Annotated in this window: 58 protein-coding genes and 3 pseudogenes (1 of these 61 running past the window's edge); 11 read left to right on the top strand and 50 right to left on the bottom strand. The window is 40.7% G+C overall.

The features are described from left to right. The 8 genes and pseudogenes from P7J36_RS04570 to P7J36_RS04535 form a co-directional block, all read right to left on the bottom strand. Positions 1-360, bottom strand: partial view of a DUF6630 family protein gene (locus P7J36_RS04570; RefSeq protein WP_029176930.1) — the 5' portion only. 189 nt of this gene lie to the left of the window's left edge; 360 of the gene's 549 nt are visible here — the first part of the coding sequence; the start codon lies at positions 358-360; its stop codon lies off the left edge, out of view. Positions 361-370: 10 nt separating this feature from the next. Beyond that, complete coding sequence (locus P7J36_RS04565; RefSeq protein ID WP_408551345.1) at positions 371-814, bottom strand: hypothetical protein; 444 nt, start codon at positions 812-814, stop codon at positions 371-373. 1 nt (position 815) lies between these two features. Next, a complete protein-coding gene (pepF, locus tag P7J36_RS04560; protein ID WP_408551346.1) occupies positions 816-2618 on the bottom strand; it encodes an oligoendopeptidase F in 1803 nt (600 codons plus the stop codon). Between the two features lie 109 nt (positions 2619-2727). After that, positions 2728-2832: pseudogene (locus P7J36_RS04555) on the bottom strand (helix-turn-helix domain-containing protein); the annotation flags it as partial. Then, positions 2825-3775 carry a competence protein CoiA gene (locus tag P7J36_RS04550; protein ID WP_408551347.1) on the bottom strand — a complete coding sequence of 317 codons (951 nt, stop codon included), beginning with the start codon at positions 3773-3775 and terminating at the stop codon, positions 2825-2827. The gene P7J36_RS04550 and the pseudogene P7J36_RS04555, both read right to left, overlap by 8 nt. A 63-nt stretch (positions 3776-3838) precedes the next feature. Then, on the bottom strand, positions 3839-5842 hold the full coding sequence (gene metG / locus P7J36_RS04545) for a methionine--tRNA ligase (RefSeq protein WP_408551348.1): 2004 nt from the start codon (positions 5840-5842) through the stop codon (positions 3839-3841). Positions 5843-6191: 349 nt separating this feature from the next. Beyond that, a complete protein-coding gene (locus P7J36_RS04540; protein ID WP_408551349.1) occupies positions 6192-6941 on the bottom strand; it encodes a hypothetical protein in 750 nt (249 codons plus the stop codon). An 81-nt stretch (positions 6942-7022) separates the two neighbouring features. Next, positions 7023-7634: a DUF3885 domain-containing protein gene (locus P7J36_RS04535; protein WP_253216176.1), complete on the bottom strand. Its 612-nt coding sequence runs from the start codon at positions 7632-7634 to the stop codon at positions 7023-7025. 122 nt (positions 7635-7756) lie between these two features. On the opposite strand from P7J36_RS04535, the gene P7J36_RS04530 reads away from it, so the two are divergent. Further along, positions 7757-8632 carry a CPBP family intramembrane glutamic endopeptidase gene (locus tag P7J36_RS04530; protein WP_408551350.1) on the top strand — a complete coding sequence of 292 codons (876 nt, stop codon included), beginning with the start codon at positions 7757-7759 and terminating at the stop codon, positions 8630-8632. 20 nt (positions 8633-8652) lie between these two features. On the opposite strand, the gene P7J36_RS04525 is transcribed toward P7J36_RS04530, so the two are convergent. From P7J36_RS04525 to P7J36_RS04510, 4 genes are all read right to left on the bottom strand, one after another. Then, entirely contained in the window at positions 8653-9015 is a 363-nt protein-coding gene (locus P7J36_RS04525; RefSeq protein ID WP_408551351.1) for a DUF975 family protein, read from the bottom strand. An 875-nt stretch (positions 9016-9890) separates the two neighbouring features. Beyond that, the gene (locus tag P7J36_RS04520; protein WP_408551353.1) at positions 9891-10772 is read right to left on the bottom strand and encodes a DUF975 family protein; all 882 of its coding nucleotides are present in this window, start codon (positions 10770-10772) and stop codon (positions 9891-9893) included. 123 nt (positions 10773-10895) lie between these two features. Further along, the gene (locus P7J36_RS04515) at positions 10896-12284 is read right to left on the bottom strand and encodes an amino acid permease (protein ID WP_024384864.1); all 1389 of its coding nucleotides are present in this window, start codon (positions 12282-12284) and stop codon (positions 10896-10898) included. A 159-nt stretch (positions 12285-12443) separates the two neighbouring features. After that, positions 12444-14105, bottom strand: a complete 1662-nt coding sequence (locus tag P7J36_RS04510) for a hypothetical protein (RefSeq protein WP_408551354.1) — start codon at positions 14103-14105, stop codon at positions 12444-12446. A 155-nt stretch (positions 14106-14260) separates the two neighbouring features. Here P7J36_RS04510 and P7J36_RS04505 point away from each other — a divergent pair, with 155 nt between their 5' ends. Together P7J36_RS04505 and P7J36_RS04500 are read left to right on the top strand one after the other, a co-directional pair. After that, positions 14261-15088, top strand: coding sequence for an exodeoxyribonuclease III (locus P7J36_RS04505; RefSeq protein ID WP_398582015.1), 828 nt, complete (start codon positions 14261-14263; stop codon positions 15086-15088). Between the two features lie 286 nt (positions 15089-15374). Beyond that, positions 15375-16274, top strand: coding sequence for a cation transporter (locus P7J36_RS04500; protein ID WP_105212349.1), 900 nt, complete (start codon positions 15375-15377; stop codon positions 16272-16274). A 16-nt stretch (positions 16275-16290) separates the two neighbouring features. Here the strand turns inward: P7J36_RS04500 and P7J36_RS04495 are convergent, their stop codons facing one another. The 9 genes from P7J36_RS04495 to tmk form a co-directional block, all read right to left on the bottom strand. Next, positions 16291-16644 carry an arsenate reductase family protein gene (locus P7J36_RS04495; protein WP_024379686.1) on the bottom strand — a complete coding sequence of 118 codons (354 nt, stop codon included), beginning with the start codon at positions 16642-16644 and terminating at the stop codon, positions 16291-16293. Continuing rightward, positions 16641-17135: a methylated-DNA--[protein]-cysteine S-methyltransferase gene (locus P7J36_RS04490; protein WP_099831672.1), complete on the bottom strand. Its 495-nt coding sequence runs from the start codon at positions 17133-17135 to the stop codon at positions 16641-16643. The genes P7J36_RS04495 and P7J36_RS04490 overlap by 4 nt, the downstream gene beginning before the upstream one ends. Before the next feature lies 1 nt (position 17136). Further along, positions 17137-18318 carry a 3-phosphoglycerate dehydrogenase family protein gene (locus tag P7J36_RS04485; RefSeq protein WP_408551355.1) on the bottom strand — a complete coding sequence of 394 codons (1182 nt, stop codon included), beginning with the start codon at positions 18316-18318 and terminating at the stop codon, positions 17137-17139. A 52-nt stretch (positions 18319-18370) separates the two neighbouring features. Next, the gene (locus P7J36_RS04480) at positions 18371-18928 is read right to left on the bottom strand and encodes a GNAT family N-acetyltransferase (protein WP_099780003.1); all 558 of its coding nucleotides are present in this window, start codon (positions 18926-18928) and stop codon (positions 18371-18373) included. Next, a complete protein-coding gene (serC, locus tag P7J36_RS04475; protein ID WP_408551356.1) occupies positions 18928-20019 on the bottom strand; it encodes a 3-phosphoserine/phosphohydroxythreonine transaminase in 1092 nt (363 codons plus the stop codon). The genes P7J36_RS04480 and serC overlap by 1 nt, the downstream gene beginning before the upstream one ends. 119 nt (positions 20020-20138) lie before the next feature. Further along, positions 20139-21002, bottom strand: a complete 864-nt coding sequence (gene rsmI / locus P7J36_RS04470; protein WP_408551357.1) for a 16S rRNA (cytidine(1402)-2'-O)-methyltransferase — start codon at positions 21000-21002, stop codon at positions 20139-20141. 1 nt (position 21003) lies between these two features. Then, positions 21004-21321 carry a DNA replication initiation control protein YabA gene (gene yabA, locus P7J36_RS04465; protein WP_029186567.1) on the bottom strand — a complete coding sequence of 106 codons (318 nt, stop codon included), beginning with the start codon at positions 21319-21321 and terminating at the stop codon, positions 21004-21006. Positions 21322-21340: 19 nt separating this feature from the next. Next, on the bottom strand, positions 21341-22225 hold the full coding sequence (locus tag P7J36_RS04460; protein ID WP_408551358.1) for a DNA polymerase III subunit delta': 885 nt from the start codon (positions 22223-22225) through the stop codon (positions 21341-21343). After that, positions 22222-22860 carry a dTMP kinase gene (gene tmk, locus P7J36_RS04455; protein ID WP_408551359.1) on the bottom strand — a complete coding sequence of 213 codons (639 nt, stop codon included), beginning with the start codon at positions 22858-22860 and terminating at the stop codon, positions 22222-22224. Before tmk ends, P7J36_RS04460 begins: the two co-directional genes overlap by 4 nt. Before the next feature lie 526 nt (positions 22861-23386). On the opposite strand from tmk, the gene P7J36_RS04450 reads away from it, so the two are divergent. Beyond that, a complete protein-coding gene (locus tag P7J36_RS04450) occupies positions 23387-24253 on the top strand; it encodes a YitT family protein (RefSeq protein ID WP_002935357.1) in 867 nt (288 codons plus the stop codon). A gap of 36 nt (positions 24254-24289) precedes the next feature. Here the strand turns inward: P7J36_RS04450 and P7J36_RS04445 are convergent, their stop codons facing one another. From P7J36_RS04445 to P7J36_RS04350, 20 genes and pseudogenes are all read right to left on the bottom strand, one after another. After that, positions 24290-25561: a toxic anion resistance protein gene (locus tag P7J36_RS04445; RefSeq protein WP_408551360.1), complete on the bottom strand. Its 1272-nt coding sequence runs from the start codon at positions 25559-25561 to the stop codon at positions 24290-24292. Between the two features lie 5 nt (positions 25562-25566). After that, positions 25567-26394 carry a hypothetical protein gene (locus P7J36_RS04440; RefSeq protein ID WP_221864484.1) on the bottom strand — a complete coding sequence of 276 codons (828 nt, stop codon included), beginning with the start codon at positions 26392-26394 and terminating at the stop codon, positions 25567-25569. 93 nt (positions 26395-26487) lie between these two features. Further along, positions 26488-27144 (bottom strand): CBS domain-containing protein, encoded by a 657-nt coding sequence (locus P7J36_RS04435; RefSeq protein WP_002935353.1) that lies wholly within the window; start codon positions 27142-27144, stop codon positions 26488-26490. Positions 27145-27227: 83 nt separating this feature from the next. Next, positions 27228-27983: an epoxyqueuosine reductase QueH gene (locus tag P7J36_RS04430; protein WP_408551361.1), complete on the bottom strand. Its 756-nt coding sequence runs from the start codon at positions 27981-27983 to the stop codon at positions 27228-27230. 362 nt (positions 27984-28345) lie between these two features. After that, entirely contained in the window at positions 28346-29056 is a 711-nt protein-coding gene (locus P7J36_RS04425) for an ABC transporter ATP-binding protein (protein ID WP_002937288.1), read from the bottom strand. Beyond that, positions 29056-29820: an ABC transporter ATP-binding protein gene (locus P7J36_RS04420; protein ID WP_408551362.1), complete on the bottom strand. Its 765-nt coding sequence runs from the start codon at positions 29818-29820 to the stop codon at positions 29056-29058. Before P7J36_RS04420 ends, P7J36_RS04425 begins: the two co-directional genes overlap by 1 nt. After that, a complete protein-coding gene (locus P7J36_RS04415; protein ID WP_408551363.1) occupies positions 29820-30767 on the bottom strand; it encodes a branched-chain amino acid ABC transporter permease in 948 nt (315 codons plus the stop codon). Before P7J36_RS04415 ends, P7J36_RS04420 begins: the two co-directional genes overlap by 1 nt. 2 nt (positions 30768-30769) lie before the next feature. Next, entirely contained in the window at positions 30770-31657 is an 888-nt protein-coding gene (locus P7J36_RS04410) for a branched-chain amino acid ABC transporter permease (RefSeq protein WP_172099475.1), read from the bottom strand. 160 nt (positions 31658-31817) lie between these two features. Next, positions 31818-32990, bottom strand: a complete 1173-nt coding sequence (locus tag P7J36_RS04405) for an ABC transporter substrate-binding protein (protein ID WP_408551364.1) — start codon at positions 32988-32990, stop codon at positions 31818-31820. Positions 32991-33145: 155 nt separating this feature from the next. Next, the gene (locus P7J36_RS04400) at positions 33146-33397 is read right to left on the bottom strand and encodes a DUF2129 domain-containing protein (RefSeq protein ID WP_408551365.1); all 252 of its coding nucleotides are present in this window, start codon (positions 33395-33397) and stop codon (positions 33146-33148) included. 113 nt (positions 33398-33510) lie between these two features. Then, the gene (locus P7J36_RS04395) at positions 33511-34101 is read right to left on the bottom strand and encodes an ATP-dependent Clp protease proteolytic subunit (protein WP_074389118.1); all 591 of its coding nucleotides are present in this window, start codon (positions 34099-34101) and stop codon (positions 33511-33513) included. A gap of 231 nt (positions 34102-34332) precedes the next feature. After that, positions 34333-34864: pseudogene (gene tnpA, locus P7J36_RS04390) on the bottom strand (IS200/IS605 family transposase). A 187-nt stretch (positions 34865-35051) separates the two neighbouring features. Continuing rightward, positions 35052-35681 carry a uracil phosphoribosyltransferase gene (gene upp, locus P7J36_RS04385; RefSeq protein ID WP_002937309.1) on the bottom strand — a complete coding sequence of 210 codons (630 nt, stop codon included), beginning with the start codon at positions 35679-35681 and terminating at the stop codon, positions 35052-35054. An 82-nt stretch (positions 35682-35763) separates the two neighbouring features. Then, complete coding sequence (locus P7J36_RS04380) at positions 35764-37380, bottom strand: glycoside hydrolase family 13 protein (RefSeq protein WP_408551366.1); 1617 nt, start codon at positions 37378-37380, stop codon at positions 35764-35766. Positions 37381-37451: 71 nt separating this feature from the next. After that, positions 37452-38900 (bottom strand): sucrose phosphorylase, encoded by a 1449-nt coding sequence (gene gtfA, locus P7J36_RS04375; protein WP_408551367.1) that lies wholly within the window; start codon positions 38898-38900, stop codon positions 37452-37454. Between the two features lie 69 nt (positions 38901-38969). After that, complete coding sequence (locus P7J36_RS04370) at positions 38970-39800, bottom strand: carbohydrate ABC transporter permease (RefSeq protein WP_408551368.1); 831 nt, start codon at positions 39798-39800, stop codon at positions 38970-38972. Positions 39801-39810: 10 nt separating this feature from the next. Then, positions 39811-40683: a carbohydrate ABC transporter permease gene (locus tag P7J36_RS04365; protein WP_024401778.1), complete on the bottom strand. Its 873-nt coding sequence runs from the start codon at positions 40681-40683 to the stop codon at positions 39811-39813. A gap of 147 nt (positions 40684-40830) precedes the next feature. After that, complete coding sequence (locus tag P7J36_RS04360; protein ID WP_044688399.1) at positions 40831-42069, bottom strand: extracellular solute-binding protein; 1239 nt, start codon at positions 42067-42069, stop codon at positions 40831-40833. A 26-nt stretch (positions 42070-42095) separates the two neighbouring features. Continuing rightward, positions 42096-42290 (bottom strand): GH32 C-terminal domain-containing protein, encoded by a 195-nt coding sequence (locus P7J36_RS04355; RefSeq protein ID WP_257212898.1) that lies wholly within the window; start codon positions 42288-42290, stop codon positions 42096-42098. Between the two features lie 20 nt (positions 42291-42310). Next, positions 42311-42754 (bottom strand): annotated as a pseudogene (locus P7J36_RS04350) (glycoside hydrolase family 32 protein); the annotation flags it as partial. Positions 42755-43004: 250 nt separating this feature from the next. Between P7J36_RS04350 and P7J36_RS04345 the strand changes: the two are divergent. Continuing rightward, positions 43005-44021 carry a LacI family DNA-binding transcriptional regulator gene (locus tag P7J36_RS04345; protein ID WP_099831702.1) on the top strand — a complete coding sequence of 339 codons (1017 nt, stop codon included), beginning with the start codon at positions 43005-43007 and terminating at the stop codon, positions 44019-44021. Positions 44022-44081: 60 nt separating this feature from the next. Here P7J36_RS04345 and P7J36_RS04340 read toward each other — a convergent pair whose 3' ends face one another. Both P7J36_RS04340 and P7J36_RS04335 read right to left on the bottom strand, forming a co-directional pair. Next, positions 44082-45314 (bottom strand): extracellular solute-binding protein, encoded by a 1233-nt coding sequence (locus P7J36_RS04340; RefSeq protein ID WP_408551369.1) that lies wholly within the window; start codon positions 45312-45314, stop codon positions 44082-44084. Positions 45315-45326: 12 nt separating this feature from the next. Further along, positions 45327-47495, bottom strand: coding sequence for an alpha-galactosidase (locus tag P7J36_RS04335; RefSeq protein WP_408551370.1), 2169 nt, complete (start codon positions 47493-47495; stop codon positions 45327-45329). A gap of 110 nt (positions 47496-47605) precedes the next feature. On the opposite strand from P7J36_RS04335, the gene P7J36_RS04330 reads away from it, so the two are divergent. Then, positions 47606-48439, top strand: a complete 834-nt coding sequence (locus tag P7J36_RS04330) for an AraC family transcriptional regulator (RefSeq protein WP_408551371.1) — start codon at positions 47606-47608, stop codon at positions 48437-48439. A gap of 78 nt (positions 48440-48517) precedes the next feature. On the opposite strand, the gene P7J36_RS04325 is transcribed toward P7J36_RS04330, so the two are convergent. After that, complete coding sequence (locus P7J36_RS04325; RefSeq protein ID WP_408551372.1) at positions 48518-49681, bottom strand: MalY/PatB family protein; 1164 nt, start codon at positions 49679-49681, stop codon at positions 48518-48520. A gap of 3 nt (positions 49682-49684) precedes the next feature. Then, on the bottom strand, positions 49685-50776 hold the full coding sequence (locus P7J36_RS04320) for a cystathionine gamma-synthase (RefSeq protein ID WP_408551373.1): 1092 nt from the start codon (positions 50774-50776) through the stop codon (positions 49685-49687). Between the two features lie 201 nt (positions 50777-50977). Between P7J36_RS04320 and P7J36_RS04315 the strand changes: the two genes are divergently transcribed. The 5 genes from P7J36_RS04315 to P7J36_RS04295 all read left to right on the top strand — a co-directional run bounded on the left by P7J36_RS04315 (position 50978) and on the right by P7J36_RS04295 (position 52864). Next, the gene (locus P7J36_RS04315; protein WP_408551374.1) at positions 50978-51244 is read left to right on the top strand and encodes a hypothetical protein; all 267 of its coding nucleotides are present in this window, start codon (positions 50978-50980) and stop codon (positions 51242-51244) included. A 13-nt stretch (positions 51245-51257) separates the two neighbouring features. After that, positions 51258-51512, top strand: a complete 255-nt coding sequence (locus P7J36_RS04310; protein WP_408551375.1) for a hypothetical protein — start codon at positions 51258-51260, stop codon at positions 51510-51512. Positions 51513-51521: 9 nt separating this feature from the next. Further along, complete coding sequence (locus P7J36_RS04305; protein ID WP_408551376.1) at positions 51522-51773, top strand: hypothetical protein; 252 nt, start codon at positions 51522-51524, stop codon at positions 51771-51773. 79 nt (positions 51774-51852) lie between these two features. Then, positions 51853-52602, top strand: a complete 750-nt coding sequence (locus P7J36_RS04300; protein ID WP_408551377.1) for a tRNA1(Val) (adenine(37)-N6)-methyltransferase — start codon at positions 51853-51855, stop codon at positions 52600-52602. Then, the gene (locus tag P7J36_RS04295; protein WP_408551382.1) at positions 52592-52864 is read left to right on the top strand and encodes a GIY-YIG nuclease family protein; all 273 of its coding nucleotides are present in this window, start codon (positions 52592-52594) and stop codon (positions 52862-52864) included. Before P7J36_RS04300 ends, P7J36_RS04295 begins: the two co-directional genes overlap by 11 nt. A gap of 15 nt (positions 52865-52879) precedes the next feature. Here P7J36_RS04295 and P7J36_RS04290 read toward each other — a convergent pair whose 3' ends face one another. From P7J36_RS04290 to cshA, 5 genes are all read right to left on the bottom strand, one after another. Continuing rightward, entirely contained in the window at positions 52880-53491 is a 612-nt protein-coding gene (locus P7J36_RS04290) for an FMN-dependent NADH-azoreductase (RefSeq protein WP_408551378.1), read from the bottom strand. Between the two features lie 273 nt (positions 53492-53764). After that, positions 53765-54175 (bottom strand): GNAT family N-acetyltransferase, encoded by a 411-nt coding sequence (locus tag P7J36_RS04285; protein WP_408551379.1) that lies wholly within the window; start codon positions 54173-54175, stop codon positions 53765-53767. A 111-nt stretch (positions 54176-54286) separates the two neighbouring features. Further along, positions 54287-54889 carry a DUF1648 domain-containing protein gene (locus P7J36_RS04280; protein WP_408551380.1) on the bottom strand — a complete coding sequence of 201 codons (603 nt, stop codon included), beginning with the start codon at positions 54887-54889 and terminating at the stop codon, positions 54287-54289. Next, entirely contained in the window at positions 54876-55154 is a 279-nt protein-coding gene (locus tag P7J36_RS04275) for an autorepressor SdpR family transcription factor (RefSeq protein ID WP_099832587.1), read from the bottom strand. The genes P7J36_RS04280 and P7J36_RS04275 overlap by 14 nt, the downstream gene beginning before the upstream one ends. Positions 55155-55297: 143 nt before the next feature. Beyond that, entirely contained in the window at positions 55298-56878 is a 1581-nt protein-coding gene (gene cshA / locus P7J36_RS04270) for a degradosome RNA helicase CshA (RefSeq protein WP_408551381.1), read from the bottom strand. Between the last annotated feature and the right edge of the window lie 793 nt (positions 56879-57671).

Raw genomic sequence — 57671 nt, 5'->3', positions numbered from 1 at the left:
TGGATTTAATCCATCTGAATCCAATTTGAGAGAAATCCCTGCATTGCGGACTTGATGAAGACGGTCAAAAAAGTAGATAAAATCTTCAAGATTATCCTTATAATCACGCACACAAATATAATTAAAATGCTCTAGTAATTTTATCAAGATTAACCACAGATTTTCCTTTTCAGACTCCCCAACACGGTCCAAGAAATCATCGAATGAATCTGGTTCTAGGATGCGTTCGATAGAGTCTAGAATCTGATTCGGATCACTAGCAAAAACCACATCTCTAAGTTGGAGAAATAGCTCCCTGTCACCATTTGACATGAGGTCCGCCAGTTCAAAAATGTCCTGTAGCTGTTCTTCCGTTAACATAGTACCTCCATTATGAATTTGAAAAATCCCATCTTATATGCGGTGCTACTTGCTCTACAAAATGGTAAATATCATTAAAATCTGCACCATCAAGCTTATTCAAATTGACGACTGCAAGTAGTTCTCCCTTATTTCCTACAATTCGCAAACGTTTCGATTGATAGCCACGATAGACAGGAGAAACAAGGTAGCGAATCTCCGCAATCTCTTCTAACGAATAGCGCTGGCGTTCACTCCAAAAGTGTTCTTGAAATTCTAGGTACTGTTTTGTCAAGATAAAAACAGCCTTTTGCTTTCTCAATATATATATATAAACCAGCAAAGGTTGTAAAAATATCAAATAGATAACACTTCCAACAGATGGTTCAGGCCTGGTCAAACCACCAAGACCGATTAAGATTAAAACAAGACTAATCACACTGTGAATGACAATCGAACGTTTATAGGAAATCATATTAGAGGTGCACACCTTTCTCAACGAGCGCTTCTAATTCTTCCAAACGAGCCTCAAATACCTTGAAGGCATCGTTGAGGTAATCTTCCTTGGTCATGTCTACGCCTGCTTTGGCAATGACATTGAGGGAATAATCTGAGCTACCAGCCTTCAAGTAGTTGAGATAGTTTTCTTTGTCTTCTGGACTACCATTGACAATCTTGTTTGCTAGAGCTGATGCTGCTGCGAAACCTGTCGCATACTGATAGACATAGAAATTGTAATAGAAGTGTGGAATACGAGCCCACTCAAACTGGATTTCTGGATTTTCTTCTGCAGAAAGTCCGTAGTATTTCTCATTTGTCTGACCGTACAATTCATTGAGGAAATCAGCCGTCAAGACTTGACCTTCCTGGTCTGCCTTGTAGATAGCTTGCTCAAACTCTGCAAATTGGGTCTGGCGGAAGACTGTACCACGGAATCCATCTAGGTAGTGATTGAGAATAGCAAAGCGTTCCTTGTCATCTTCTACTTCTGCCAAGAGTTTTTCTGTCAAAAGGTTTTCATTGGTCGTTGAAGCAATTTCAGCCAAGAAGAGGGAATAATGTCCATAGACATAGGGTTGAGTCTTACGAGTCAACATAGAATGGAGAGAGTGGCCTGTTTCATGGATAAGAGTGTACATGTTATCCAAGTTATCCTGCCAGTTGAGAAGCATGAAGGCGTTGGTGTCGTAGGCACCTCCTGAGTATGCTCCTGAGCGTTTTCCTTCATTGACATGGACGTCAATCCAGCGGTTTTCAAAGGCTTCTTTTACAATAGCCGAATAATCCTCACCAAAAATTTCCAAGGTTTCTTGGCATTTCTTGAGTGCATCTTCATAGGAAATCTTGGTGCTGAAATCTGACAATGGTGTGTACATATCGTACATCTTCAAGTCATCAATACCTAGGAGTTTCTTACGCAAATTGATATAACGGTGCAAGAGCGGAAGGTGCTTGTTGACTGCCGCTACTAATGTATCGTAAACGGATTCTGGAATAAAATTGGCTGCAAGTGATGCGTGGCGGGCTGAGTCGTACTTACGCAAACGAGCTTTCAGGTTATTGACCTTAACGTTAGACTGCAGAGTCTTAGCGTAGGTATGCTGGAACTGTTCGTAGGTACCGTACATAGCCTCATATGCTTCTTGACGGACGTCGCGGTTTTTAGACTCCATGAAGTGAATATAATTGCCGTGAGAGAGTGGTACCAAATGACCATCCTCGTCTGCAATTTCTGGGAAGCGTAGGCTTGCATTGTCCAAGACTGAGAAGGTTTCAGCAGGTGATTCGAAAATCTCGCTGGTCGCTGCAAGGACTTCTTCTACTTCTTGTGACAAGACATGGTCCTTAGCTGCCAGAAGTTTTTCAAATTGATGGCTGTACTGCACAAGAGCTGGCTCTTCTGCTTTAAAAGCTTCCAACTGCTCTTCAGTAATAGCCATAAATTCCGGCTCATAGAAGGCAAATGCTTGTGAAAAAGCAGAATAAAGCCCCATAGCCTTAGCCTGAAATTCCTGGTATTTACCTTCACGAGTATCTTGGTCGTTTTTCATAGACGCATAAACATAGAGTTTTTCAATGCGACGCATGAGACCGAGTTGCGTTTCGCTGATTTCCAAAAGGTTCTTAGCTGAGTCAAGCAAATGCCCAGCAAATTCTTTTGTTTTTTCTGTTTCTGCTTGCAAATCTGCAAGTTCTGCTTCCCATGCTTCATCTGTTGGGAAAATAGTAGTCAAATCCCATTGGTATTTTTCTTCAATTTCATGACGTTGTTTAGACATAATAAATCCTCCGTAAAAAATATTCTAACATAAAAATGCCCTACTTTCCAACGGAAAGTGAGGGCTTTCATAATAATTACTATAATAAAGTTACATAATGCAAATTACACTATTGAAAATGTCGTTCCTGTTTCAAAGGCACGACTGCTAAAGTTTTGCCTAGACTAGCCAATACCTTCAAGACTGTGTCCAATTGTGGACTAGTTTTACCTGTTTATTTTTTTCCTCCAATAAACTGCTGGTGGATAAACCGCTTGTATCCGCTTGTCCTTGACCTCCGAATAATAGTGTTCAAAGGCCTGATAAACTAGGGTTAAATCTTTTTGTATTTGGGCAAAGCCAATAGCAGAGCGGGGCAAGCGGATGTGGGGATACCAGTCTAATGCTGTCTTGGTCAGTAGATTTTCTCCACGGCCATAAGCCTCTGCTTGCAGGGCGAGCCATTTGGGGGATTTGTAATAAAGCTGTTGAGCAATGTAGCGAGGCAAATCCTCATCCATTGGACAAGTCATGCTAGATAAAGCTTGCTTGGAAAAAGGTAAACGTAATATATCCAGTAAGTTTCCCTGACCAAAGGGAAAGGCCTTGGTCAGACAATGCACCTTACCTCGCAAATCTTCATGAATGAGGTAACGGAGCCGCAATTCTTTTTTCTCGTCATCCAATTCCCAGAGATGAAAACCCATATTCATACTAAAAGAGAGAAATTGCTTATGCAATTTGGTCAACCTATCCTTGAGCCACAAATCCTTGCCAAGCAGCCAAAGGACCAGATAACCTGCCTCTCGATAGGCTTGCGTCCTCAGCTGCAAACGAGAAATGGGTAGACTGGAACACTGCACTTCCAAGACTAAACGGTCATTGACAAATAAGTCCGCTATTTGACCTAACTCTGGCAGGCATTTTTCAAGTTCAACTTGTTCCTCATTGATTAACCACCTGTACAGACAAGACTTGAGTGACAGATGTTGGGCAGACTCATTCTCGGAGAAGTAGCTACAATCCCGCAGGGTGACATGGGCAAAATGCGAACGCAGGACTTTGCCGGATTTGTATCGGACCAGGCCTCCACAACCTGGACAGCAAAAGCGACCTTGCGGCGCAGAATTTTCCAAGACATTAAAAACTTGCCCATCTTCATCAAGTGCAACTAACATAGACCCTCCTTTCTATATTAGTTCGCAAAAAAACACCCAGATTCACTGAGTGTTTGAACTTTATTACCCAATCTGACTGCCGTTTGGCACTGATGGGTCTACTGTTAAGAGTGTTAAATTGCCGTCGTGTTCGGCTGAGAGGATCATGCCCTGACTGAGCAAGCCCATCATCTTACGTGGCTTGAGGTTGGCAACGATTTGGACTTTCTTGCCGACCAACTCCTGCTCATTTGGATAATATTTGGCGATACCGGACAGGATTTGGCGGTCCTGACCGTCACCTGCGTCCAGACGGAATTTGAGCAACTTATCAGAACCCTCTACTTTGGCCACTTCCTTGACTTCGGCCACGCGGATTTCCACCTTGTCGAAGTCCTCGAACTTGATCGCGGCTTTCTCGTTTTTCAGCTCCACGTCAGCTGGGTCCCATTCTTTTTCTTCCTCTTGGGAAATAGCAGAGCTACCACCCATTTGGGCTTGGATATAGGCAATTTCCTCTTCCATATCGAGTCGTGGGAAGATAGGTGTGCCTTTTGCGACTACTGTCAAACCAGCTGGAAGACCTGCAAAGTCAAGGTTTTCAAGGTCAAATGCTGTTCCCAAACCAAGCTGTTCCATTATAGCATTTGACGTCGTCATCATAAATGGTTGAATGAGGTGCGCCACCACACGAAGACCTGCTGTCAAGTGGGCCATAACGGCTGCCAACTTGTCACGGTCGGCTTCTTCTTTTGCCAAGACCCACGGTGCTGTTTCATCGATGTACTTGTTGGTACGGGAGATGATATTCCAAACCGCTTCCAAGGCACGTGGATAGTCAACAGCTTCCATATACTTGTGGTAGCTTGCCAAGTTTTCAGCTACTACTGCCGCCAAGTCCGCATCAAAATCCGTCACATTGGCAACAAAAGTTGGCACCTGACCGCCAAAGTACTTGTTAATCATCGCAACTGTACGGTTGAGCAAGTTTCCAAGGTCATTGGCCAGTTCATAGTTGATACGGCCAACGTAGTCTTCTGGTGTAAAGGTGCCGTCAGAGCCGACTGGCAGACTACGCATGAGGTAGTAACGGAGTGGATCCAATCCGAAACGCTCGACCAACATTTCTGGATAGACCACATTGCCCTTAGACTTGGACATCTTGCCATCTTTCATGACAAACCAGCCATGAGCAACCAAGCGGTCTGGCAGCTTCATATCCAACATCATGAGCATGATTGGCCAGTAAATGGAGTGGAAGCGAAGAATGTCCTTCCCAACCATGTGGTAAACTGTTCCATTCCAGAACTTGTCGTAGTTAGCTGTCTCTTCCTGACCATAACCCAAGGCCGTCGCGTAGTTGAGCAGGGCATCAATCCATACGTAAACAACGTGTTTAGGATTTGACGGAACAGGCACGCCCCAGGTAAATGAGGTACGAGATACTGCCAAATCTTCCAAGCCTGGCTCGATGAAGTTTTTCATAATTTCATTGAGGCGGCCGTCTGGCTGGATAAAGTCTGGATGAGCATTGAAGAACTCGACCAATTTATCCTGATACTTGCTGAGGCGGAGGAAGTAGGATTCTTCTGAAACCCAGGCAACCTCGTGACCGCTCGGAGCAATCCCGCCTGTTACCTTGCCGTTTTCATCTCGGAAGACCTCTTCTAATTGACTCTCGGTGAAGAATTCCTCGTCCGATACAGAGTACCATCCAGAATACTCTCCCAAGTAAATGTCGTCCTGCGCCAGCAATTTTTCAAAAACAGCCGCCACCACTTCCTCGTGGTAATCATCAGTCGTGCGGATGAACTTGTCGTAAGAGATGTCTAGCAAGCTCCAGAGCTCCTTGACGCCAACCGCCATGCCGTCAACGTAGGCTTGCGGTGTCAAACCAGCCTCTTTGGCCTTCTCCTCAATCTTTTGTCCGTGCTCATCAAGCCCTGTTAGATAGTAGACGTCATGTCCCATAAGGCGTTTGTAACGAGCCAATACATCGCAGGCAATGGTCGTGTAAGCTGAACCGATATGAAGTTTTCCAGACGGATAATAAATCGGTGTGGTGATATAAAACGGTGTTTTTGTCATGTTTTTTTCCTTTCAACTCAGGGCAAATGAAACCCTGTTCTTGATAACACCCTATTTTATCATATTTTCAGCTAAATCACAAAGCGGTTCTAAATACAAGTCTTCCTTCACATGCTATACATATGATATGATACAAGCCGAGTAGAAAGCTAATACTCAATGAAAATCAAAAGTAGCCTAGGAAACGAAGCCGAAGATAGAACTGGAGTTCATCAAGGCAAGTTGACAACGGATAATTTTGATTTTCGAAGAGTATAAGGTCTATCTTCTCTATAAAAGAATAGTTTCAGTCTTATCTATTGACGAATATCGAAAAACCGGAACCAGTTTGGAACTGTTTCCGGTATTCTTATACGATATGGAGTTGTTCAAATACATTTCCCAAATCAGCTATCATTTCTCGATGAAAATCTAAATAATAGGTTTTCTGGTCAGAATCTGGTAATTTTTCAATATCAGCTAAGATTGCTTGATAGCGATGAAGAATTTTCTTACCAGCTTCTTTATCCTGCTCATTAATTTTACCAATACCTGCTGCTATTTCATCCAAACTGTCATATTTTGCAAGTACGCCCTCTGTCCACTCACGCTTGTCTTTGTTAAGTGTAACTATCTTTTTTGTCAACCAGTCTTCATAACTTTCCTCTTCTGTCACTAATGACTGGCTCGCAGTAGACTTAGGCACTTGGGCAATTCTGCTTGAACAAAGGTAATTCCGATAGAACCAGACTGCAAATAGGAGGGCTAGAATAATATTAACAGGGAAGATAAAACTAAGTGCAAAGAGCACGGTCAGCCACAAAATCAGTTTTATATTCCTAGCTTCTTTTTCAGCTCTGCTATTTCTCGCTTCCCAATCATCTAATATAGACTGGGCTTGGGCAGAATAGGTTTCAACCAATTTTGCCAGTCGTAACTTTTTCTCTGGATCATTTTCCAGTTCCATTGCCAGATAGGCTTGGTTGGCACGAGCCTTGGCTGTCTCATAGGTCTGTACAGTCGCCAAATATTCCGCATTGCTATTCATCTGATTCAGCAAGCGGTCCGTCTGACCTTTGATAAAAGTCCGATCTCTTGATGTTAATTTACGGTAAGGCATTGATTTGCTCCCTAAAAATTAGTTATGTACTATAATATCCTAATTACTGTGGAAGACGGTCATCAGATATACATTTTTTTCCTACCCTCTCACCCTTCTCTCCATCTCCTCCATATCATAGTCAAATAGGAGATCATGGCAGTCTGTAAAGAGCTCCAAACGTTTGTCATCATCTAAAACAGCAATATCAACTCCCCGATCATCGTAGCAATGATAGATGATATTGTCCTGACTAGATAGGAAGAGAACAGAACTTGATAGATAGTTGAAACCACCGTGATCAGCTCTCACAATCTCCCTCAACAAAGCGTTCAGGTCTTGGTCGGTAACTGGGAAAAGATAGCGCTCAAAGACTAGCACATCTCCCGTCCAGTCCTCCACTTCTATCAACTCAGGCTCAGGAACCTTGTCGAAGTTAAATTTCGATGAAAAATGCCAGAGGTAGGTGTCTATGTCCCTATCTTCCTGTCGAAGGAGCGAAAGGAGCATATAGTCGTATTCTGAACTAGCCTGCTCAAAAAGTTCTACTGCACGTGCATAGGCTCTTTCAAGATAGATTGCTCTTGGTAATTCTTCTGCTTCGTCTGCAGGCCCGATTTCAAATCTAAGAGCAAGAGGTGTGCCATAGAAGAATGGGCCCACTAGTCGATTATCTTTCAGCTGGAAGGACTTCAGCCATTGATTCAATTCCATATACTATTCTCCTTATATAGCTTTGTACTATTCTACCATATACTAGGAAATTAGGTCTAGTCTTCTTTGGAAAAATATGGTAGAATAGCGCACTAGTAAAGTATCTAGCAAAAGGAGGTCCTATGAAAACCGAATTTATCAATGAGAAGGCTCGATCAGCTTTCAATCTCAACATCATCACCTCTCCTATTGTAGCTATTATTTTGTTGCTAGTAGGAGATTCACTTGGAGCAGTTATTTTCACTCCAATAAGCTTTTTACTCCCATTTAGCGAGACCCTTTCTGTAAGTTTTGAACTGTTCGCTTTCGCTTTTATCAGCCTGATGGTCATTTCATGGGCACGGTATATTGAAAAAAGCCCGTGGGCAGGACTTGGTTTTACCAAAAAAGGGGCGGGAAAAGATTTTCTACTAGGTTGGGGAATCGGAGCTGCAATGCTGACCACTTGTACACTCATCATGTGGGGATTAGGCGCGATTGAATTTACAAGCATCCAGTTCTCTACAAAATTAGTCGGAGAATTTATTATCCTTATCCTTGCCTGGTCTATCCAAGGTACGACAGAAGAAATTCTAACAAGAGGATGGATGTTCTCATCACTTTCAGCTAAACACAATATTCCTATTGGTATCATTGTTTCTTCCCTCTTCTTCACATTTCTCCACCTCGGAAACAATGCTATTTCACTCATTCCAATTTTGGATTTAACCCTATTTGCCGTTCTTGCCTGCCTCATTATGCTCAAAACAGGCAACATTTGGGTAATTGGTGGCTTACACGCTGCGTGGAACTGTTTCCAAGGGAATGTTTTTGCTTTCCCAGTCAGCGGCACCGATGCTGGTCAGGCCTTTGTTCAAATCGGTATCACTGGTCCTGAGTGGTTATCTGGTGGAAAGTTTGGTGTAGAAGGCTCCGTCATCAGCTTGCTTGTCCAAGGAATAATGATTTCCTGGTTGGTTTACGACCTCTATTTCAAGCCCAAAACAAGCTCCCTATAATCATCATAAAAGACTGTTAGCTACTCTACAGCTGACAGTCTTTGTTTTTTCAATTTTTCGTAGAAAATAGTCCTAGATAAATGATAGTAAGGAGTTACAAAAAAAGATAACAAATGAAGGGTCAATAATTCCCCAATAAACCAACCTAAAAAGGATAAATCTAACCAAATACGTTGCCAATAGTTCCCTTTCATCAAGAAACGACTTTCCCTAAATACAGCCAGGGGACCAGTATAACTAGCATTATCCAAATAGTCATACAAGACAAAAACAACCTGTGAGTAGGTATAGTAGACAAAAAGGTAAATAATCATTCCTAGTAGGAAAATCGGAGCCCCTATCTTCATTAATTGACTAGGCTGATGAACTGCCAGCTCTGCCATTGCCCAGGAGATAAGACCATCAAACTACTCATTGTGAAACCTTTAATAAATAAAGCAGCCCCTAGATTAGCTGGAAGACCAGCCATAAAAAGAAGTAAATAATAATAAAGAAAAGTGGTCCAGATAGGCTTCTTCCATTCTGTCTTTAGAAATGAAAAACTATCTTTTAAAGAAAACTCCTGTCTATCCCCTCTTAACAATTCCAATAAATGAAAACAGGACAGACCGATGAATAGCTGTAACAGCAGAGCGAAGCCGAACTCACCTAAATAGGTCAACCTGATTGAAGAAACCAATCGCCCTTCCACAAAAGCACTGTTTTGACGGAGCTCTAGAAATGTCAGTAGGTGAAAAATTGTTACTGGTATAGCATAAACAATAGATAGCAAAATGGAGGGCAAAAATAGTAGTGTTGTACCTCTTGTCCGCTCGCGAGTCATCATCGCTCTTGATACTATATCACTCGTCCTCATCACAATTTCCCTCCAATTTTCTCTCCTTATTTATAAAGTCACGTCGCAAATATTCTATCTACATCGGACTACTTTACCATCCTACTATTAGGGAGTGGGAAAGAACTCGACCAAGATAAAAAGAGTTCGTCAACAAGTCCTTATTTCCAGTTGTTGAGCTGAAACAGTCTATCCCCAGACTGTTTCACTCCCACCCCCGCACAGTTGATTAGGCCAGATTTGGAGTGCAAAACACGAACAAATCTGCCAATCAACCACTGCACTGAGATGTTGACACGAACTCTGAGTAGTGGTTCTGGGCTTTTTGCCCAGCCTCATTAATTTTCCAGAACATCTCTTAAAAACAGGAAAATCCCTCCAAAATACGAAGGGATTCCTAATAATTTGTTATCACCATACTCCCTAGGCTACTGTGGAAGAGATAACTGATTTATAAGTTGAAAACACCAATGGATTCTTGGCCTTCAAATCTTCATAAAATATAGTCTGACAAGTCCAATAGTATGGATATACGTAAAGTCCCAAAAAACCAAACGTCAAAAGAACCCCAATAAACCAGCCAACAAAAGATAAATCCAAGAGGAAACGGCGCCATTTATTCCCCTTCATCAACTGCCAACTCTGTTTGAATAATTTAAACGGAGAAGAATAAATATTATTTTCCAAATGATCATAAAGAAGAAATTGAACCTGACTGAGACCATAATCTACTAATAGACCACAAACCAAGCCAATCACAACTAAGATTACTCCTATTTGAAAATAGGAGGAGCTAAAAAATCCTGAGAAATCAGGCTGATAGCCAACCGGAGCCCCAACAATGAAAACTGTACTGAAAAATGAAATACTAAGTAAAGCCATCCCAATGACAGCTGGGAAACCAGCTATATAAATAACGAGCATTTTCAAAAAGGTCGTGACCAGAATAGGTAAAAAATTCTTCCCATCCAGTAGACTAAAACACTCTGAAAAGCTGACCTTGTCTCGCTGCTTTCTTACGACTCTTATGAGTTGAAAACACGCCGTCACAATCAAACATTGTGCAATAAAATCAAAGATGATTGACGGGTCAAGCGATATATAATTGTGACTCCATGTTACACCATCTTTTACAATCGTCTCTCCCCAAAAGACGATACCCGTTCGTCCCCAGATTTGTTTCAAGCCATAGTTAAGCATGCCTGACAGAAAAGAAATCAAAACAGGTGCCAAAAACAAGGTTATCATCCCATCTGTTTGTTCACGAATAACCGTTGCTTTAGCTCGAATATCGCTATTAGACATTGCGTTTCTCCTTTTATATATCTATATCATTGTATATATTATACTATTTTATTTTTAATTTTTCCATTATTTCTATAAAAAAATTGTACAAAAAAATCCCTTCAAATAAAGAAGGGAAATCTATTATTTGGCTTCCGAATGACGATAGCCATAACAGAAGTAAATCAAAATTCCAATGACCAAGGATACTCCGAATGCTAACCAAGTATCTAAACTATATTGGAACATAAATGAAAGACAAATGATAATCGAGAGGATAGGCAACAAGGGAACAAGAGGTGTTTTAAATTGTCCATCTTTTGGCAAACCTTCGACTTGACGCAGACGAATAATGCCCAGCGCCAGCATGATCAAATAAGCTAAGGTACAGATATTGAGGAAGGAAGCAATACTTGCTAGTGGGAAAATACCTGCACAAATGGCTGCAAAAATTCCCACAAGAATGGTCGCATTTTTAGGAACCTTGCTTGTTTGTGTCAATCGGCTCAATGATTTCGGTAGCAAACCATCACGACTGATGGAATAGACCATTCTCGACAAGGCGTAGGTCATCGAAATACATACTGTAATCAATGTTAGGATTGCTACAATAGAAATATAACTCGCTGCCCAATCCAATCCAACTTCTCGAAGTGCAAAGGCAACCGCATCTGCTACATTCAACTTAGTATAGTGAACCATACCAGTCAAGACTAATGTCACTACAATATAAAGAATTGTTACAATAGATAGAGACAATACAATTCCTTTTGGTACATTCTTCTCAGGTTTTTTCACCTCATCAATCGCTAATGAAATAGACTCAAATCCCAGGAAGGCAAAGAACATGAGAGACGCTCCCGCCATAATTCCCGCCTGTCCACCATAAATGGCACCAAAGCCAAAAGGAGAGAAGTTCGACCAGTTTTCTGGTTTGATAAAGAATAACCCTACTAAAATAAATAATGCCAACGCTGAAAATTTCAAAACTACCAAGGCTGAATTGAAACGAAGAGCCGCCTTAGAATTAAGCAAGACCACTCCTACTACGAAAATTAAGACGAGAACTGGTAAGAGGTCTACATAGGTGCCTGCAGCGGGGTTAAAAGTTCCATTCAGAGCTGTCGGCATAGCGATACCAAAATTAGCCAGGAGTCCTTTCAAATAAGCTCCCCAACCAGATGCAACACTCGATACAGCAGTCAAGAATTCCATGATTGTCAGCCAGCCAGCAATCCAGGCAGGAAATTCACCAAAAACCGAGTAGAGATAACCATAGGCACCACCGTTAGTCGGTATACGCGAGGCAAATTCTGCGTAAAACAAGGCTGTTAGTCCGACTGAAATTGCTGCAATAACAATTGAGATGATCAGAGCTGGCCCTGCATACTGGGCTGCTGCCAAACCAGTTACCGTAAAGATACCTGTTCCAACCATCGAACCGATACCTAAAAATATCAAATCAACCAAGCCTAAATGCCGGCGCATTTGACTATTGCGACCGACTGCTTGTTTTTTTCTAAATAAACTCACAAAATACTCCTTCAGAATAAGAATATGGATACTCGACAGAACAAGCTACCGATTCCTGTCAGAGAACCACAACGCCCCATTATACCATAAGTTGGAATATTTCGCATGGGTGATGACAAGCAAAAGAGCAAGGCTTTTCTACCTCACTCTTTCTTATGATTATTCTGAATTAACCTTAAAGTTTTTAAGATAATTTTTCTTATCTAACTGACCGCTAAAGTGATCTCCTACTTTGATAAATGGTAATCGATCTGTACTATCTTCCGTTGCTTTGACTTTATAAATCTTGCCCTCAGACTCAATATAGTAGATTGTCGCACCGCCAATTATTTGACTCGCTAAAGCTTCTACTTTTCCACTGATAACCTCAGTCTGTTCACCAACTTCTCCATTTTCAGTCACCGTCAATCCTGAAAGGCTAGAAGCATCCGTTCCTGTGACTTGAGAAATTAAGAGCGCAATATCGTTGTTAACAGTAACCTGTTGATAATCTTCGGCATCAACAAGAGCGTATGATTTAACCAAGCCGGCATCATCTTTCAAGGATACTAAATAGTAGGCTGTATCTGCCAACTTAACTAGGCTTGGAGCAGTGGCTTTATAGCCTTTTTCCTGCACTTCGCCTTCTGCGGACTCTTGCGCTGCTGTTTCAGTCGCCGAAGCCAATTTGTAGTTGGTAATTTCACGAGTTCTCATATTGACAAGAATGAATCCAAGGTTGGATGAATCAGCAGTTGCTGAGGTGATACCTGTGTAGAGATAAATATCTGAGCCGATAGAAATATAATTATAGCTGTCTGTTGTATTTTTCACACCAGTTTGACTGAAAATGGTATTCCAGAAACCATTTTGATAAGTATAGTGGTCATCTACACGGCTGATAACATTGTTTGCCGAATAAACACGGTCTACCCACTCTGGAATATCTTCCAGACCATACTTCTTACTTTCCCCTGTTACTGCATCCAATACAATAGCACCAATCGGATCATTTGATGAAAGTCCAAATTTTGGCTCGTAAATCGTTGCAATATAATATGGATTTCCTTGGTCATCGACTTCGAAGGATGGTTTCCCAAAAATAGTTGTCGGGTATTGCAGGCGAAGATGACGTAAGGTATCATTCAGCAAAAATTCGGAATCTGAATAGTGCATGGCTTTGCTCAACTTGGCAAGTTCTGCCTTCCCTGTTGTCTGATTAACCTTCACGTAGTAACCAATCCCATCTTGATGGTTGCTCAGCCATTTCCAAAAATTCTTATATTCCAAAGGCGATACGCGAAACGGCTGCTGACCGATGGTAATCTGGCGATAATCGTCCGAAATGCCAAACTGAGAGACCTTGTCAATGGTACCTAGATAAGTATCACCGATTTTTTCGGCTGAGGCGCGATCTAGGAGGGCCAATTTGGATATGTCTGTTTCAGGAAAATCTGCTTTAAAATCCGCATCCTTGACGCTTATGACAGCAGCGTAATCCTTAGCACGAAATACACGTGAGTTGATAAGCACCAGCCCCAACAAAGCCAGGATAACCAATACCCAAATTCGTCCCAACCATTTTAAGTAAGCTGGCAGTTGCGAGGTTTTAATCTGATAGGTATCTACTTGTCTCTGGCGACCAGAAATCTTAGTCACCTTTTGAAAAGCACCTTTGGAGCTGAACATGGAAAGTATGAGCCAAACCAGCCCGACAGATTGAAGGAAAAATATCCAGAAGTCCACACTCCAAATATTTAAAGCAGGCAACTGGTACCAGTAGTAGATTAACATTTCCAAAACTAGGGCTAACCAGGCAAAAACAAATAATTTTCTTTTCATAATAACCTCCTTGACACAGATTTATTAGTTCTATTGTATCACAATTTTAATGTTATAATACAAGAATTATAAAATTTTTTTCAAGTTTCCATATTCGCCTGCAACTTTTATTTTTGGTATAATGTAAAACAGTAACAGACTAGAAAAGGAAAATTATGAAACTCATTTCTTGGAACATTGATTCTCTTAACGCTGCATTGACTGCAGAGTCTCCACGCGCCCTATTATCACGCGCAGTCATCGATACACTTGTGACAGAAGACGCTGATATTATCGCCATTCAGGAAACAAAATTGTCAGATAAGGGACCGACTAAAAAGCATCTAGAAATTTTGGAAAGCTACTTCCCTGGATATGCCAATACCTGGCGTTCATCTGTAGAACCAGCTCGCAAAGGCTATGCTGGTACGCTCTTCCTCTACAAAAATCATCTAACTCCAACCATTACCTTCCCTGAGATTGGTGCTCCAACAACCATGGATTCTGAAGGACGTATCATCACGCTAGAATTTGACGACTTCTATGTCACACAAGTTTATACGCCAAATGCTGGTGATGGCTTGAAACGGCTTGCTGACCGTCAAATCTGGGATGTACAGTATGCTGACTACTTAGCAAAACTTGATAGCCACAAACCTGTTCTTGCAACAGGTGACTACAACGTTGCTCACAAGGAAATTGACCTTGCTAATCCCGCAAGTAACCGTCAATCTCCAGGATTTACAGATGAAGAACGTCAAGGTTTTACAAATCTTCTAGCAAAAGGTTTTACAGATACCTTCCGCCACTTGCACGGTGATGTTCTCAACGCCTATACTTGGTGGGCACAACGTAGCCGCACCAGTAAAATCAACAACACAGGCTGGAGAATTGATTACTGGCTTGTCAGCGACCGCGTCGCTGATAAGGTAACTAAGTCAGATATGATTGACTCCGGTGCTCGTCAAGACCATACACCAATTGTAATGGAGATTTCATTCTAATAGTGGATATTAATACTCAATGAAAATCAGACTAGGCGACGCAGATGCAGATAGAACTGAAGTTCATCAAATCAAGTCAACAACGTCTGATTTTGATTTTCATTGAGTATAACATGATTTCAATTATCAGATAACAGATATTAAAGGCTTAAAACCCGTAGGTCTATTGTAAGGGGGTTAAGCCTTTATTTCTTATCACTCTACCTTGTTTTAATTTGCTTGATTTGAAAGCGATGTCATTTTATGATGAAAATAAATATATAGATATACATTAAAAGGAGGGATTATGGACCATAAAATTATCGAACGCAAATCTCTAACTGTTTCTTCTGTTGTGAACGGTTTATCTGGACTAGCAGGCATTGCCGTTTATATCATGACTGACCTAAATGCCCTCCTCCTAGATGGAGTCTTTTCTCTAATAGCATTTATTTCGTCCTTAGTTGCAGTTTACATATCGAAAAATAGCCATCGGAAAACCGAGACTTTTCCTCAAGGACTGTATTTTCTAGAACCTCTCTACGCTATCATGAAATCTCTCGCAACTCTACTACTCCTTGTATTTGCTGTACTTGAAACTAGCGCGACAGCCTTTGCTTACTTTGTTCATGGAATCGGTCATCAAATGACTACAGGTCCCGTTCTACCTTATACCATAACCATGTTTTTTGTCTGCATGGGGCTTTACCTATACAACCGCCATATGAGTGCCAAAGTCAATCATCTGTCTACTATCATATTAGCAGAAGCAAAAGGCAACCTTATAGACGGACTCATTTCAGGTGCAATTGGAATCGCAATCCTTCTGCTCTATCTTGTTCCTATCAACTCTTGGTTAGGCTTCCTGCATTATACTGGTGACTTCTTTTTGACACTAGCACTAGCAATCATTTCATTTAAGGAACCTTGGAACTTATTAGTGGCATCTTTCAAGGAACTCGCCAACGGAACGATCCATTTCCCTGAGATACATGATTCTATCTATCAGCTATTGGAGCCTTACTTAAAGGAAGATAGCAATGATGTCGAAATCCATATTTTCAAACAAGGCATGAGGATTCGCGTTAAAATCAATCTCCACAATGTCCATCACGAAATTATCCAAAAACTCTTAGAAGATAAGCCTCAGATGCTCTATCTTTTGAAAAAACATCATGAATATATTTCAATAGAATATGCGCTATAATAAACAAAATCTCGGCTTATAAACCGAGATTTTCATATTTTGTTCGATAACCAATCTGCAAGATTTTTCCATCTTGAATCAAGAGAGGACGTTTAATCAGCATACCATCATTAGCTAATAAGTCTAACGCTTGATCCACCGTCAAACTGTCAAATTTATCCTTCAGACCAAGTTCGCGGTAACTATTTCCTGAAGTATTAAAATACTTTTTCAATTCAAGACCTGTTGCTTCCATCCAAGCTTTTAGCTCTTCAGCGCTAGGCGGTGTTGACTTAATATCAATAGCTTCAAATTCCAAGCCCAAACTGTTCAGCTCTGCTTTTGCTGCCCGACAAGTCGAACATTTAGGATATTCATAAAATAAGATCATTTCTTCACCTCAAATTCTGGATTCTCATGTCGCAAGAGCCAGATTTTCTTATCCAGTCCACCTGCATAACCTGTCAACTGTCCTTTCTGATTGAGAACTCGGTGACAAGGAACAATAATAGAATAAGGATTACGCCCAACTGCACCTCCTACTGCCTGACCAGAACGAAGGCCCAGTTGCTGAGCCAGTTGTCCATAGGTAGTCGTCTGACCAATCGGAATCATCTTCAATAATTGCCAGACACGCTCTTGGAAATTTGTTCCCACAGCTTCTAATGGAAGGGTTGAAAAGTCCACCTGATCCCCTGAAAAATACTTGTCAAGCAATCGAGCTGTCTGGTCTAAAATGGGATGGGAGGCTAAAATAGCTTTCTCGTTCAAGCCTCGTTCAAAATATTTTTGCCCTTCAAACCAGACCCCTCTTAATCCCTTATCACTAGCCATTAATGACATGGGCCCAAGTGGACTGTGATAGATTTTCTTATACAGCATTCTAGCCTTTGTTTTTGATAACACGAACCTTGACAATGGCTTCTGTTGCTTCAAATTTGGCAACCAAGAGATCAATCTTCGCCTTGTCTGCTTCATCCAAATCCAACAAGGTATAGGCATAGTCACCCTTTGACTTGTTGATAATATTGTCAATGTTGATGCCTAATTCAGACACGGCTGTGGTGATTTTTGCCACCATGTTTGGAATGTTTTTGTTGATAAGGGTAATCCGATAGGGAGCATCCAAGAACTGTTTGACATTTGGGAAATTGACAGAGTTGATAATTTCACCCGTCTCCATAAAACGGCGAATGGTCTGACCAGCCGCAATGGCACAGTTAAGCTCCGCTTCTTCTGTTGACCCACCAACGTGCGGGAAGACAATAATATTGTCTTTATTGAGCACTTCTTCTGTACCAAAGTCAGTGATGTAGTTCTTAATAACTCCTGCTTCGATAGCTTCAAACAGGTCAGCGTTATTGACCAACTCACCGCGGGCGAAGTTAATCAAAGTCGTTCCTTTCTTCATTTGGCCAAAACTGTCCGCATTGAACAAATCGCGCGTCTTGTCTGTCAAAGGAACATGAACAGTAATGTAATCCGCGTTGCTAAAGATTTCTTTCAAATCATCCACACGTTTGACATGGCTTGAAATGGTCCATGCAGTTTCTACTGATACATAAGGGTCGTAACCGAGCACATTCATTCCCAGACGGCGGGCATCGTTAGCAATGCGCGCACCGATAGCACCAAGTCCGATAACACCAAGAGTCTTACCTGAAATTTCTGTCCCAGCAAACTGCTTCTTACCTGCTTCAACCTGCTTAGGTACATCATCTCCTGACAATGTATTTGCCCACGCCGTCGCTCCGATATAGTCACGTGCTGACAAGAGGATAGAAGCAATGACTGCCTCTTTTACGGCATTGGCATTGGCACCTGGAGTGTTAAAGACAACAATACCTTTCTCTGTTGCCTCTTCGATTGGGATATTGTTAGTCCCTGCTCCTGCACGGGCAATGGCTTTCAGATTTTCAGGAAAATCAAAGCCGTGCAAGTTTTCAGAACGAATGATAAAGGCATCTGGATTGGCCGCATGGTCACCATCAATCTGGAATTTATTACCCAATTCCTTCAAACCAACTTGGTTAATATTGTTAAAAGTACGTACGCTAAATACCATTTATTTTTACCTAAAAAGGCGGAATAGCTGCCGCCTGACTTTCTTTACTTCATTAATTATTTCCGAGTAACCAACGGTCGTCTTCACTGATTTCCTGGTAAAGACTCCGCTCGCTCTTTTGCTTGATTTTTTGATAGGCTAGACGTTCTCCATCTATTGGGACTTTACCACAATAGACATAGCCTAATTTTTTTAGAATGTGCTGCATTGTCTTATTCTGCTCGTGGGTATCACAGCGGAAATCCGGTCCTTTTTGACCTTCAATTAAACCTTGCAAAAAAGTTTGTATGATTCCTTGACCACGAAATTCGTCAGCTGCTGCAATTCTATGAAATGTTGTATATACAGGATGATTGTGCTGCCATTTTCCTTCATATATGGCCTCATATTCTGCTTCTTGACCACGATGAACGGCGGCATAAGCTGCCACCTTACCGTCAACTAGACCAACGTAACCTCTGCCAGAAAGAATGTCATCAAAGATATCCTCTTTATTTGGATACTCTCCCTGCCATTGATTGATACCGGAGGTTGCTAGAAATGCACGAGCATCTTCAAGAATATTGACAATAGCCTCCATCTCATTTGGATGTGCTAATCTAATTTCCATTAAACATTCTCCGCTGCAAATTTTTTCATAAAGTCAATCAATTCAACCACACCTTGACGTGGGAAAGCATTATAGAGTGACGCCCGCATCCCGCCTACTGAACGGTGACCTTTGATGTTCTTAAAGCCTGCCGCTGTCGCTTCTTTGACAAATTTAGCATCTAATTCTTCACTTGGTGAGACAAAAGGAATGTTCGCTACTGAACGCTCTTCTTTTTTACGGACAGGGTTGCTGTAAAAAGCTGACGCGTCAATGTAATCGTAAAGCAAACCAGATTTTTCACGGTTGATTTTCTCCATCTCATCAACACCACCAATTTCTTTTACCCATTCAAAGACGAGTTTAGAAATATAGATAGAATAAGCTGGTGGCGTATTATAAAGAGAGTCATTTTCTGCTTGAATACGGTAGTCCAACATGCTTGAAAGCATTGGTTGATCATTGAGGAAGTCCTCACGAACAATCACCACCGTCACACCAGCAGGACCAATATTTTTCTGAGCGCCAGCATAAATCATGGCAAAATCTTCAACATTATAGCGAGCCGCTAAGATGTTTGAAGACATATCACCAATAACTGGAACACCGTTGGTATCTGGAATATCGTAAACAGCTGTACCTTCAATGGTATTGTTGGTTGTCAAATGCACGTAAGCAGCAGTTGGATCAATATCATTTTTATCGAAGGTTGGCAATTCTGCATAGGTGATATCTTCTGTAGAGCCAAGCAAGATTGGTTCAAAGTCAATTGTTTTAGACAGCTTCACAGCCTCAGTATAGGCTTTTTTACCCCATGAGCCACCGACAAGATAGTAGGCTTTTTTACCTTGGGCAAAGTTGAGAGGAATCATGGTAAATTCCAAAGATGCTCCACCTTGTAAGAACAACACCTTGTAGTTATCAGGAATAGCCATCAATTCACGCAGGGTCGCTTCAGCACCTTTAATAATATCATCGAAGTCCTTGGAGCGATGCGACATCTCCAAAACACTCATTCCCGAACCATTGTAGTCCAAGAATTCAGCTTGGGCACGTTCAAGCACTGGTTTTGGCAATACTGCAGGACCTGCAGAGAAGTTGTAGATTGTCATAAAATCCCTCCATTAAGTTAGTCTGTTCATTATATCACAAATATTCAGACAATTCCATAAAATATGCTGAGTTCTCAGAAAAGGTACGGAAAATACCTAAAAACCAAAAAGACCAAGCATTAGCCTAGTCCATGATATATATCGTATACTTCTTGTTTTTTGAGTTGGTAGCGTTTGGCCACTTCTTTGATAGCCTGATTAGGTTTTATGCCGCTTGCAATTTCCCTTTCTACCTCAGCCTTCAAGTCCACTTCATCAGCAGAAGGATAGACTTCCTCTTCAGCACCCTCGACAATAATCAAGCATTCTCCCTTAAGTGGATTTTCTGCCAAATACTCTAGTAATTCGGAAATGCTTCCTCTCTGGTATTCTTCGTATAACTTGGTCAATTCTCGAACAACCGTTACCTGACGATCACCATAAACTGTCAACATATTTTCTAAAGTATCTGCCACACGATATGGAGATTCATAGAAAATTTGCGTCTCAGGATAGGTCTTTTTTTCTTGGAAAAATTCTTTTTGCTGCCCCGCTTTTCTCGGTAAAAATCCATAAAAAATATGTGGCTGGGGTGCCAAACCAGATGCAATCAAGGCTGTAATTCCTGCCGATGCTCCTGGAAGTGCTACAACAGGAATATCTTCCGCAATCGCTGCCCGTACCAGGTCATGACCAGGATCTGAAATGGAAGGCAGGCCTGCATCAGAAACTTGCGCAATGGACTGACCAGATTTGAGCCAATCAATCAAAACTGGAATTTTTTCATGGGCATTGTGTTCATGAAAGGATATTTGCTTGGTTTCTACTTCAAAATGTTTGAGTAGGAGGCCTGTATTTCTCGTATCTTCCGCTGCAATTATATCCACTTCTTTCAAAATCTGAACAGCTCGGAATGTCATATCCTGTAAGTTTCCAATAGGCGTTGGCACCAGATATAAAGTCCCAAAACTCGTCTGTCCCTTAAATGATTTTTGTACTTTCATCCTAATCTCGATTCAATAATTCTACACAGAACATACAAGGTTCATCATTATCCCTACGTTGACCATAAGAGAAGGTACAAATATGGAAACCATCTTCGTAAATATTCTCCAAATTCTCCTTACCAAAGTTGGAAGATTTATGGCCTGTCTTATCTTCTTTTTCCAAACGTTCGCGCAACTTGGAATTTTCCAAACGGAGGGTCATATTTTCATCAATAACTCCCTGTAAATGCTTTTTGATAGCATCCACTTCTGCCAACGTGGTTAGAAGATTTTGCGAAAAATCATCTAGGGCATCAAAAATTTCTTTTTTATCCATTATCTCCCTTTCTTTTATTTTACAGAGTTATGTACTCTAGACTATTTTGTAGACTTACGTTTGCCTGCCACATCTTCTTAGCCTTAAGAACAGCATCCATTTTTTCACGTACGTTTGCCGATTCCATCATTTTCTCAGATAATATCAGACTCAGAAGGTCAAACAAACGTCCCTGCTCAGCTTTTTCCACAGCTAAAGACACTAGGATTCCAACTTGCAAATAAGCACGTGCAGGCTCCACCAAGAGCAAGTCTGTAAATTTCTTTGTCTGTCCCATCAAATCTAAAAAGTTTTTATTTTCTGCTAACTTTTTCGCTTCTTCTTGACTTGAAACCAGTTGAGCTAAGAGATTCGCTTGTGTTTTTAACAAGCCCTCCTCTTCTAACATTCGCTCCATGGCCGGAATATTTTTAGGAAAACCTATAATCTGTGTCCGACTCTTGATAGTAGGAAGGACGGCTTCTTCCTGATTGGTCAATAAGAAGATGTGAATAGCTGACTGAGGTTCTTCAATCACTTTTAGCAAAGAGTTGGCTGCGTTAGCATGCATTTTCTCAGCATCACGAATAATGAAAACCTGCTTATTGGATTCAAATCCAGATTGTGAAAAATTCTTAACTAATTCACGTATCGTATCTGTTTTGATAACATTTCCCTGCGGTGCAATAACAGTAAGATCTGAAAACTCATTTGCTTCAATTAGGCGACAAGACCGACACTTCTGACAAGGAAGGACGCCTTCTTTCTCCTGACAAAATAACGATTGACTGAGAAAAATTGCCATATCAAAACTAGCAAAGTCACCTGAAAATAGATAGGCATGCGCCAAACGTCTCTGCTCTAAAATTGTCACAAAACGTTGAAATACACTGGGTTGTAAGTTTCTAAGTTCTTCAATCTTCATGTTCTTTCTGCAAACCGTTTCTTAATGACTGAAAGAGCATCTGCAACAACAGCCTCTAGTGGCTGACTGGCATCAATCTTTACCAACCGCTCTGGTTCCTGCTCTAAAATACTAAGATAGCCTTGACGCACCCGTCTATGCATATCTGCTTTTTCCATATCCAAGCGATCCACATCGCGGGCAGCATTGCGGGCAATTCGAGCCAGCCCCTCTTCTGTATCAATATCAAAATAGAGAGTTAAATCTGGTTTTAAACCATCTGTTGCAAACTGGTTGAGCCAATGAATGTCCTCTATATCCAAACCCCGTCCAAATCCTTGATAGGCAATAGAGGAATCGATAAAACGATCAATCAAGAGCAATTTCCCCTGTGCCAAGGGTGGAAGAATCTTTTCTTTCAAATGCTGACGTCGTGCTGCAATGAACAATAACAGCTCCGTCTTATCATCCATCGCTGTATTTGCAGGATTGAGAATTATATTGCGAATTTCTTCTGCAATAGCCACTCCACCTGGCTCTCTAGTTGTGACTACTTCTGGTCCCAATTCCTGCAAGGCTGGCAATAACTGTTGCAATACAGTTGTTTTTCCAGCTCCATCTGGACCTTCAAATGTAATAAAAAAACCGTTTCTCATCTTTCCCTCGCTCTTAGAACCTGTATACACAGTTCAGCACTTCCATCTAAGGCTAGTTTTTCAACTAGTCTTCGTTAGTTTTTTTCAAAATACAGTCAGTATTCCCTCAAAAAAACTGCCCTGATTAGCGAAAAACTATCTCTTATAGCCGTTTAGTTTACTTTTAGTACTTACTCCAACTATCTGAGAGATAGTTGGAGCTGTGCGGAGGTGAGAGTAAAGTAGTCCAGTGGACTATTTTAGCCCGAGCCAACTGCTTGGAAGTGAGGGGAACTCTTTTTAGACCAGTCGAGTTCTTTCCCACTCCCGTTTGAACTTGAAAATAAGGAAACGACGCTTCCTCGCTCGTCGAAGTAATAAAAGAGAAATTAAATGACCATATATACAAGTACTTCACTTGTGAATACTGGTTCTTAGATATTCATTCCATTTTACCAAAAATTAGTCAAAAAATCACTTGAAAATTGACTTGTTTTTAAGGAGAAAATCTTTTAAAATTGATATACACACATATTCGGAGGTGCTTATGGTTCGTTTGAAAAATATTTTACTTATTTTGCTTGGTGCAGGGCTATTTGCCTTTGGGCTAAATTATTTAATCATGCCCAATCGTCTATTCGAGGGTGGCGCAACTGGATTGACGCTGATTATTTACTACCTTTTTCATATTCAACCTTGGATAATGAACATTGTGATTAATATTCCATTGTTCATCCTCGGGTGGAAAATACTCGGTAAGAAGACTCTCTATCTCAGTATCTTGGGAACCTTTAGCGTTACCTTTTGGTTGGCCATTTTTGAAAAAATCCATTTTTCAATCAATCTACAACAAGATTTGATACTCGTTAGTATCCTTGGTGGGATTCTTATGGGACTAGGATTAGGAACCATCTTCCGTGCTGGCGGAACGACTGGGGGAAGCGATATTATTGCTCGTATAGGTCATAAATTCCTACCTTACTCCATTGGGCAAATCATTCTTGCAGTTGACATCCTCATCCTAACTCTGATTGTTATTGTTTTTAAAGACCTCCGAACAGTTCTATATACTTTAATGATGGTTGCTATTGCTTCCAAGGTTATTGATTTTGTCACGGAGGGCGGATATGGTAGCAAGGGTGTTATGATTGTTTCTCAAAAATCTGACCAATTGGCTCAGGCTATTGATTGTGAAATCGAGCGTGGTGTCACCTTTATCAAAGCACAAGGTTTCTACAGCAAAGCCGATGTCAACATGATTTACTCGGTCATATACAAGAGCCAACTCCAAGAGATGAAGGAGCTTATTCATCGCATTGACCCCCACGCATTTATCACCATTACAGACGCACATGAAGTACTCGGTGAGGGATTTACTTTAGATCGAGATAAAAAACCAATAGAACGCCATTAAACAAACCTGCAGTTTCGCTGAACTGCAGGTTTTATATTATTGATTGGTTTCAAGTGGTTGCTCTGCCTCAGACTGTGCTTCTTTGCCTTGCTCCAGCAAAGCAGCAATGATTTTTTGATCGCGTAGCTTAACAGAATCATTGATAGTCTCTGCTGACCGTACAATAGCTGCTTCCAACTCCCGGCGTTTCTGACGCCCTTCATCTATAGCTGCAATAATGCCATTATTTTGGGCAACCAAACTTTCTGCCAATTTGGTAACAGATGCTACTGAAAGGGTCGGATTCTGAGCTGTGCGTTCCATCATCGGGATGGCTTCTTTTGATGTATCCGCAAGCATTTGAAGAGCAGCATTATTAGCATTGACAATCGCATCTGCCGTCTGGCTAGACTTGATAGATTGTTGTAAGATGCCCAACTGTGCAATGGACAATTTCATTGTTGGAATAGTATTGCGACGTAACATCCCAAGGCGCTGTTTCATATCCGAAGAAACCTTGACCAGATTACGCATCTGCGGTGTCGTTGTCCACGCGACATATAAGCGACTCATATACTCAGAATGTTGTTGTTCGAGGATATTAGCAACCTCTGTTACACGTGCCAACTTCTCAGAAGCTACTTGATAATCGACTGTAGTCGGTACTAAAGTTGCGAGGTTTTCTTGTGCCAATTTTGCACGCTCTGCAGCTTCCTGACCAGTCGCTTCAATAAAGGCGATGACCCCCACCAAATTCTCGATAGACTTGGTATTATTTTCAATCAAAAGCTCTGCAGAAACAATATTGCGCGCCAACACCTCTTCCTGCTTGACCACACTGGCTGCCATGCTATCCATTTTCTTTTCAATGGTCTGCGAATCAAAATAAAATTCCTGCAAATCATTTTTGGTCTGCTTAAACAAGCGCTGGAAGAAACCTGGTTTCTTTTCTAATTCAGCAGTTGTGGAAATATCCTTATACTTAGCCACAAAACCATTCAATTCACGGTTGGTATTGGCCAAAAGCTCATCCACCTGCGGAATTTCAATCTTCTTCTGTTCTGACAAAATATGATTGACCGTGGCATTGACTTCTTCTACCGCTTCCTTACCAAAATCCAAGAGGGCATTTTGATTAGCTAAGAAATTATCCACCAATTGGGGAGCCTTGGCACGAATGCCTGTCTGTTGTTCTGGGGTCAATTGAGCCAAGAAAGAGACTTTTTTCGAATCACCTGCTGGCGTTGCTTGAATGATTTCCGTGGTCTTGTCCTTGGTTGATAAACTATTATTAGCAATCTGATCAATATCGAAATTAAATCCTGACATCTTCTCTATTCCTCTTCTCTTTTCATCATACGCAGACTGACTTCAAAATCTTTCATATCCGCTTCGTTAAATTGTTTGATGGTATCATCCAAATCCTTATCAAAAATTTCCATGGCTGATTTTGCCTGCACCAATCGTTCTTCTGCGTTGAAATAATCTTTCGGTGATTTTTTGATTTTCAAATAGCCCTGTAAAATATCGTTAAACCGACTCATATTGGCCTCATGGATAGCTGTCAATTCTTCCCGCTTATCTGTCGCCTTTTCCAGCTTTTCAAGAATAACAAGATTGTCTCTTTGAATATTACAATAGGTTTCTAGAATTTCAGGAGCTAAATCCGCTATCATGCCTTGTTCATCCATCACAGCATTACCACCAGTAGAAACCTGTGTGTCAGTATTTTCTTCTGTTTTAGCTTCTGGCAGTTTTAAATGATATTTTAGTTGCAAGGTATCTACAACCTCTTTACTTTCATATCCATTCAGATATTTTCCAACTTTTTGATAGAGCTGATCTAATTCAAATAATTGTCCTAACAGTCTGCTTCGCAACTGTAACACAACCTTATCCTCACCCTTTTCCACCAAGAGCTCTTGATGCTTTTCATAGCCCGAACGAATAGATAGCGCTAATACCTGCAAGCGTTTTATAGAATCTCTATTCAAAAAACGCTGGATAGCCTCTCTCTTGTAAAAATAGCCAATTAAAAGTCCAATGGGCAATAAGATATACCAGAAACTCATGACAAAACCGATTGCCAATAAAACAAGGAGGGCCACAAGTCCTGAATTATTTTTACCATATTTCTTATACTTTTTATATTTGTGCCCCATAGAGCCTCCTCATACATGATATACTTTATTATATCACATTCCCCTAAAATACTAGAATGATAGCTAAAGAAAAAAACCGAGAAATCTCGGTTTTTAAATATTTTTAGCAACAGTTGGAACCAAGCTATCCACTTGGATACCTGCACCTTCGAAAAGAGTTCGAACTTCTTCAACATCAACTTTTCCGTCAATCTGTACTTCGATGACAACTTTTCCAGACTTGGTAGCAAGTTGCACAGTAGATACAATATTATAATCCTTATCTGCCACCAATCGAATAATTTTTTCTAACTCCCCTGCCTTATTTTCAACAAGGAACCGAGCGCGTACTCCTTCTTCTCCATACCCTGAGACATGAAGAAAAGCTGCAAAAATATCACGATCAGTAATGACCCCATACAGTTGACCGTTATCAACAACTGGAAGAATCCCCACTTTGTTTTTATACATGAGATAAGCAGCATCTTCAAGACTAGCGTAACCTGAGACTGTAATAACATTCTTAATCATCACATCCTTGACCTTAGTCTTATTCAAAAGGTAGTTCATCTCGTAAATAGATAGGCTAGTTGCTTTCGATGGACTAGCTTCTGCGATCGTTCCCTCAGTGACCAAACCAACCAACTTATCATTTTCAATAACAGGTAGACGGTGCAAATCCTGTTCACGCATAATATCTGCAGCGTGTGCAATGGTTGTATCTGGTGAAATATAAACAACTTTACGGGTCATAAAATCTTTAACAGACATAGGACTTCCTCCTTTGGTAAATCATACTTTATTATACCACAAATCCGAAAACGATTTCAATATTTAATGAAAAGAAATGAAAATCAATTCTTATATAGTACCTTGAAAGGAATGTGGGAATAATCTCTGTGCGTTTTTAAAAATTCCAAAGCTTCTTTTTTTACCTGTACGAGATTGACACCTTGGGCATTGGCTCCATAGACACATCCACAATAGCACTGGCGATAAATGTCATACTCTTCACACATTTGAACTGAACGCTGATAGCCTCCATTTTTCTTAAAGTCACTCGGAAGATACTGGGTATCGTATAATTTCTGCACCTCAATCCCAACAGCATTGATGGTCTGCGAATTCTTATGTGGACTGATTGTCAAAGCCGAACCAAAATAGTCAAAACCAAGCTCAACTGCCTTCTCCGCTGTCTTATACAACCGATAATCATAGCAAACCTTACACCGATCTCCCCCCTCTGGCTCATTGGCGAGATGCTGAGTTTTCTTGAAAAATTCCTGAGGGCTATAGTCAGCTTCTAGGTAGCCTACCGACTGCCCAGTTTTCTGATTAAATTCTTTGACAAACTGTGCCGTCACGGCTGCCCGCCGCTGGTACTCCGCCTTTGGATGAATATTGGAATTCGCAAAATAGATGGTTACATCTGCATATTGAGTCAAGTACTCCAATGTATAGGTCGAGCATGGTGCACAACAGACATGCATGAGAATTTTCGGTCGAAGCCCCGCTTCCTGCCACGTGCTCGCCATTTTTTGAAATACTTTATCATAGTTAACCTTTTGATTCGGTGATAGAGTCGATAAAATCTCTTCAACTTTAATCATACAAACCTCCAAATATACATTCATTATACTATATTTGAAGACCACTGCATAGATAGTAATAACATAAGAGAAGGCTCCCCATTTCCAACCTAAAAAGGGCCTCCGGACCTTGAGATAAAGAAAAACGCCTGCCGGCGTTTCCTATTTCCAACTTAAAACGTGGGGTAACCCACTTATAAAGAAAACTGCCTACCGGCAGTTCTCATCTCCAACCTAAAATGAGGCGTCAGCCTCGGGGGACAAACTAGCAACATAAGTTGCTAGTTTTCCTATTTCCCGATTAAAACAGCCTATCCGGTTATAAAGAAAACTGCCTGCCGGCAGTTCCCATTTCCAACCTAAAACAACCCGTCAGGGTTGTTTTAGCCACCCAGATATGCTTTTTTGACTTCTTCTGAGGCGAGGAGTTCTTTTCCTGTTCCTGATAGGACAACTTTTCCTGTTTCTAGAACATAGCCACGGTCTGCGATAGCAAGGGCTTTGTTGGCATTTTGCTCAATCAAGAGGACAGTTGTTCCTTGTTTTTGAATATCTTGGATAATATCAAAAATTTCTTGGATAAAGATCGGAGCCAAGCCCATTGATGGTTCATCAAGGAGCAAGAGCTTTGGTTGGCTCATTAGGGCACGTCCCATTGCCAACATCTGTTGCTCACCACCTGAGAGGGTTGCCGCATCTTGGTTCTTACGCTCTTCCAAACGTGGGAAGCGTGCGAAGATTTTCTTCAAGTTAGCTTGGTTTTCCTCACGATTGTTGCGAAGGAAGGCACCCATTTCCAAGTTTTCCATAACAGTCAAGCCTGCAAAAACATGACGACCTTCTGGAACTTGTGATAAACCGTCCGCTACGATTTTACGAGCAGGAACTTTTTGAATCTCATTTCCAAGGAAAGAAATCGTTCCAGCTGATGGACGAACAAGTCCTGAAATAGTACGAAGGATAGAGGTTTTACCAGCACCATTAGCGCCGATAAGTGTTACAACTTCACCTTCATTAACCTCAAAGCTAACATCTTTAACAGCTTCGATAACACCGTAGTTAACGGAAAGATTTTTTACTTCTAACATTGCCATTAAGCTTCACCTCCAAGGTAGGCTTCAATTACACGCTTGTTATTACGAATTTCTTCTGGTGTACCATGGGCAATCAACCGACCGTACTCCAATACGTATATACGCTCCGTCACTTCCATAACCAAGCTCATATCGTGTTCGATCAAGATGATAGTAATGCCAAATTCTTCTTTGATCTTACGGATAAGTTGGGTCAATTCCGCCGTTTCTTGTGGGTTCATACCAGCCGCTGGTTCATCCAAGAAAAGAATTTTTGGTTCAGTCGCAAGGGCACGAACGATTTCCAAACGACGTTGTTGACCGTAAGGAAGGTTCTTAGCCAGTGTATCCGCATCACCATCCAAATCGAAAATTTTCAAGAGGTCAATCGCCTTGTTTTTCAACTCTTCTTCATTTTTATAAAATGCTGGAAGACGGAAGAAACTTGCAAATACTTCTGATTTACCATGGTTGCCAAGACCAATCAAAACATTTTCCAAAACGGTCATATTTTTGAATAAACGAATGTTCTGGAAAGTACGACCAAGACCAAGCGAAGCAATTTTTGATGGTGCTTTACCGTTCAAAATAGTCCCTGCAAGAGAAATTGTCCCCTCGCTTGGCTCATAAACACCTGTCAAGAGGTTGAAAAGAGTCGTTTTACCAGCACCATTTGGACCGATAAGACCAACCAATTCCCCTTCATGAAGTTCCATGGTCACATCACCAACGGCAGTCAGGCCACCGAAGTTCTTGGTTAAATCTTTTACTTCAAGTAATGCCATTACTTAACCTCCTTCTTCTTGAGTAGAGCTGCTACGCTGAATTCCTTAGTTCCCAAAAGACCTCCAGGACGGAAAATCATCAAGAGAATAAGAGCTAATGAATAGATAATCATTGAAATATCAGAGTAACTCTTGAGGAATACGTTCAAAATACCAAGTACAATGGCTGCTACAAAGGTACCTGTGATAGAGCCCAAACCACCCAATACAATGATAATCAAAACATTAACGGAGGTCATAAAGGCAAAGTCTTTCGGAACAATTGTCCCAACGTATCCTGCATGGAGACCACCTGCAATGGCTGCCGTCATGGCACCAAATACAAAGGCTGAAACCTTCACAAATGTTGGGTTGACACCAACTGATTCTGCCGCAATCTCATCTTCACGAACAGAAATGGTTGCACGCCCCATTGGACTACGTAGGAAGTTAACTGTCACCAAGGTTGTGATGATTACAAAAATATAAACTAAAGGCCAGCTTGTAAAGAGTGGAATAGACATAATACCTGCTGCACCATTCGTTACACTACCACCATTGATAATTAAAATACGAATAATCTCCGCAACACCGAGTGTCGCAATGGCAAGGTAGTCCCCTTTCAAACGAAGGGTTGGAAGACCGACTAAGAGGGCCACTGCACCCGCAACAAACATACCTACAATCAAGGCAATGGCAAATCCACCATAAGATGGCATCATTTTACCAAGAATACCAACTGCATAAGCACCGATGGCCATAAATCCTGCATGTCCAAGAGAAAATTGACCTGAGAAACCGACAATCAAGTTGAGGCCAACAGCCAAAATAATTTGAATTCCGATTTGCTGAACAATCTGGATGTAGTAAAAATTCAGAATCCCTGCTGAAACAAGTCCCTGAATAATTCCAAAGCCAGCTAATAAGATTGCCAACCAAATTGCATTAACTTTTAAATTTTGCTTCATGGTTACACCTTCTCTTTCACATTCTTACCAAGAATACCACTTGGACGTACAAGGAGGATAACAATCAGAACAGCATATACAATTGCATCACGGAAGGTATCCAAACCAATTACGTAAGTAAATGTTTCAATAATACCGATAACGAATCCACCAAGTGCTGCACCAGGGATAATTCCGATACCACCCAATACTGCTGCTACGAAGGCTTTCAAACCTGGGGTCATCCCCATGAATGGTTCGATTTGGTTATAATACAAACCAAGAAGAACTCCCGCTGCACCCGCAAGAGCTGAGCCAAGTGCAAATGTAAAGCTGATTGTACGGTTTACATTGATCCCCATTAACTGAGCTGCATCGCTGTCTACAGAAACGGCACGCATGGCTTTACCCATTTTTGTGCGTTTAACGATCAATTGCAGAGCAACCATCAAAACAAGGGAAACACCCAATATAATCAGCTGGATATTGGTTACTGAAACTGGACCAAGATTAAAAGTCACAGACTCAATAGCTTGTGGGAAAGCTTTAACATCCGCTGTAAATAATTTCACCATGGTGTATTCAAGGAAGAAGGAAACACCGATGGCGGTAATCAAGGCTGCAATACGCGTTGAATGACGCAAGGGACGATAAGCCAAAAATTCAATGACGACACCAAGAAGAGCAGTTCCAACCATTGACAAGATGAGGGCAACAAAGAATCGTGTGCCACCGTCGGCAATGAAAGTCAGGTTATTTAATAAGAAATACCCCATAAAAGCCCCCATCATATAGAGGTCACCGTGGGCAAAGTTAATGAGTTTGATAATTCCGTATACCATGGTATAACCAAGGGCCAAGAGGGCGTATACAGAACCTAAAATCAAACCATTGACAAGTTGTTGAAGCATTAGGTTCACCAATCTTTCTAAATATTTTCAAGCTCAATAAGCATTGTTACATTATACAAAATTTTCTGAAAATAAGCAAGTTACTTGATATTTTTTAATAATCCTTAAACGTTTTCAATCCTGAAAAAGCAGAGAAGGCTGGAAAAACCAGCCCACTCGATTATTCTGAAATAGAAACAGTATCAACAGATGATTGCTCACCGTTTGTCAAACCAACTACATATACTGATTTCACAACGTTGTGCTCTGCATCAATAGACATTGTACCAGTTACACCTTCGAAATCTTTCAAAGCTGCAAGGTTGTCTTTAATTGTTTTTGAATCTGCTGCACCTTCTGCTGCTTTAGCCGCCATGTAAACTGAGTCATACGCCAATGCTGAGAACATTGAAGGCTCTTCGTTGTATTCTTTCTTATATGCATCGTAGAATGCTTTAGCTTTATCGCTTGCTGAAGTTACGAAAGCAGAAAGGTAGTAAACATTTGAAGCTGCTGAAGCTGTTGCCAATTCAGTAAATTGTGGTGAGTCAAAACCATCTGAACCAAGAATTGGTTGGTTTAGACCAAGACCACGAGCTTGTTTCACGATTGTACCTGTTTCGTTATAGTAACCAGGCATGATAATAGCATCAAATTTCTTATCTTTCAACTTAGTCAAAGCTGCTTGGAAATCTTTATCACCAGATGCAAATGTGATTTCTGATACGATTTCACCTGTGTATGCTTTCTTGAAGGCTTCTGCTACCCCTTTACCGTAGTCAGAAGAGTTATCGAAGTAGAGAACAACTTTCTTAGCAGACAAGTTTTCAGTCGCATACTTAGCCATGATTTGACCTTGGTATCCATCAGTAAATGTTGCACGGAAGAAGTAGTCTTGAACTTCACCTTTGTCATTAACAACCAAGTTTGTTTGAGTTCCTGAAGGTGTAATCATTGGAACTCCTGCTGAAGTCAAGGCAGGAATAGATGCTGCAGAAGCACCTGAAGTTGCAGGACCGATGACAAGGTTTGCACCTTCACTTGCCAAGCTAGTTGCTACAGTAGCTGCTTCAGCTGTCTCTGATTTGTTATCTTTTGTGATAACTTCAATCTTTTTACCGTCAATACCACCAGCTGCATTGATTTCTTTTACAGCCAAGTTGGCACCTTTTTCTTCAGTTTGACCATATGAAGAAACTGCACCCGAAAGTTCCAAGTTATAACCAATTTTAAATGTATCACCAACTTCAACACCTGCTGCGGAAGTATTAGTTGTTGAAACATTACCACATGCTGCAAGTAGAGCTGCAGAGGCGAAGGTAGCAAGAGCTACAGCAAATTTTCTTGTTTTCATGAAAATCCCCTTAAATCTTTCTTAAATTTTACGATGTATCTAATATACTGAATTATCTGAAAATTGTCAACAAAAAAAGAAAAAATTTTTTAAAAAAGGAAAACAGCAAGTAAAAACAGGCTATCAAGCCTGTTCAAACATTACATTACTGCCTCTTATTCCCGCCATAAACTACCAACAAAATCTTGATTGATATCTTTGATATATGAAGGAACCACTTTTTTGACAAACTTTTCTTTTTTTAGTTTCGCCATAATCTCTTCTTGCTGGTCTTGATTTATATAAACAGAAACGTAGCGTAATCGTTTTGAATGATAAATCAAATCACCATATTGGCTCAGCTTGCGAGCATCTCGATTGTAATGCAAGTAAATGGTTAAACAAGTGCGTGGCTGTTTCTCAAACATAACTTCTCCTCTTCAAGTAACTCTGAACTTATTATACCTTTTTCATTGAAAATTGAAAAGCTTGAGCTGATTCAAAAAAGAGATGAATAAATCATCTCTTTCCAACTAGTCACTTATTTTGCTTTTGTATTGTCCATGATTTGGTCAATGAAGCCGTAAGCAAGTGTTTCTTCGGCTGTCATCCAGTAATCACGTTCTGCATCCTTATGGATTTGTTTGACTGTTTTACCTGAATTATCAGCTAAGATTTTTTCCAATTTGTTACGGGTTTTGAGCAAGTGCTCAGCAGCAATAGCCATATCTGTTTGTTGCGTACCGCCACCAGTTCCGCCCATTGGCTGGTGAATCATGTATTCTGCATTTGGCAACATGAAACGTTTACCCTTGGCACCGCTTGAAGCAATGATGGTTCCCATGCTTGCTGCTGTTCCCATAACAATCGTTTGAACATCAGCTTTAATGAAATTCATCGTGTCTACAATGGCAAGACCTGCTGACACAGAACCTCCTGGTGTATTGACATAAAGATAAATATCCTTAGTTGGGTCTTGGGCATCAAGGAAAAGCAATTGGGCAATGATTGAGTTTGCCATGTTGTCCTCAACTGGTCCTGTCAACATGATAATACGGTCTTTCAACAGGCGTGAGTAAATATCATACGAACGTTCACCACGACTAGTTTGTTCAATAACTACTGGAATCATACGAATCCTCCTTCATTTCAATAACAAGTATGAACCCATTATATAGAATTAGTCAAAATTGGTCAAATAAAAAACACGATTTAAGGAAATCATGACCACCCGTGAAAACGGGTGGTTTAAACAAGGGCTATAAGCCCACATCACCAGCCAGCGCCTAAAGACGCTGACTTTCACTTTGTTCAAGCCTCACTGCTTTTGACTCGTCACTAGCCTCTTAAAGAGGCATTCGTACTACTTGCCATTATCCCTAAAGGGATCTTCATACTCTTTTACACTTAACTTATCAAGTGCTATATCATGTTTAACTCGCTTTCTAGATTTTAAGCTCGTGAAGAAATCATCCACTGGATAATTTCTTTATTCTTGTATATATTTCTTAATTGTGGCTTCATTAAGTCCAACTTACACTCTTCAACAATTCCCCAAATTGTTGAAGCTCTCTGCCCAGAAATGACGATTACCAAATTTATAGAGAGATTGGCGTGTTTATCAAACATCATAAGAGCACTCTTGCCTTTTAAATAGCCCATAAAACTGGATACACTTAACCTTGGAGGAATACTGACTAACATGTGAACATGGTCTGGCATCAGATGACCTTCGATAATTTCAACACCTTTATAACTACACAATCGTCGAAATATCTCTCCAAGACTACTTCGATATTGATTATAGATAATTTTTCGTCTATACTTAGGGGTGAAGACAATGTGGTAGAACACAGCCACTTTGTATGTAATAAACTATGTGCCTTTTGCGCCATATTTTTCTCCTTTCGCTTTACAATTGGCTTGAACACCTTTATTGTATCGCGTTTGGAGTTTTTTTGGTATAACCTTCATCGCGCACCCGCATAGCGGGTGGTTTATTTGTCACGCACCTTACGGAGCGTGACGGACTAAAAGTCACATAATGAAAAAGAAACCAGCAAGCTGATTCCTTTCTATCAATTATTTTGTACCGAACAAGCGGTCACCAGCATCACCAAGACCTGGAACAATGTAGCCTTTTTCATTAAGTTTTTCATCTAAGGCTGCTGTGTAGATATCAATATCTGGATGTGCTTCTTGAAGAGCTTTTACACCTTCTGGAGCTGAAACAAGAGCAACAAATTTGATATTTGAAGCACCACGTTTTTTCAATGAATCCACTGCAAGAATAGCTGAACCACCTGTCGCAAGCATTGGGTCAACTACAAAAATATGGCGTTGGTCAATATCTTCTGGTAATTTTACAAGGTACTCAACTGGTTGAAGGGTTTCTTCATCACGATACATACCGATGTGCCCAACCTTTGCCGCTGGTACAAGGCTAAGCAAGCCGTCAACCATACCAACACCTGCGCGAAGGATTGGTACAATGGCCAATTTTTTACCGGCAATTTGCTTTTGAACTGTTTTCGTAATTGGTGTTTCAATCTCCACATCTTCCAATGGCAAGTCACGCAAAACTTCGTAACCCATTAGCATCGCGATTTCATTAACCAACTCACGAAAATCCTTTGTTGAAGTAGATGTACGACGAAGGATAGACAACTTATGCTGAATGAGTGGGTGTGAAATGACTTGGAATTTACCCATGATGATAAAACCTCTCTTTTTTGTTTTTTCTATTTTACCAAAAATTCATGAAAAAAGCATGGGAAAAGAAAAACTGAGTAACTTATTTTTTAAAAACTATCGCCTCGAAAGGTCTCAGAACATTCTCATCCAAATTGACACCATTTTCGTAATTATGCATAAACAGGAAGTATCCCTCGCTCGATACATCGAAGACTTGCTCTTCACTTGTGAAATTGACTAAAATAATGAAATCATCCTGTTCATCATATTTACGGTAGGCCATTACTAAGTTGTTCCCTGTCTCAATCACTTCATATTTTCCTTCAGACATACAGGGATACTCTTTCCGAAGAGCGATTAATTTTTGATAGGTATAGAAAAGCGATTGTTTGTCTGCAAGTGCTTTTTCAACGTTGATGTCTTTGACAGTATCTCCCAAAGCCAGCCAGGCTTGACCTGTACTGAAGCCCGCTCCTTCTGCTCCTGTCCATTGCATTGGACGGCGAGCATTATCACGACCTTTGGCATTTATAGAAGTAATCAATTCCTCCTTGGTGAAGCCATTTTCAATCCGCTCCGCATACATGCGACGTGTTTCAATATCGTCCGCTTGGCTAATATCCGTAATCGGTGTATTAATCATACCAATTTCCTCACCTTGGTAGATATAAGGGGTCCCTGACATAAAATGAAGATAAATAGCCAACATTTTACCACTTAGTTCACGAAATGCAGGTCGATCATCACCAAAGCGAGAAATGGCACGAGGTAAATCGTGGTTATTCCAGAAAAGTGAGTTCCAGCCTTTACCAACCAGTTCAGTCTGCCATTTGGATAGAACCTTATGCAAACGTGCTGGATCAAGCGGTGCCAAATCCCACTTCTCTTTCCCTTCCTGCTGATCCAGTCCGACATGTTCAAATTGGAAAATCATCGAAAATTCTTTTCGGTCAGGATGAGAATACAACTGAGCATTTTCTGGATTGGCACTCCAGGTTTCCCCAACAGTCACTAAGTCGTATGCACCAAAGGTTTTCTCATTTAATTCCTGAATAAGAGGATGGAGAGTCGGTCCATCGGCTGTAATTAATTTTTCCGGTTCTTTTCCAATCAAATCAATCACATCTAGCCTGAAACCACCGACACCTTTTTCAATCCAAAAATTGATCATATCCCAGATTTCTTGTTTCAGAGCAGGATTTTTCCAGTTCAAATCCGGTTGCTTAACAGAGAATTGGTGGAGGTAGTATTTGTTCAGATGAGGAACGTATTCCCAAGCAGAGCCTGAAAAGGTCGAGCGTAATTCATTCGGCTCATCAGCCCAAACATAATAGTCATAATAGGGATTATCTGGTCCATTGAGGGCTTCTTGAAACCAGAAATGTTCATCCGAGGTATGATTGAGCACCAAATCCATGATTATTTTAATATTACGCTTATGGCCTTCTGCAATCAGCTCTTCCATATCTTCCATGGTCCCAAATTCTGGAGCAATTCCTTGGTAATCACTGATGTCGTAACCATTGTCATCCATGGGGGACTGATAAACAGGACTGAGCCAAATAGCATCAATTCCAAGCTCGTGAAGATAATCTAATCTGCTGATAATCCCTCGAATATCTCCAATTCCATCTCCATTTGAATCTTGAAAACTACGAGGGTAAATTTGGTAAATAACAGACTTCTTCCACCAATCTGTCTTTTGTATTTCTAACATTTGATTAATCCTTTCTGTACAATCTTATTTACGCAAGAAAAAGGGGATCCCCCTTTTTCTAAATAATTAAATTACAATTCGATTGAAGTGACTTTTCCTTCTTCTATTTCAACAATTTCAAAGGTTTTTTCTTTTAGGTTTGCTGTTAAGCGGGCGGATACCCCTGCATCTTGATGATTCCAGAATATTTCCATACTTGATTCATCCAGCATCTTAACAGAGAACTCTCCGTCGAAAGCTGGACTTGTATTGCGGAATTTAAGGAGTTTGAATAAGGACTGTACAACTGGCCGTTGTACTTCCTGCTCAATTTCTTCTAAATCATAGTAATGGCGATTGATATTGCGGCCTTCTTTACTTGATTCTAAAAGTTCAATATCATTTTCACCTGCAAGTAAACCAACATAGTATATCTGTGGAATACCTGGTGCAAAGCATTGGAGAACACGCGCTAATAGGTAAGCTTGATCGTTATTGCCAAGGGCAGAATAGTAAGTACAGTTAATCTGATAAATATCCAAATTATTGTAGGCTTCAGTACTATAAATTTTCTTCACATTGGCACCTTGTGCATACAAGGCTTCACGCGTTTCCTCTGTCTCCTCATCCGTCAGCAAATCCTTAACATCCACAACACCGATTCCATCATGTGTATCTAGGGTTGTAAATTGCTTGCGAGGGCAAATCTCCATCCAGTGAACAAGGCGGTTGACATTGCCTGAATAAAGAGCATGAAGAACCAGCATCGGAAGGGCAAAGTCATAGACATAGTAGTCTTGCTCAGCGATTTTTTGCTGAATGGTGTAATGTTCATGGATTTCTGGTAAGATTTCCACTCCTTTTGGTGCCAATAACTGACGTGGAAAATGGAGCATTTCCCAAATATCAGGCTCCACAAAGAAACAATTGGTTCCGATTTTTTTATTGGCATAAGCAAAGGCATCCAAGCGAATAATGGAAGCTCCGTGGTCCGCTAGCTGTTCCAGATTTTCCTGAATAAAGCGACGAGTTGTTTCCGTTGTCACATCGAGGTCAATCTGCTGCTCATCAAAGGTACACCATACCTTCTCCTCGCTACCATCAGCAAATGTTGCAATTCGATATGGAGCACGAGGTTTACGCTTATAGATCAAATCAACATCTTCTTGCGTTGGCTCACCATTTGGCCAAAAGTTTTTATAGCGAATGAACAAATCCGCATAAGCTGATTCATCTTTCTTTTCAAGAAAATCAAGGAAATACGGTGACTTGGCTGAAATATGATTGATCATAAAATCGAACATCAGATAATAGTCCTTACTCAATGCTTCAATATCTGACCAGTCTCCAAATGCAGGGTCTACCTTTGTATAATCCATTGGCGCAAACCCACGGTCACCTGATGATGGGAAAAACGGCAGTATATGGATACCTCCCACAACATCCTTTAATGGTCCCTCAAGAACTTTTTTCAAATCCTTGAGATTCTTACCCAAACTGTCTGAGTAAGTAATCAACATAGCTTGGTTTTTAATTTTCATAGATATTCTCCTTTGTAAGCCTTTTCTTTTTTATTTTTTAGAAAAGGTTGAACAAGTCAACCTTTGTAATTATTTGACAGAACCACTTGTCATACCTGAAATAATATGTTTCTGGAAGACAAGGTATACCAATAATATTGGGATAATCCCCACAACATAGGATGCAAATGATGGGCCATAGTCACTAAAATACATACCTTGGTAATTGTATTGGAAAAGAGGTAAAGTCCACATGCTTTGATCACGATTCAATACTAGCAAAGGCAAGAGGAAATCGTTCCAGACCCAGAGGGCATTGATAATCAAAACGGTTGCATGCATGGGTTTCATGAGCGGGAAAATGATTTTCCAGTACATACTAAATTTATCACAGCCATCAATAGCTGCCGCCTCATCCATTTCTTCAGGAACAATGGTCTTGATATAGCCGACATAGAGGAAGAGGGCCTGAGGAACTGCATAGGTCAAATATAGAATAATCAAACCCACAATATTGTTCAAACCAAGGCTTGACATTAATTTGGTCATTGGGAGCATAATAACCTGAAAAGGTACGAAAATCCCAATAATCAAGAAAAAGTAGATAAAGTTAAATACTGTCTGGCGTTTCATTTGACGAGCTACGGCGAAAGCTGCCATTGGAATAACAAGTAATATCAAGCCAACTGCTACAATCGTAATCAAGGCAGAATTGCCAAAATATTGTACAATTCCATCATTAAACAAGCGTTCGTAGTTATTTAAGGTGAAATTTTCAGGAAGACCAAAGAAGTTGCTCGTGATTTCCTTGGTTGGTTTGAATGAGCTGATAATGGTCACGAGTAGCGGAATAAACATGAAGAGAATACCGCTGAAGAGCACGAGATAGACCCACCAATTTTTCTGTTTTTGAGTATTCATGTCTGTCCTCCTAGATTTCAAATTTCTTCGAAATTCTCATCTGAATTAATGAGATGACAATAATGAAGATGAAGAGTACTACAGCCAAAGCATTGGCATAAGAGAATTTATTGTCTACAAAGGCATAGTTGTAAACGAGTAAACCCAAGGATTCTGTTTTGCCGTCTGGGCCACCACTTGTCAGTGCAAAGATAAGGTCAAATGCTGTCAAACCTGACTTCATTGCCAAGATGAAAACCATACTGATAGATGGTAATAAGAATGGAAGCTCAATGTTGAAGAATTGTTGAGAGCGTGTTGCACCATCAATAGCTGCTGCTTCCTTCACATCTTCTGGAATACTTTGTAAGCCAGACAGGAAGATGATGACTGGCATAGCCAATCCTTGCCAGAGAGCCACAAAAAGTACAGCTGGAATAACAGTATTTTCTTGTACCAATAAGTTTTCCATCAACCAATCGATATGAAGGATTTCTCCAATCTGTGTAAAACCATAGTTGAACAATTGGACAAAAATCAAGCCTAAAGTGACTGTGGATAGTACTGCTGGGAAGAAATACCAGGTTCTAAAGAAACCAACTGCTTTAATCTTACGATTGAGGAGACTAGCCAACCAAATACCGATGACAATTTCACCAATGACTAAACCAATGGTGAAGATAATGGTAAAAGTCATAGACGTATAAAAATCGGGATTCTTCAAGATATCTAGATAGTTTTGAATACCTATCAAACTAAAATCTGATGTCAATCCATTCCAATCCGTCAAGCTATAATAGATCCCTGTAAATAGGGGATAGAAGAAAAAGATTAACTGTAGGCCAATTGGTATGGCAACAAATAGATAAGGCCAATATTTGGCAATAAAACCTTTTTGATTCATCATGATACTCCTTTTAGCGTTTGTTATAGTTGTTGCAACTCAGCTCCATCTGAATTTAGGGGGCTTCGAGATAAAGCTGAATTGGAACAACTATAAGGGTAAGAAGAGAAATCCCCACTTACATCATTTATAGTTGTTATGTATTACTTACTTCATTGGGTCAAAGAAAGCATTCAATTCGTTCGCAAGCTTATCTGCCTTTGGATCTTTGATTGTTTCTACAGCGATGGTCCAGAAATCATTTTGCGATGTCCATTCTTTATGCAACCATGCAATTTGCTTATCAGTAAAGGCATATTGGGCAACTCCTTCAATTTCTGGGAACTTCCCTTCTGTTTCAACTCCCTCGACAGAAGTTGGCGAACCGTCTACATCATAATATTTTTGCATGACTTCTTTGCTAGACATATAAGCGAGGAACTTTTTAGCTTCTTCTGGGTGTTCCGTCTTGGCACTGATTGACAAAGCTAAGTCGGCACCACCGATAGTCACATCATCCCCTTCTTTTTCTCCAGGGAAGGCAAAGATACCGTAATCCAAATCAGCATTCTGTTGATTGATGACTGCAGCAGCCCAGCTACCTTGTGGCATCATGAGAGCTTTGCCATCTGCAAATGCTGCGACAGCATCGGCATACTTAGCTCCTGAAAATCCTGATTGACCGTTGTCATGTAATAATTCGAAGGATTTAACAACTGCTTGCGTTGCTGGATTGTCAGCTGTGATACTACCTTTGCCACTCCGAACTAGGATATCTTGAGCTTGGTCATAACCTCCTGCCGCGCTCACCCATGCCAACTGATGGAATCCATTTAGTGACCAAGAATCAGCCAAAGACAGCGCAAATGGTGTTTCACCCTTGTCTTTAATCGTCGCTACTAATTTTTCGAATTCAGCAGTTGTTTTTGGCACTTCTAGGCCTAATTCTTTAAATTTAGCCTTGTTATAATAGATGCCATAGACATTGGTGTTCAATGGGAGAGAATAAATTTTATTATCAACAGCATAGAATTCTGCTGCTCCCTCTTTCAAATTGCCAACTCCAGCATCCTCTCCGAGTTCTAGAAAACGACCATCTTTTGCCCAAGCATCAAAATCTGCCGCAACCGGATAGACATTGATAATATCTGGATCTTCATTGTTGGCCATACGAGTTTTCAAGATGGTTTCTGCATCTGGCACACTGGAAAATTTAATACTAATGTCAGGATTGGCCTTTTCAAAATCAGTAATGATTTCTTGCAAGGTCGCTTGCATTTCTGGTTTTTGCGAGAAATATTCTAGCTCGACTTTATCGCTAGACCCCGCCGAGCCATTCCCACATGCTGCTAGCAAACTAGCAAAAGCAATCACAGATGCACTTTTAACGAATGTTGTAAATTTCATTTTCTTTCTCCCTTTTTATACCTAGGTCATTTAGTAATAATATCATATTTTTCAACTGCTAATGTAACTAATCCTTGACTCTGGAAACGAATGCCATCTGCTTCAAGTGGTGTTTCAATTTCCATACTGAACACTTGCTTCCCTCCATTGATAAACAATTCAATGGAATGACTATCCAAAATAAAGCGACAGGTGATTGAATCTTGGAGGTCTACTGCTATTTTTCTGAAACAATTCTGATCTAATCTAAGCCCAGAATAGGTTCGATCAACTTCTTTGGATCACGAAAATGTTCTCTACTAAAACCGTCAGGGAGTATATTTCCTGTCAATACTGGATTCGTATTAACTTTTTTATAATCAACTCCATCTCCAACGGCTAAACATTGGTCTTGAACAACTTCAATCTGCCCACTACTGTTTTCTTGTTTTCGAACCTCTGTATAAATTAGATAGTGTTTACCCTCGTGCTCCACTGCACTTCCTGAAAAGCATCCTTCCTGGTCATACCATTGGTCGGGTGCTAGAGCCACGGGCAAATCTTTCCAAACTACCATGTCTTCCGTCACTTGGTGTCCCTAGTGCATGGGCCCCCACTTGATATCATAAGGATGATACTGATAAAATAGATGGACTTTACCCTGAAATTCTGAAAGTCCATTCGAATCATTTAGCCAACCAACAGGTGGGCTAACATGAAATCATGGCCTTGTATCCGAAGCAACATGATGCTGGAAAACATAATCTCTAGCCTTTTTCAAGTTTTGTATCCTTCACCTCCGGATGTTATTTGTAATGTAACCGGTTACTTAATCGTATTCTACCCTTTTAGTTTTTGATTGTCAAGCGTTTTCAAAAATATTTTTCTAAATTGAAAAAAGATTGACACATAGCGATTTTCACTATATAATACTGAAAACAAGAAAGGGTTTTCAAATGAAGCAACAAAAGGTTACATTTGCGGATATTGCAAAACATACAAATTTTTCAAAGACAACCATATCACGATATTTTAATAATCCCGATTCATTAACAGATGCCAGCAAACAAAAGATTGAAAGAGCATTAATTGAACTGGGTTACCAAGAAAATAAACTTGCAAAAGTATTAGCCAAAGGTAAAACGGAGTTCATCGGTATTATCATACCAAATCTATTTCTCCACTTTTATGCGGCCATTTTAGAAGAAATATTAGCTACCTATAAAAAAAATAATTACAAATTCTTAGTTTTCATCGGTGATGACAATATTGAGACCGAACGAGAGTATATCCAAGAATTATTGGCTTATAATATCGAAGGATTGATTGTTTTAAGTCATACCATTACTTCTGAAGAATTAGCCAGTTACAATGTTCCTGTAGTTTCAATTGAGCGCGAATCACAATATATTTCTAGCATTGAAACCGACAACTATCTCGGAGCCATTCAAGCTACAGGTTCTTTAATCAAGAATAACTGTGATATACTTATCCATATTAATGGAAAATTGAAAGAAGATATACCTGCCTATAATCGAGTCAAAGGTTTCGAAACAATGTGTCAGGACAGTGATGTAGAATACAGAATCTTTGCAACTGACCTCGGTAGTTCTTACCATCAGATTCAAACTGAATTACAGCACCATTTTGAGACGATTGAGGCTAACTATCAAGGTAAGCGCAAAGGAATTTTCTTTGCTAACGATACCTATGCCTCTATCTTTGTCAATATCCTATTCCAAAAATATGGTCATTTCCCTGAGGATTATCGTATTGTAGGATTTGATGATTCTCCGATTGCATCGGAAACAATTATTCCATTGACAACTATCAGACAAGATTTAAAGGCTATTTCTCACACAGCTTTAGAAGTTTTGAGCCAGCAAATAGAAGAACGAAAGAAAGAAATTATTTCGCCTATCCAACATCGCGAGATTGCTCCGAAATTGATTAAGCGCTCCACAACATTTTAAAATAATGGCTACCTAGTAGAACGAAAATATCGTTACTAGGTAACCTTTTTTTATTGTTCATTACTTCATTGGATCAAAGAATGCGTTCAGTTTTTTCACTAATTCTGCTGAGTTAGGATTTTTCACTGCTTCAACTGTGATATTCCAGAACTCTTCTTCTGATTCCCATTCAGATTGCAACCAAACTACGTGTTTGTCAGTGAAGGCATATTGTGTAACTCCAGCAGTTTCTTCAAACTTGCCTTCTGTTTCTACGCCTTCTACAGAAGTTGGTGAGCCATCTACATCATAGTATTTCTGGATAACTTCTGGACGAGAGAGGTATTCTAGGAATTTTTTAGACTCTTCTGGGTGCTCTGTATCTGCAGAAATAGATAGAGCAAGGTCAGCTGCACCGATGGTATAGTCGCCACCTTCTTTATCACCAGGGAAGGTAAACATACCATATTCAAATTCTGGTTCTTGTTGGTTAACAGCTGTAGCTGCCCATGTCCCTTGTGGGAGCATGAGTGCATCTCCTGCCGCAAAAGCTGCCACTGCATCTGCATAGAGGGCTCCAGTTGCACCTTTTTGTCCGTTATCTGTCAACAGTTGCAGGCGTTCTAGAACTGCTTTTGTCGTAGCATCATCTTGAATCGCTCCCTTTGCACTGCGAATCAGAATATCTTCTGCCCCATCAAAACCACCTGCAACAGTTACCCAGGCTAACTGATGGTAGCCATTCAATGACCAAGTATCGTTCAATGAAAGAGCAAACGGTGCTGCACTGCCATCAGCCTTGATTTTGTCTACCAAAGCCACAAATTCTGCATAGGTAGTAGGAACTTCGAGACCCAACTCTTTGAACTTATCTTTATTATAGTAAATACCATAAGCATTCGCTGTCAAAGGAAGGGTGTAATTTTTTTCGTTAACAAGATATGGTGTTACAGCACCATCTTTCAAATGGTTTAATCCTGCATCATCACCAATTTCTAGGAAACGTCCATCCGCTGCATATGCTTTGAAGTCCGCATTTTGTGGATAAATGTTGATGACATCTGGTGCTTCATTATTGGCCATTCGGGTTTTCAGAACAGTTCCTGCATCTGGTACATTTGAAAATTTAACATCAATCGTAGGATTTTCTTTTTCAAAATCATCAATTATTTCTTGAAGAGTTGCTTGCATTTCAGGTTTTTGTGAGAAATATTCAATTTCTACCTTATCGCTACTACTTGCATTCCCACAAGCAACCAAGAAGCTGGCAAAAGCACAGACGGACGCACATTTTAAAAATGTTTTCATTTTCATTATAAAATCCTCCTAGATTTTGTTAAAAATATATTGTACACTAAAATAATCTTTTTGAACATGTGGCATAGTAAGCCCAATGTTCATCAATTCATCCCCGTAGAATGTCTCTCCTAATTGTGGGCATTCATACAAGGCATCTGAATCAAGTCCTTTTAATTGAACTTGTAAAAGCGGAGCTTCTGATTGAGCCAGTATCTTAACAAAGGTGAATACCGCTTGACTTTTATCTTTATTGACATAATTGGCAGCCCAGGTATTGCTTGTTTTTTTCAAGCGATAGAGCAAGCCTTCCTGAACTGTTGAGCGAATGGATTTGAAGGTTTGAACTTGCTGACGGATTTCATCTAACTCATCTGAGTTTAGTTTGGTCAAATCTAGTTCATAACCAAATGCTCCCCCCATCATTGCCACATTACCACGTGTTGCAAGCGGAGTGATTCGACCAACTTGGTGGTTAGGAACTGCAGACACATGGGCTCCCATAGAAGAAGCAGGTAAAATCAAACTCGTACCTTCTTGGATAAAAAGTCGACCAATCGCATCTGTATTATCACTAGCCCAAGCCTGTGGCATGTAATAGAGCAAACCGAGGTCATTTCGACCACCGCCACCAGCACAGGATTCGAAAAGAATATCTGGGAACCGCTTGGTAAGGTGGTCTAATACACGGTAGAGACCTAGCATGTAACGATGGTGGAACTCAAAGCGCTGGTCATTTGCTAAACCTTCAGGAATATTGGTGATATTACGGTTCATATCCCATTTTACATAAGAAATATTGGCTGATTCTAATATGGAAGAGACGCTATCAATGATGTAGTCACAGACTTCCTGCTTGGTCAAATCCAAAACTAATTGTTCTCGGCTGTAGATTGGTAAGCGTCCTTCTGTGCGAATTGCCCAATCAGGATGCTCACGATAAAGATCGCTATCAATAGAAATCATCTCTGGTTCAAACCACAGTCCGAATTTCATGCCAAGCCCGTTTATTCGCTCTGCTAAGCCAGTCAAACCATTTGGCAACTTATCCAAATTGACTTTCCAATCACCCAATGAACATTCATCATGATTTCGTTTTCCAAACCAACCATCATCTAGTACAAAAAGTTCTACTCCAACTTGACTTGCCGATTTCGCCATCTCTACGATCTTATCTTCAGTAAAATCGAAATAGGTCCCTTCCCAGTTATTAATGAGGATCGGTCGTTCTTGATGACTAAACTTCGAAGCTACAATATGATTTTTGATGAACTCATGACTGTCTTGTGTCATGCCAGTCAACCCTTTATCAGTGAATGATAAGAGGACTTCTGGTGTTTGGAAACGTGAATGTTGCCCTAATTCCCAACAAAATTGCTCATCGTTTAATCCCATGCCCCAACGACAGGTCTCTAAAGGTGTCACTTCAACAAATCCAGTGAAATTTCCACTATATACTAATTGAGCAGCGTAAATATGACCACTGTCTTCGGTTACAGCAGGGTCCGCGAGTGCTATGAATGGTGTTTTTGAATGACTTGAGGCTCCTCGAATACTTCCAATGGAAAATTTCCCCTTGGTTAAGGGTGTCTGTGTCCACTCCTTTTCAAATCCATATCTGCCCGCTAGGCTATGTACAACAAAATCTTTGTGTGGAAAATCAAGTGTAAAAGACAAAGCCTTTTCGATTTTTGTTGGAAATTGACCTGTTTGAATGGTTGTAGAACGGCTAAGATAATTCGCGTCCTCAAACACACTGTACTGAAGCGTAACAGTAATGTCTGTTAGCTGATCGTAGAGTTCAATCTCTAGACTATCTACCTCGTCCTCATCAGCAAAACTAGAAGGTAATCCTTCAAGTGCTTGTTTGCCTTTCTTTATTCTGTGTGCCTTATATTTTAAATCCAAGGCCACACCAAACTCATTTCGCAAGTCAATTGCAGCTGTGCGGAAATCACCTAAACCATTACTAGAATATTCCTGTTGTAAGGTATCCATAGAGTATGTCCTGTTTCCAGAAATCGGACTTGGTGAAAAAGAACGATCTAGATATGTGATTTTATTTCCAGAACTAAAATGTTTAACCTTTTTACCAAAATATCTGTGAACTAAATCTCCCGTTTCCAAAATTTGAATAATGTATGAAAACTCTCTAGTTTGTAGGTGGAACAAGCGATTTTCTTCTAAGTATTGAATCATGTTCTTCTCTCCTGTCTCCTTTACATACTTTATTTTATAAAATGAAAACGCTTTAATTAATAGTCTTTTGTATCATAAACATGTTATAATGTTTCCTATGGAGGATGGAAATGAATATTCTGAATATCTATAATGAGCTTGACAGCCATAATTTTGACCTAAATGTTGACCATTATGGTGCCGAACAATGTGACAAGAACTACTCATTTGGACCAACAATCCGAAATAACTATGTACTTCATTTTATTACGAATGGCAAAGGCAAGATGACAATCAATGGTGATACGACTGAACTAACCGCTGGAGATATTTTTGTACTTCCAAAAAATCAATCTATTTTTTACCAGGCTGATGGGATAGAGCCTTGGACCTACACTTGGGTGGGGTTCAGTGGCTCACGTGCTGAAAGCATCCTGACTCAAACTCGACTTCTAGAAAAATATTATCTCCATTCAAACCTCGATTCTCCTATATTAAAAAAGATGATTGACATCAATCATACAAAAAATCAATCTCTTCCAATGACTACGGAACTAATTCTAATCGGTCATTTGAATCAATTGCTCGCAGCACTTGTTGAAGAGTTCCCGAATGATGCATTAAAAGATGCCAATACCATTGCAAAAAATTATGTACATCACGCAATAAAAATAATACATAGTCAATATAGCAGTCCTATTAAAGTATCTGAAATCGCGGAGCAATTAGCCCTAAGTCGTAGTTACTTGTATAAAATTTTCAAGCAAGAAACTGGCTACTCTATCAAAGATTATATCGTTCAAGTTAAAATGAACCACGCATGTCAACTACTGGCTACTCCAGAACTTAGTATCACTGAAATCGCAAATTCTGTCGGCTATTTTGACCCCTTGGTGTTTAGCAGTGCCTTTAAAAATCAATATCACCAGAGTCCAAGTGATTATCGGAAATTTCATAGTCATTAATTCTACACACCAAAACATTTCAAGTTCACCAAAAGCAAAAAGGATATTCTGAACAAGGAACAGAACATCCTTTTTTAATTATCTACCAAACACTCCTACAATTCGTTGGCAGGCTTCTTTTATGGTTTCAAACGGTGCTGCTGCATTGAGGCGAGCGTGTTGGACACCTTCCTTTCCGAAGGTTTGGCCATCATTGAGAACCACTTTGGCTTCTTCTTTCAATTTGCGATGCAATTCATTATGCTCCAACCCATAGGCAGAAAAATCAAGCCAGACCAGATAGGTTCCTTGTGGCTTTACCACCTTAATCTTTGTATGTTGGGTCAGGTAGTCCGTTATATAATCAATGTTTTTCTCAAGCACTGTCTTCAATTCCTCTAACCATGGACGACCATATCGAAAGGCTGTTTCAGTCGTAATCAAGCCAATAGCTGGAATTTCATGCTGGTTATTGACCAGCTGTCTTCTCGTAAAAGCCTTTCTCAATTGTGGATTTTCAATAATAGCAAAGCTATTTTTCGTACCTGCAATGTTGAAGGTTTTTGTTGCAGACGATAAAACAAGTGAAAAATCCTTAAAATCTGGACTCACAGTGTTGAAACTGTGGTGCTGGTTTCCATAAAGGGTCAGATCTTGATGGATCTCATCTGAAACTAGCAAGACCTTGTGTTTACGGCACAATTGACCAATTTTTTCTATCTCCTCCTTGGACCAAACACGACCACCTGGATTATGGGGATTGCAGAAAATGTAGAGTTTCACTTCCTTCTCTACAAGGTCACGCTCCAATTGTTCAAAATCAATCTGGAACTGTCCGTCCACTACCTGCAAGGAATTGGTTACCAATTGGCGATTGTTCAATTTTACCGTACGGGCAAAGGGAGGATAGACAGGAGTATTGATGAGAACGGCATCTCCCTCCTCAGTAAGAGCTTGGATAGCTACCGAGAGGGCTGGCACCACTCCTTCAATTAGAACAATACTTTCTTTGCTGATTTCATATCCGTGTTGGTCTTTTTCCCAATCAATAATGGATTGATAGAGAGAATTACTAGCGTAGGGATAGCCGAAGATATGTTGGTCTGCATACTGGCGAATGGCTGAGCGAATTTCGGGCAGGGCTTCAAAATCCATATCCGCAATCCAAAGCTGTAAGAGTTCTGGATCCTGCTCACTGGCCTTCCACTTTTCTGAATGGTGACTTAAGCGATCGGGTCTAGTCATAAAATCATATCGTGTCATATCTTATCCCTCCAAGGCTGTTTTTAAATCTGCAATCAAGTCATCCGCATCCTCAATGCCGATAGACAGACGAAGCAAGTCATCCGTTAACCCGTAAGAATGGCGGGTTTCAGCTGGAATATCTGCGTGGGTCTGAGTGGCTGGGTAGGTAATCAAGCTTTCTACTCCTCCCAAACTTTCCGCAAAAGTAAAGACCTCTAAGGTATTGAGAATGTGAGGAATGCGGCCTTCATCCACTACCTTGACAGAAATCATGCCCCCTTTACCCGTGTAATAGACCTGCTTGACAGCTGGGCTAGCTTGCAAGTAGGCAACAATTTTCTGGGCATTTTGGGTTGCCCGTTCCATACGCAGAGAGAGGGTTTTCAGTCCACGCATGAGAAGGTAGGCATCTAGGGGCGAAAGGGTTGGACCTGTGGTATTTTGGTCATAGAAGAGTTTGTCATAGAGGGTCTGGTCATTGGTCATGAGCACGCCTGCCAATACATCATTATGCCCTGACAGATACTTGGTTGCTGAATGCAAGACCACATCGGCTCCAAGTAGAAGGGGATTTTGGTAGATAGGGCTGTAAAAGGTGTTATCGACAATCACCTTGGCTCCTTTGGCATGGGCGACAGCCGAAACCTTAGCAATGTCAAACTCCACCATGAGGGGATTGGTCGGTGTTTCAAGGAAAACATAATCTGTCTGGTCCGTGATGGCAGCTAGGAGCTCCTCCTCAGTGTTGGCATAGGTGAAGCTAAAGCGCCCCAACTGCTCCTGCTCATTGAACCAGCGGAAGGAGCCACCGTAGAGATCACGCGCCGCAACTACCTTGCTTCCAACAGGAAAACCGTTAAAGAGCAAGACCAGAGCAGCCATTCCCGAGCTCGTTGCTAGGGCATAGTCGGCCTTTTCAATAGCTGCCAAAGTCGTCTCTAGACTGGCACGTGTCGGATTTTTTGTTCTCGTGTAGTCATAACCTGTCGATTGACCAAACTCAGGGTGTTGATAGGTCGTCGAAAGGTGGATAGGGGAAATCAAGGCACCTGTTCTCTCATCGCTATTGATGCCCGTATGCGCCAAAATCGTATCAATCTTATAATCTGTCATAACATCTACTCCATTCTAACTTATTAACTAGTCTAGCATGAAATGGGAGATTTGGTGTGAAAAAGCTCAAAAAATCCTTATAGAAAAACAGCAAGCTTTGTTATAGTTTTTATTTATAACAAGACCCGCTTTTGTTTACATATAAATATTTGAAAACTTGCAAATAAGTTGATATAATAACAGAAAGAGAGGTGATTACTTATGAAATTTCAGTTTAACAAGCATTTCTATCGGTACAATGCCTTTTATTCCTTGGTTTTCTGGACTTGTTTTTTACTACCCGGTTTCTTTAAGGACAGTTCTCCAAATTCAACTTGGTATGCCCTATTGGCCATTCTTATCCTCACTATCCAGGCTATTCGGACCTTTTTCTTCAAGGAAGAAAAGGAGCTCACTCGCATGGGCTACATCTTTCATTTGGTAATGATTGCGCTGATTATCTATCTTAAATTCGTATTGGGTAAGTAGAAAGGAGTCTACTATGTTTAAGAACTTCAATACAGCATTTTATCAAACTTGGGAATTTTACTTTTCCCTACTTTGTTTAGTGACCTTTAGTTTCGTAGTTACAAAGGGAATCTTTGGGGTGTTCGATTTTATCCAGTTTGCCTTGGGACTTTATGTCGGCTATCTAGCCTTCTTTAAACCACGAAGCTGGATTAAAAAAACATGGCAGATTTATCTGACGATTGGATTGATTGCTAGTTGGATAATCATTTCCTTCTTTGTATTGTGAGGATTTTATATGTTTAAGGAATTTAATAAAGAATTTTATCGGAGTTTGAATTTTTATCTCATGATACTGTTATTGCTGGGGAGTATCGGAGAATGGCTAAATAAGGGACCTACCTTCTGGCTTGCACTCTTGCTATTTGCGACTGTCGGTACTGCCCGTAGTGCCTTTTGGTCTAAAGAATGGACCTTAAAAGCAAATTGGCAAATCTATCTCTGTATTGCTTTCTTGCTGGTCGGGGCTTGGATTGAATTTTTTAGTTAGATTGAAAGGAGCGTGATATGCGCTCCTTTTTCTTCCAAAATGGACTGAGATTTTCTGCTAAAGATGGTATAATAAAACCATGCAAAAAATTGAGTTATTAGACGGAGAGCGGGTTGATCAGCTCTTCTCAACAGATGTTCAGATTATTCAAAACCGGGAGGTTTTTAGCTACTCGATCGACAGTGTCCTCCTGTCGCGTTTTCCAAAAATGCCTGCTCAGAAGGGGTTGATTGTCGATCTTTGTAGTGGAAATGGGGCAGTGGGCCTCTTTGCCTCCACACGCACCAAGGCTCAGATTATTCAGGTCGAGTTGCAGGAACGGTTGGCGGACATGAATCGCCGCTCCATCGCCCTCAATGGTCTGGAGGAACAGGTATCGGTCATCAATGACGACTTGGCAAACCTGCCCCAGTATGATTTGCGGTCCAAAGTGGATTTGATGCTCTGCAATCCCCCCTACTTCAAGGTGGACGAGGGTTCAAATCTCAATGAGAGCGAGCATTATCTCCTAGCCAGACATGAGATTGCTACCAACCTAGATAGCATTTGCCAGGTGGCCCAACAGGTGCTCAAGTCCAATGGTCGCTTGGCCATGGTCCACAGGCCCGACCGATTTTTAGATATTTTGGACACGCTGAGGACCTACAAGCTGGCTCCTAAACGCATCCAGTTTGTCTATCCAAAGGCCAGCAAGGAGGCCAATATGTTGCTGATTGAGGCTATCAAGGACGGCTCGGTGGACGGTCTGCACATCCTGCCACCTCTGGTTGTCCATGAGGAAAACGGCGACTATACTCCGGCTATTCGTGAGATTTATTATGGAAATTAAGGCCTACTTTTATGTGCTGGAATGTGCCGACGGGAGTCTTTATACTGGTTATACGACTGATGTGGTCAAGCGGCTTGCTACCCATAATCGTGGGAAAGGGGCCAAGTACACCCGCGCACGCTTGCCTGTCAGTCTGCTCTATCAAGAAGCCTTTGCTAGTAAGCAGGAAGCCATGTCGGCCGAGGCTTTGTTTAAAAAGCGGAGCAGGCAGAGTAAGTTAGATTATATTGCAGAAATGACAAAAAAACCTCGTACAAAATAGTACGAGGCTTTTTATTTAAAATACTTCCAAAATTGTATCAATTTTCCCCATAGCTTCTTCAAAAATAGCCTGAGCCTGGTTTGGATCGGCCGATTGCCCTTCGATGAAGACCTGATGAATGTCTTCAAATCCAAGAAACTCAAAGATAGACTTGATGTATTGGGCTGCAGGATCTTGACCTGCGTAAACTCCACCATTAGACTGGATATGCAACAATTTTTTGCCCTTGACCAGACCGATAGAGCCTTCCAACCCATACTTGAAGGTCAGACCTGCAACGTTAATAGTGTTAATCCAGGATACCAACTGACTTGGCACATTGAGATTCCAGAGAGGATTGACGACAACAATCTTATCTGCTGCAAGAAATTGTTGGGTCAGGGCATTGTAGCAGTCCAAGCGCTCGGCTTGTTCAGGACTGATTTCTATACCTTTTTTTGCTGCTCCCATAGATTCTAACAAAGGCTTATCCAAAGCTGGAATCTGGTCCTCAAAGACATCGACTAGTTCAATCCGATCTTCTGGGTGCAAACTGGCGTACCGAGTTTGAAACTCTTCCCAAGCCCGCAAGGCGTAGGACTTTTGTGCGTCGAGGGGGTGGGCCTTTACAATTAATACGGTTGCCATTGTCCATCTCCTTTGTTACTAATTATTGATAAATATATTCTACTCTTTTTGAGGCTGGGCAAAAAGCCCAGCTCCACTACTCAGAGTTCGTGTCAACATCTCAGCGCAGTGGTTGATTGGCAGATTTGTTCGTGTTTCACACTCCAAATCTGACCTAATCAACTGTGCGGGGGTGGGAAAACGAACTCTCTTTTAGACTAATCGAGTTCTTTCCCACTCCCATTTGCTCGAAGCAAAAGGCTGGTCTCCCAGCCTCTGCATTCAAAACTGTTATCATTTTTTTAAATAGGTGTATGCGACACAGTCCAGGCTATCAACGGCTGTAAAACCAATTGCTTCGTAGAAAGACCGTGTTTTCTCTGTATTGTCTGTCAAGAGATGAAGCTGGTAAACTTCCGAAAAGTGGATAATGGCCTGCTCCAAAAGCTGACGCCCAATTCCCTGACGCTGATAGGTTGGCAGGACCAAGATGTCCTGAATAAAAACGATTGAATGGCCGTCACCAACTGCTCGCAAGAGACCCACTAGACGGTTACCGTCATAGGCCGCAAGAACAAACAGGCTATGTTCCAAAGCCTTCTGTAACATGGCAGGCCGATCAGTATAATTTGTCCAACCAACTGAAGCATAGAGGTCAAGGACTGCTTGAAAATCAAGTTGAGGATGTTGTTTGTAAGTAATCATGATGTTCTCCTTTGTATTATTTTTTAGAATACAAAGGCTCTATCCATTGTCAAAACGCCCATGGTCTTTCCTCCTATTTTGCTACTTCTAGTATAACAAAAACCGCTCCAATTAGGAAGCGGTTTTGTAACGACGATAAAAATAATAGAGACTCAAGGTTATGACAGATATACCAAACAAAATCAGTACAAGGATAGATAGGGTTGGTGAGCCTAACAGACTAACTAGTAGCAATAGCCCACCAATGATGAAGAGATAGCCTGCCTGCTTTCTTCCCCTTCTTTCTATTTCATTGGTCTTGCTGCCCAATTCCTCCTTGGGTAAATAATTCCCTATTACCATATAACCGATAGCTAGCAGTCCAATAACAAGTCTCCGGTAATCTAATTCTCCTCCCAAGTTAAACCTGAGCAAAGCAACTTGAATGATGAGAGCCAGCAACGGAAAAAGCCATTTGACCACTCGAATGACTGGTGTTTTCCCTATCCCTTTCACATCATAAAGTACACAAATGAATAGGTGAACACAAAAGAATAGTAGCGGTGTCAAAATTGTCACCATATACTTGGGCATAGAGCCATTTGGCTCACCATTTACCCCAAAATGAGATACCACGGTATCTGGCAATGCTTTATAGTAACAAATCATCAATACTGCAATCAGTAGAAATATACTCGAAGTTGCTAATAAGGTTTTTATGTCAATTTTCTTCATCTTGATGTCCTCCTAAACTTGCAATCCAAACCAAGACTTCTTCAAAGACCGTATAGTTTAGACGATAATAAATAAAATTTTTCTGCTTTTCCTCCAAAATTAATCCAGCTTTTTTCAAAGTGGATAAATGATGAGAAACTGTTGCTCCTGTTAAATGAAATTGTTCTACAATTTCCCCAGCAGACTTCGGCCCCGACTTAAGACTATCTAGAATTTGCCTACGAATAGGAGCAGAAATTGCCTTTAAGGTTTCAGACAATCCCATAATAAGCCTCCTTGTTCATCTATTTAGAAATATTTCTAAATAGAATTATACTCTATTTTTATTGTTTGTCAAGAACTATTTCGATTATTTTCTAAATAGAACTCAAAAAAACAGACCACTCTTTATGGCCTGTCAAACACTGCTTATCTCTCCCCTTTATTGCGGATCACAAAGCCTGTTTTCTTTTCACTTGAGGTGCGTTGGTGTGGTTTTTTGTTGTCCTGACGGCGGTTGTCACGCTTGAACTTGTCATCACGACGGTTGCGGTCGTTACGATCACCACGGCGTCCTCCACGGTCTCGGTTGCGGTCACCGTCACGACGGCCACCACGATCACGGTCGCGACCACCACGTCCACCTTTACCCTTGGCTTGACCAGGTGCAAACTTGAATGGCAGTGGTTTTTCACGTGCGATTTCAACTTCTGGCATGCTATCTGGATCTTGTACGGTCAGACTAAGTACGTAGAGAGCAAGCTCTTCAGGCGTAAATTCAGTCGCCAACTTGATTGCATCTTTCTTAAACTTATCAAAGTTTCCACGAATAGTCTCGTCTGCGAAGTCACGCTCAATCTTCTTCAAGGCAACTTTCTTCTTGGCTTCAAATGCTTCCTGAGCAGTTGCTGGCTTGAGACCTTTCATACGTTTCTTGGTCAAATCTTCGATGATTGCCAAGTAGCCCATCTCGTTTGGCGAGACAAAGGTAATTGATTGACCTGATTGACCCGCACGACCTGTACGACCGATACGGTGCACGTAGCTTTCTGGATCCTGTGGAATATCGTAGTTATAGACGTGCGTTACACCTGAAATATCCAATCCACGAGCCGCAACGTCCGTCGCAACAAGGACATCAAGCTGGTCATTTTTAAAGTCTCGGATGACACGTAGGCGTTTGTTCTGGTCCAAATCTCCGTGGATACCTTCTGCACGGAAGCCACGCAGTTTCAAACCACGAGTTAATTCATCAACACGGCGCTTAGTACGACCGAAGACGATAGACAATTCAGGCTGGTCAACATCCATAAGGCGTGTCATGGTATCAAATTTTTCATGTTCTTTGACACGGATATAGTATTGGTCCACGTTGACGTTGGTCAATTCCTTAGCCGCAATCTTAACATGCTCAGGCTCTTTCATGAACTTGACACCAATACGCTTGATTGGCTCTGGCATAGTCGCAGAAAACAAAAGGGTTTGACGGCTTTCTGGCACACGCTCGATGATCGCTTCGATGTCGTCCAAGAAGCCCATGTTGAGCATTTCATCTGCCTCGTCAAGAATAAGGGTTTCAACACCGTCAAGCTTGAGGGCTTTTCGCTTAATCAAGTCCAAGAGACGCCCTGGCGTACCAACAACGATGTGGGCACCTGAGCGAAGGGCCTTGATTTGCTTTTCGATACTTGATCCACCGTAAACAGAGCGGACTTTCACACCCTTTTCACGACCAAATTTGAAGAGTTCTTCCTGACTCTGCACCGCCAACTCACGTGTTGGGGCAATAATCAAGGCTTGTACAGCTTGATTGTTGGTGTCAATTTTATTGAGGGTCGGCAGACCAAAGGCTGCAGTTTTCCCTGTACCCGTCTGGGCTTGACCAATCACATCTTTTCCTTCCAAAGCAAGCGGAATGGTCTGCTCCTGGATAGGTGACGGCGTTTCAAAACCTGCCTTCTCAACGGCAAGCAAAATGTCTTCTGACAATTGTAAATCTGTAAATTTCAATTATGATACCAAGTGCGTTAAGAAAACAAGGTGAAAATAGGAGACTGACGCAGTGTGACCACACACTAGGAAGTCTATCTTTTTCACGAAGTTTTTAGCACGGGTTCGAATACTCATCCCGAACTAGTTTCCTAACGCATTTCCTTTCTTTTACAAGGCAGTGCGAAGCTACCTTATCTAACTTTTTTTGTAACAATTATTTCCACTGGCAGCGAACTAACCAGTATCAGACTTGCAACTTATCTAGTATATCACATTCTATGCCTAAAGGTTGGCTTTTGCCTCAAATTTATCAATAATACGTTTTCATAAAAAACTTAAAAATATTTGAAGGTGAGAAAGTGAGAAATTAAGACTATTTGAATCATAGTTTGAACAACCAATGCGGTATTGTATTCAGACATATAAATAATAAAGGTAAAGGTAAAGGTAAAGGTAACTCAAAACAATAGCTTTCGTAAACAAATGCTGTCTTTCTCAAGACTAGTGACTATCCTCTTCGCTTTTATTTTTACCCTATGATATAATTAAGGTGATGACTTCTCACAGCTAATCGCTGGTGTCCCAATATCAAAAAACCACGATGGAAACTAACAACGTTTTTTTACTATAATTATATTACCAACCATTTCACTAATTATATTATGTTATCCAAGCGCTGATTGAGGATTAACATAAAGTCTAGTGGTAAAAAGTCAATAGAAAGTTGAGAAAAATCTAGTTGTTTTTTTAGAAAACAGGGTACACTAAAAACACCTAGTGAAAATCGCTTTTTTTCACCAGTTTATCCAAG

Origin of the sequence: Streptococcus suis, assembly GCF_046032115.1 — a bacterium.
GTDB lineage: Bacteria > Bacillota > Bacilli > Lactobacillales > Streptococcaceae > Streptococcus > Streptococcus suis_AJ.
The sequence above is the reverse complement of the archived record's forward strand: the minus strand, read 5'-3'. Positions and strand labels throughout refer to the sequence as shown.

What these genes read in the sequence shown, in the direction of transcription:
- P7J36_RS04565 (WP_408551345.1), bottom strand. Translation starts at nt 814, where the DNA reads ATGATTTCCTATAAACGTTCGATTGTCATTCACAGTGTGATTAGTCTT.
- pepF (WP_408551346.1), bottom strand. Translation starts at nt 2,618, where the DNA reads ATGTCTAAACAACGTCATGAAATTGAAGAAAAATACCAATGGGATTTG.
- P7J36_RS04550 (WP_408551347.1), bottom strand. Translation starts at nt 3,775, where the DNA reads ATGTTAGTTGCACTTGATGAAGATGGGCAAGTTTTTAATGTCTTGGAA.
- metG (WP_408551348.1), bottom strand. Translation starts at nt 5,842, where the DNA reads ATGACAAAAACACCGTTTTATATCACCACACCGATTTATTATCCGTCT.
- P7J36_RS04540 (WP_408551349.1), bottom strand. Translation starts at nt 6,941, where the DNA reads ATGCCTTACCGTAAATTAACATCAAGAGATCGGACTTTTATCAAAGGT.
- P7J36_RS04535 (WP_253216176.1), bottom strand. Translation starts at nt 7,634, where the DNA reads ATGGAATTGAATCAATGGCTGAAGTCCTTCCAGCTGAAAGATAATCGA.
- P7J36_RS04530 (WP_408551350.1), top strand. Translation starts at nt 7,757, where the DNA reads ATGAAAACCGAATTTATCAATGAGAAGGCTCGATCAGCTTTCAATCTC.
- P7J36_RS04525 (WP_408551351.1), bottom strand. Translation starts at nt 9,015, where the DNA reads ATGGCAGAGCTGGCAGTTCATCAGCCTAGTCAATTAATGAAGATAGGG.
- P7J36_RS04520 (WP_408551353.1), bottom strand. Translation starts at nt 10,772, where the DNA reads ATGTCTAATAGCGATATTCGAGCTAAAGCAACGGTTATTCGTGAACAA.
- P7J36_RS04510 (WP_408551354.1), bottom strand. Translation starts at nt 14,105, where the DNA reads ATGAAAAGAAAATTATTTGTTTTTGCCTGGTTAGCCCTAGTTTTGGAA.
- P7J36_RS04505 (WP_398582015.1), top strand. Translation starts at nt 14,261, where the DNA reads ATGAAACTCATTTCTTGGAACATTGATTCTCTTAACGCTGCATTGACT.
- P7J36_RS04500 (WP_105212349.1), top strand. Translation starts at nt 15,375, where the DNA reads ATGGACCATAAAATTATCGAACGCAAATCTCTAACTGTTTCTTCTGTT.
- P7J36_RS04495 (WP_024379686.1), bottom strand. Translation starts at nt 16,644, where the DNA reads ATGATCTTATTTTATGAATATCCTAAATGTTCGACTTGTCGGGCAGCA.
- P7J36_RS04490 (WP_099831672.1), bottom strand. Translation starts at nt 17,135, where the DNA reads ATGCTGTATAAGAAAATCTATCACAGTCCACTTGGGCCCATGTCATTA.
- P7J36_RS04485 (WP_408551355.1), bottom strand. Translation starts at nt 18,318, where the DNA reads ATGGTATTTAGCGTACGTACTTTTAACAATATTAACCAAGTTGGTTTG.
- P7J36_RS04480 (WP_099780003.1), bottom strand. Translation starts at nt 18,928, where the DNA reads ATGGAAATTAGATTAGCACATCCAAATGAGATGGAGGCTATTGTCAAT.
- serC (WP_408551356.1), bottom strand. Translation starts at nt 20,019, where the DNA reads ATGACAATCTACAACTTCTCTGCAGGTCCTGCAGTATTGCCAAAACCA.
- rsmI (WP_408551357.1), bottom strand. Translation starts at nt 21,002, where the DNA reads ATGAAAGTACAAAAATCATTTAAGGGACAGACGAGTTTTGGGACTTTA.
- yabA (WP_029186567.1), bottom strand. Translation starts at nt 21,321, where the DNA reads ATGGATAAAAAAGAAATTTTTGATGCCCTAGATGATTTTTCGCAAAAT.
- P7J36_RS04460 (WP_408551358.1), bottom strand. Translation starts at nt 22,225, where the DNA reads ATGAAGATTGAAGAACTTAGAAACTTACAACCCAGTGTATTTCAACGT.
- tmk (WP_408551359.1), bottom strand. Translation starts at nt 22,860, where the DNA reads ATGAGAAACGGTTTTTTTATTACATTTGAAGGTCCAGATGGAGCTGGA.
- P7J36_RS04450 (WP_002935357.1), top strand. Translation starts at nt 23,387, where the DNA reads ATGGTTCGTTTGAAAAATATTTTACTTATTTTGCTTGGTGCAGGGCTA.
- P7J36_RS04445 (WP_408551360.1), bottom strand. Translation starts at nt 25,561, where the DNA reads ATGTCAGGATTTAATTTCGATATTGATCAGATTGCTAATAATAGTTTA.
- P7J36_RS04440 (WP_221864484.1), bottom strand. Translation starts at nt 26,394, where the DNA reads ATGGGGCACAAATATAAAAAGTATAAGAAATATGGTAAAAATAATTCA.
- P7J36_RS04435 (WP_002935353.1), bottom strand. Translation starts at nt 27,144, where the DNA reads ATGTCTGTTAAAGATTTTATGACCCGTAAAGTTGTTTATATTTCACCA.
- P7J36_RS04430 (WP_408551361.1), bottom strand. Translation starts at nt 27,983, where the DNA reads ATGATTAAAGTTGAAGAGATTTTATCGACTCTATCACCGAATCAAAAG.
- P7J36_RS04425 (WP_002937288.1), bottom strand. Translation starts at nt 29,056, where the DNA reads ATGGCAATGTTAGAAGTAAAAAATCTTTCCGTTAACTACGGTGTTATC.
- P7J36_RS04420 (WP_408551362.1), bottom strand. Translation starts at nt 29,820, where the DNA reads ATGGCATTACTTGAAGTAAAAGATTTAACCAAGAACTTCGGTGGCCTG.
- P7J36_RS04415 (WP_408551363.1), bottom strand. Translation starts at nt 30,767, where the DNA reads ATGAAGCAAAATTTAAAAGTTAATGCAATTTGGTTGGCAATCTTATTA.
- P7J36_RS04410 (WP_172099475.1), bottom strand. Translation starts at nt 31,657, where the DNA reads ATGCTTCAACAACTTGTCAATGGTTTGATTTTAGGTTCTGTATACGCC.
- P7J36_RS04405 (WP_408551364.1), bottom strand. Translation starts at nt 32,990, where the DNA reads ATGAAAACAAGAAAATTTGCTGTAGCTCTTGCTACCTTCGCCTCTGCA.
- P7J36_RS04400 (WP_408551365.1), bottom strand. Translation starts at nt 33,397, where the DNA reads ATGTTTGAGAAACAGCCACGCACTTGTTTAACCATTTACTTGCATTAC.
- P7J36_RS04395 (WP_074389118.1), bottom strand. Translation starts at nt 34,101, where the DNA reads ATGATTCCAGTAGTTATTGAACAAACTAGTCGTGGTGAACGTTCGTAT.
- upp (WP_002937309.1), bottom strand. Translation starts at nt 35,681, where the DNA reads ATGGGTAAATTCCAAGTCATTTCACACCCACTCATTCAGCATAAGTTG.
- P7J36_RS04380 (WP_408551366.1), bottom strand. Translation starts at nt 37,380, where the DNA reads ATGTTAGAAATACAAAAGACAGATTGGTGGAAGAAGTCTGTTATTTAC.
- gtfA (WP_408551367.1), bottom strand. Translation starts at nt 38,900, where the DNA reads ATGAAAATTAAAAACCAAGCTATGTTGATTACTTACTCAGACAGTTTG.
- P7J36_RS04370 (WP_408551368.1), bottom strand. Translation starts at nt 39,800, where the DNA reads ATGAATACTCAAAAACAGAAAAATTGGTGGGTCTATCTCGTGCTCTTC.
- P7J36_RS04365 (WP_024401778.1), bottom strand. Translation starts at nt 40,683, where the DNA reads ATGAATCAAAAAGGTTTTATTGCCAAATATTGGCCTTATCTATTTGTT.
- P7J36_RS04360 (WP_044688399.1), bottom strand. Translation starts at nt 42,069, where the DNA reads ATGAAATTTACAACATTCGTTAAAAGTGCATCTGTGATTGCTTTTGCT.
- P7J36_RS04345 (WP_099831702.1), top strand. Translation starts at nt 43,005, where the DNA reads ATGAAGCAACAAAAGGTTACATTTGCGGATATTGCAAAACATACAAAT.
- P7J36_RS04340 (WP_408551369.1), bottom strand. Translation starts at nt 45,314, where the DNA reads ATGAAAATGAAAACATTTTTAAAATGTGCGTCCGTCTGTGCTTTTGCC.
- P7J36_RS04335 (WP_408551370.1), bottom strand. Translation starts at nt 47,495, where the DNA reads ATGATTCAATACTTAGAAGAAAATCGCTTGTTCCACCTACAAACTAGA.
- P7J36_RS04330 (WP_408551371.1), top strand. Translation starts at nt 47,606, where the DNA reads ATGAATATTCTGAATATCTATAATGAGCTTGACAGCCATAATTTTGAC.
- P7J36_RS04325 (WP_408551372.1), bottom strand. Translation starts at nt 49,681, where the DNA reads ATGACACGATATGATTTTATGACTAGACCCGATCGCTTAAGTCACCAT.
- P7J36_RS04320 (WP_408551373.1), bottom strand. Translation starts at nt 50,776, where the DNA reads ATGACAGATTATAAGATTGATACGATTTTGGCGCATACGGGCATCAAT.
- P7J36_RS04315 (WP_408551374.1), top strand. Translation starts at nt 50,978, where the DNA reads ATGAAATTTCAGTTTAACAAGCATTTCTATCGGTACAATGCCTTTTAT.
- P7J36_RS04310 (WP_408551375.1), top strand. Translation starts at nt 51,258, where the DNA reads ATGTTTAAGAACTTCAATACAGCATTTTATCAAACTTGGGAATTTTAC.
- P7J36_RS04305 (WP_408551376.1), top strand. Translation starts at nt 51,522, where the DNA reads ATGTTTAAGGAATTTAATAAAGAATTTTATCGGAGTTTGAATTTTTAT.
- P7J36_RS04300 (WP_408551377.1), top strand. Translation starts at nt 51,853, where the DNA reads ATGCAAAAAATTGAGTTATTAGACGGAGAGCGGGTTGATCAGCTCTTC.
- P7J36_RS04295 (WP_408551382.1), top strand. Translation starts at nt 52,592, where the DNA reads ATGGAAATTAAGGCCTACTTTTATGTGCTGGAATGTGCCGACGGGAGT.
- P7J36_RS04290 (WP_408551378.1), bottom strand. Translation starts at nt 53,491, where the DNA reads ATGGCAACCGTATTAATTGTAAAGGCCCACCCCCTCGACGCACAAAAG.
- P7J36_RS04285 (WP_408551379.1), bottom strand. Translation starts at nt 54,175, where the DNA reads ATGATTACTTACAAACAACATCCTCAACTTGATTTTCAAGCAGTCCTT.
- P7J36_RS04280 (WP_408551380.1), bottom strand. Translation starts at nt 54,889, where the DNA reads ATGAAGAAAATTGACATAAAAACCTTATTAGCAACTTCGAGTATATTT.
- P7J36_RS04275 (WP_099832587.1), bottom strand. Translation starts at nt 55,154, where the DNA reads ATGGGATTGTCTGAAACCTTAAAGGCAATTTCTGCTCCTATTCGTAGG.